Genomic DNA, 56463 nt, shown 5'->3' with positions numbered 1-56463 from the left:
TTGTAGAGAGTAACTTTGATCAATCATCTGAATTGAAAGGCGTTTTTACTTTGGGGGAGTCAGACATGTCCCTCCTGCAACAAATTGACGATGCTAAAGCCGAGAAAGACTCTCTAACTGCCGAAATCCTTCGGTTGAAAAGAACTCTTGAAGGAAACGATGGCGAAGGTGGAAAACGAGCTGAACTCGCCGCTCTAGAGCAACGCTTCCAAGAGGTTTGCTGGCGGTTGAAAAACAGCTTTGACGAGCACTTCCAAGGTGCTTTCCAAGGGGTCCGAAATAGTAAGGAACGATTCACTGCTCGTCTGATGTCAGAAGCAGAAACAAATACGGCTAGTGCTCAAGCGCTAGAGTACCTTCGCCAAAAAGCATCTTCTGTCTTTGGAGAAACCCCCAGTCCTGAAGGTGAAATAGATCCCCCTTCTTCTGATGTCCTTCTTGCTTATGAAAGCAACCCCATCCTGGGCCGAGTGGTAGTCGGCAAATCCGATGTGGATATAGCGGCGATGATCGAAAGGTTAGGCAATAGCGACTGGGTCAGGCAGGGAAGGTCATTCTTCGACATCAACGATGGTCACTGCCCCTTCTGTCAACGAGAAACAGAGGAGACCTTCGCAGCAAGCCTTGAATCTTACTTTGATGAAGCTTACGAAAACGACCTTCAGTCGATTCAGCAACTGTACGATGATTACTTGACCGAAAGCACTCGCATTCAGCAAAAGCTGTTAGAAATCATGTCCTCCCCTTCGAGATTTCTGAATGTAAATCTGCTTGAGGCAGAGGTAGAGCTGCTGAAGTCTAAAGTTGAGGTCAACCTTCAACGTATTAGAGAAAAGAAAAACGAATCGCGTCAGAGGATTGAGCTTGAGTCTCTGTCCAACATCATAAACAAAATCAACTCCCTGCTTGCCGCTGCTAACACCGCCATCTTGGAACACAATCAAATGGTTTCAAACCTTGAGCAAGAGCGAAGCAAGCTAACAACCGAGGTGTGGAAGTATTTGTTGGATAACGAAATATCCCATGACCTTAGCGACTATCAGCGCAATAAAACGGCCTTGAGAAGAGCGATTGATTCATTAGTGAGCCAAGTTCAATCAAAAACAAATGACATCCGAACTAAAGAGCAAGAAATCAGAACCCTTGAAAGGAATATGACTAGCATCCAACCAACCATTGATAGCATTAATGCTTTGCTTGCTTCATTTGGATTTCACGGATTCTCCCTAGCCCCATCGGACCAAGAACGCTTTTATAAACTTGTTCGCGCAGATGGCACTGATGCGAAGGAGTCTTTGAGCGAAGGTGAGAAAACGTTCATCACATTTCTATACTTTTACCACTTACTCAAAGGAAGTGAGTCAGAAAGCGGAATGACAACAGATCGCATCGTAGTCTTTGATGATCCGATCTCCAGTCTGGATAGTGACATATTATTTGTCGTAAGCAGTTTGATAAAAGGCCTTCTTGATGAAGTCGCTTCAGGAGCCGGCCACATAAAGCAAGTGTTTGTTTTTACTCACAACGTTTACTTTCATAAAGAAGTTTCGTACAACCGTAATCGGCGAGGCGGCCTGATGAGTCATGAGTCTTTCTGGACCGTCAGGAAACGTAACAGCGAGTCAGCAATACAGCGCCATAATTCCAATCCGATAAAAACCTCATATGAACTTTTATGGGCCGATGTCAGAGATCGCGAACACCGCTCGAATCATTCTATGCAGAACACTCTAAGAAGAGTTTTGGAAAACTATTTCACGATCACAGGAGGTGTTGACCGTGATGAAATATGCTCTTATTTCGAAGGTCGGGAAAGATTACTGTGTAACTCGCTCTTCTCTTGGGTTAACGATGGCTCTCACTTTGCCACTGATGATATTTATACCGCCTGTGATGACTCCATGATTGATGCCTACCTTGACGTTTTCAAAAAAGTATTCGAAAGGGCGGGGCACGGGGCTCACTATAGAATGATGATGGGCTCAGACTACGTTGAGAATGTTCCCACTAGCACTCATCACCCAGAGAGTGGAGCGCATCCATCGTAAACTTTTACCGTACTCATAAATGACAGCTAACAAATCGAAGTTACGAATTAGAATTACGCTGACAGTTTACTAAATACACTTAATTCTGAATGTCTCTTTATGGCGGAACCTTGCCGGTCGCCACAGGCAATAGACGGCCAGAAGCAGCCCTTCAATAGAGGGTTACTTTCATCTGAATATGCAAGGTGGCTACCCGATATCTTCTTGTAAAGACACTTATAGGGTCATATTCTGTCTCCTATGAGCAATATAGATTTTGAAACCAAAAAAAGGGGTGGGCTCACCTTGGAAAGGTCAGTCATCTACTTTTGCTCTATTACCACGATTATCTTCAGCGCGATCATTTGGCTAGAAGATATCAGCCAGCTGGATACTGCGCTTACCGTTGGCTGTATAATTATGAACTTAATTCTCATTCAGGCTATGCGATATAGGACAGCCTTGAGGCAAGATGCATATTCAGATGAAAGTAACCCTCTATTGAAGGGCTGATTTCGGCCAACTATGGACACTCAAGCAGGCATCTGAAAGTATCATCAAAGCACATTGCGCGTTCCATGTTTGATCTTAATATCCAATATCAAGAGAATTAATGGTGTGCCGGGCCTACAATTATAAAGGGGAGAACAATATGAAAGATTTAATGATCGCCTTCCTTGTGAGTTTTTTTGTGTCAGGTTTGGCCAGTGCTGGAGAATACTCATTTAATGGGCCTGATGCTGATACAACGTGTACCAATGAAATAACGGCTGTGTTTGTGGCTTTTGATACAGTGCATAAAAATTCTGAAAAAATGTACAATTCCGTAGTTTCTGCCCATCAGAATGGGGTGTCTAAATGTCCTTTGTCTGTTGAGGTTGTTGTCGGCACTGGTCGGGGTCTTTTTGAATCAGGCAGAAATCCTGCTAACCAAAACCTAGTGGATAAATACCGTGCCATGATCAAACAGGGGAACTAAGTTTTGATACTAAAGTATAGCTTTTAGCAAAATATAGGGATGAGGGTCTGGCGTGAAAAATAATATTCCAAATGAAACACATGATGGTAAAACATGTTCGATTTGTGGTAATTGGTATATAGATTCTGAGTACGAATATGGGAATAGAAAAAACAGGTCATATTGTCAGCAATGCGATAAGGAAGAGAAGGCTGCTTACTCATGTGGTGGCATTGAATCCGCACGAAAGTACAGAGAAAAAATGAGAGCCAAGTGGCAAAGTAATTCCAACTAACAAATAGTTCGATAGGCACTTTCGCCCTCGCCCTGATTCTGGACACCTAAGCGCGAAATAAATTCACAAGAGATAGGGGTCACGTGAGATAGGGGTCAGGACTCGTTTCGCGCATTGATCCCTATTAAAGAATGGCCGTTCATGGCCGCACCCAGCCTGTCACGAAGGGCAATAAGCGGCCATTCATAAATTAACTAGAGTTTGTTGGTAGCCCACTTTCGAGCATTATCAACGGTCAGAAAATACTCATACTTAAAACCCTTGTCTTTCATTTGATCACAATAACTCTTTGCCATATCAATTTCACGTGGTTCCTGGGCAACTATAAAAGCGATTTTAATATCGTGATATTCCTGCGATATGATTTCATCTGTTACTTCTAAAGCCCCTAAATCAGAGGGCTCTACCGTAGAGCCTGATATTTCTGAGAAGTTATCAATAAGATATGAAGCATTCTTAAATCGAGGATCAGCGTATAACTCAAGATTAGATTTTAAGATTTCATGTACACTAACAACGCCAGTGAATTCTCTATAAGCACCTTCCGCCTCCCAGACTACTAAACATGCCATTGGCTTCTCCAATTAATATCCGAGTTTCACGCTAGTCGAATAAGCGCACTTTCATTTTAGCTTATAGCATATTCATAGTGAGCACAAATGTCTGCTTATGGCCGTGAGTCGCCTGTCGCGACCGGCTCAAATCGACCAAAAGACACTCAGCAACCAGAGGCAAACTACTGCATCTAGCATGAATATTTTGTCTTTGAACTATTTTAGAAACTACTTTTAATAAAATCTGCAATTGCTGCTTTCCTGGTAGCCTTTAGTCTTGAAATGTTTTGAAGGTATTCGGTACCAATTCCAACGAAATCGATTGCCACTAAAGAGTCTATGCCCTTACCTTCTTCAACATAAGCAATATACACAGCCCCCCCACTGATGCCATTCGGTTTAGGTGCTCTCTTCATTTTATTATTTTGATCCTTCATTTTTCCTATTGAAAAGCTTGCTAACAGATGAGTTGCCAAATCAATATCGTAAGTTTCTAATGTTTTCTCTGAAACACTTTCTACTTCAATGCCAACAATGGCTATTGATTTTGAATTTATCCTCTTTGCCTTTAGATCAATGTTAGCCCTTGATGCTGGATATCCAAAGAACACCACTCTTTTAGGTAGGTTTTTATATTTGTTAGGTATGGGCTTATCTATTAGAGAATTGGAAGTTAGATCATTATCATAAAAATGTGCGCCAAATTCTCCATCCAATGGAGTTACAGCAATATCTAATTTATCAACAGTTTTAGATTTTGACTTTAGAGCAAATGGCAATTCAATACTTCTACCTATAGGTAGAGCTATATAAATTGGACTCTCTCCCCAAGTATTAATCGTATGTGCACAATTTATTAAAAAATTTCTTCCGTCGTCGAGGTGAGCAAGGGTACAGGTTCCAATCCCGTATACTTTCTCAGCTTGTTCGTCGACACCTAAAACTGGCAATGAGCTTTTTTCAAAAGGAAAATTATTCATAAGTCTTTCCGCCCCTCAGATGGAACATCATAGCCAAAACCCTGAACGGCTGCTATTTGCCGATCACGACAAGCGACTCACGGCCACAAATGGACAGTCAGCAACCTTTCTGTGAAAATCGGGATCTACTCAGGAAAATCTGATGCAGTACATTGTTTTGCCTTTAATATGCAATAACATGGAAAACAAGGGCGTATATAGGAGGGTAATACATGGAAAAACTAGTGCACGTATTACCAGGTTATGCCGAAAAAAGGAGTTCCATCAGCAGATGAGTGAGTCCAAGACAAAACAAACCATTACCCTATTGACCATAATAGTTTTGATGGTGGGGATTATTGGTGTGCTTACATCGGCATATTTTGCTGAATCAATGAACCCCGCTCCAGGTTCATTTAGAAGCGCCTTTGCTACAGCTTTAACCACAATTTCAATTGCTCTGTTTGGGTTTGGTTTGTTTAGCTTTGCCCTCGATACAAAGAACTGGCGAGAGTATTTTAGCGAACGACTTAAAGAAATCGTGGTGGAAAGAAAATACTTGGAATCTTTAGATCAAGATACACTGAAAGACCTTCAAACAAACGTTCTAAAAGCACAATTCAAAGATCAAACAATAGATAAAGAAGGAAGTTTTCTGAATTATTTTCACCTTCATCTGCATAAGCATATATCTGAGCCATACAGGGAAGATGTATCAACAGAGGTCTTAATGAGCTTTGAGCAGGGGCGTAATGATGCATTCCTTGTTACCGACAAAGTCAGATACGTTTGCAGGGCTTCTGGAGGAAAGATTCAAGAGCATGTTGGGTGGAAACCTGATGAAGGTGAATTCGAAGAAGTTAAGTCCTTGACTATTTCTATCCAATTTCCGCAAAGCCACGAAAAATCCGGCGAGGTTATCCGAATATATCCCCCAGATGGTGACGCAGAAATTGATCTAACGAAAGGAGCAAAGGCCACGCTTGCTGAATACAGTAATATCGATGGTTTAGTTGTGATTACTAAAGCAGTGTACATTGCCAAACTGGGTCAATTCCAGCATTGGCAAATGGCACACCCCACAAAGTCTTTCGATATCACAATTGTGTATCCAAGTGGGTGCGGCATGCAGTTTAAAACATTAGTACTCGAGGATGTGGTTAGTCAAATAACCAAATACGATGGGTATCTTAAGTTCACCTATGGCTCGTGGGCATTACCGCAGAGTGGTTTAGCATGGCTGATCACGAAGACATAACAATGACGTCAAACTCTTCGATGCGCTTCGCAGCATGGCGCCTGTTACGGCTAGCGTAAATCACTAAATCGTATGTCCGCTGTTGGCCGACTACTGCCGATCACGACAGGCGACTCACGGCCAAACACAGACATCCATTAGCTTGAATGAATAACTCAATAACTCATGCCTGACCCGGGCATATAAAACAGCACAAAATATTCACTGACCATAAACAATCAGGTGCAGTAATTGCTTGAGACACCTAAAGATTTAAGGTGCTCGTTTCTATCTTTCAGTGGAATGTTAGCTGCTTCAATATCAGCTTTCATAGCTTCATCTGGTGGTGTCAAAAGCTCTCTTGGAAGAGAATCAATCGCAAAAGAAACTGCGTTAAAGTTGATTGCATTATTATTTGCTTGAGTCTCGACCCATCTAGTAACTCGTTCTAAATGTTTCACTCTTCGCACCAGCATAATATGGGATAGAGAAATAACACAAAATAATAGCATTATGAAAACCTCAAACATAAACCCTCCTGTTCAAATAAATAATTTTCCATTGGGAAAAAAAGCTATTTCATGGTGGCAACCGCAATACAAGCTGCTATAGCACTAAACACTGAAGCAACAGAAGAAATGACTGCAATAAGCCATAATCGTGATTCTCGTTCTGCTCGCTCAGCTTCGATTACGCGGCGTTGCAACTCTGGTTCAGAGCGAACGCCATGTACATCGTATAGCTCAATTAGCGAAACACCCAACTCTTCAGCGCGTTTCGTGAGTTCATTGCCCTGAAGCAAACTCTTTTTTTTCGTATGAGTAAACATATTCCCCCACATCCAACTGTTTCCTGTCAGGATAGCTTATTACGTAAACATTTGCTGAATGACCGTTGTTGGCCGACTTCTGCAGATCGCGACAGGCGTCTCACGGCCAGGATTAGCCATTCGAATAGGAACTAATCAGTGTCTATTGTTTCGGGGGTAGTCCAGAGTTCCCGTTGTATTGATAGCGAAGCCTTTTGGCCGCAACGGAAACTATTCTGCTATGATGGAGCAATATCTTGTTCGATAAAGGTGGATTTATGCTTATCCAAGACTTTTGTAGAGTGGCTACTCAATTGGATGAAGAGATTAATGTTCTTCCTCGTGTGGATGGCTATGTTGTATTTTTTTTCGACCACAGCCATGACATTAAACTATTAACTTCTGAGAGTGGTGAAGCCAAGTATTGTGATGACATTGAAACACTGGAAAAACTTCTAACAGACAACTCTTATCATGGGGCTGTCCATTATTTTGAATCTCAAAGCTTCACCATCATAAATTGACTTATCCTCACATCAGGAAATAGGCGCCTTGAGTACCATTTAAGCCGTTCATCCTGACGCCGTCACTTAAGCCCACCGCAATCAACAACATGATCACGCAACTTATCGCCTTTGATTTTTGCATGGCTGTCATTCTTGTAATAGAAGCAGCGTTCAAAGCCGTGGTTATCATAAAGCATTTTCCAGAAAGCTTCAGGATAGGCAATGCCCGACTTCCGCATTCTTTGAGGATTTAAACCATAAATTACACCATTGATGACTGTTACTTTCCCCAGCTTGGTGGCAACCAGCCGCTCATACTTCTCAGCCTTCACCCATGTCTTGCGATTGATCTTGGAGTATTGTGGGATGATGTTGGCCATCGAGTAGACAGAGTGGAGTGATTTTTGTGACCAGTCAAATGAGGCATCGGGTGCCAAGTGGCCACGGTCTGCGTGAAACTCATTCTTGGTATAGTCAGAAGATGTGGTTCGATATTTGGCAGGGATTGCCGTGTCAGGGTAAAAGCGCGGTCGTTTCTTTATGTCGCCAGCGTTCACTTTGCTTCCATCAAGCGTGTAGCCGACATACCGCGCACCCTTGGCACTGTAGTCATAGCATATCTGATAGAAGCCCTTGTCCAATACTTGGTCGCAATTCCGACTGTTGATAAAATCTCTGATCTCAGTGGCTGATGCTATATTGATGAAGGTGATTAGGCCGAGCCCAAGAAGCACCGGCAGCCTCATGACTTCTGCCCTGCGTAAGCTTGTTGAACGAGCCTGACTTCATTCAGCAGCTCATCTTGCGAGAGTATCCCTTTGTTTATCAGTAGCCGAACAAGCGCCTCCTGTTCGATATGATTTGACCAGCTCAGCTCTTCCCAAGTGACTGTTTCTCTTTGCTCAGACATTCCTACTCCAGTTTATGTATTACCGCCCCTTAAGTGTTTCTGGCGCAATTCATCGGCTTTTCGCTGAACCACCGCACGTCCACGGGCCTCTTCAAAAATAGCAGTCGCGCGATCAAGGCTGATGGTTTTTCTTTTAACAAGCTCACAGAGGCCAATTCTAAGCGCAAACAATTCAGCTACCAAATCATCATGCGGTGATTCGCTCAGCATCTTTGCCCAAGTTGAGTTAGTCTTGGCATCCAGGCAATAGTTGTCTGCTGACTCGGCCGTGATAGGCAGGAGCAGTAAGCTGGCAATTAGTAAAAGAATATGTTTCACGGATGCCCCTCCCTTTGATTCTTGATTCAGGGGCATTATAGCAGAATGAGTGCCGACGCCCCAAAGCAGAGATCAGCTCGTTGATGCGTCGTGACTCGGCAACCTTGATGGCGGTCCGCCAACATCGAAGACCTGAGCACAAGTCTTCATAAGTGTACGAACGTACACTATAGTTCGCAAATGACGACTCCCCCAGACCATGATTGGCCAAATGCCATTGCCCATATTGATGCGGATTGTTTCTTCGCATCATGTGAGCTTGTACGCCGCCCAGACCTCATAGGATCGCCTGTGTGCATTCTTTCGAGCCAAGATGCATGCGTGATAGCCAAAACCTATGATGCGAAGGCAGCGGGGATTAAAACAGGCATGCCTATCTGGGATGCGAAGAAGCTGATGCCCCATGCCACCTATCTGTCAGCAGACTTTCGGTTCTACGGGTTAATATCTGAGAAGATGTTTTCGATTCTAAGGCGGTATTCCCCAGATATGGAGGTCTACTCCATTGATGAGGGCTTCCTTGATTTAAACGGCACCAGGCAGCTCTGGAAGAAGGACTACAAAGGTATTGCCCATGACATTCGGCGTGCCGTGCATCGTGAGGTCGGAATTACCGTGTCAGTAGGAGTTTCAGTGACACGGATTCTGGCAAAAATCGCATCGGAATATAATAAACCGAATGGCGTAACCATTGTGCCTAGCAGCATGATTCAACTCTTTCTCAAACGGGTAAAACTGTCTGATGTATGCGGTATTGGACGCAACAGGCTCGCAACCTTGAACAAGTTTAGCATTCATACTCCGATGGACTTTGTTAATGCTGACATTGAGGTCATCAAGCAACTACTCGGAAAGGCCGGGACCGATCTCTGGCATGAGATGAAGGGCACGATGGCCATAGGGCTGGAGTTGCATGCTCAACTTCCCAAAAGCATGGCCCGAACCGCCAGCATGGGAGAGGTTACTGGTAACAGAAAAACCATTATCTCTCATCTGATCCGCCATACTTCTCGACTAGCCACAGAGCTTGTGACAAAGCGCCTACTTACCAAGCGCATTACTATTTTCTTGAGATTGAAAGACTTCAGCTCGCTGTCAGCCCAGGCTGATTTCGAATATCCGACAAACAACTACTTCAGACTCAGTCGCTCTGTTCAGGCCATGATGGCCGATCTTTATCAGCCCAATGAACTATATCGGGCTTGCGGTATCATTGCTGAGAGCATTACCAACGCTGAAGATTCTATGCCTGACTTGTTTGGTGTTATGAAAACTGATGCAAAACAGGCCTCCATCTTTGCCACCATGGATGACATTAATAAGAAATATGGGAGAGGTACATTGAGGGTCGCTGGCGCCCATGTTTCAAATATATCAGGGCAGAGAGTTCGGTTTATGTATCCAATGATTGAGGCAAATTGAATTCAGGCCTCTGGTTGATTAAGTTAGTGTCTGCTTTGGCCGCGAGTTTCCTGTGGTGATCGATCGGCAGATGTCCGCCCTGAACAGGCAAAAAAGCACCTACCTCGAACCTGATCGTAACCCACGAGTGTTGGCAACGGTTGCTGGCCCTAGGCCGAGGGGGGTGCTGAAACTGTCTTGGCTAAAATTGCCAAGAAGAGGTGGGACTTTTGACTGGAATATGCAAATAGATTACTTTTGATCAATCTCTTTCAAATATGCGTTCACCATATCGATGTTAACATCTTGACTCAACTGACTAGGCTTGGGGGCCATCGAAAGCCACTGACGCATTATCCCCGTCTTTCGAACTGAATCGCTGGAATAGCTTTCTGATCCAGCTTTTTCTAATGACTTAGTGAGAATTCGACTTAGCTCATGAGCAGTCATCCTTTTTCCATTTGCGGATCGAAAAACCGGCCCGGCTTTCTCATTTTTTGCATCTTTCAGCTTGAGCAAGGCTTCAATTGACACTTTGCTCAGCAAATACCCAGTGTAGTGGTTCGCCGACCTGCCAGAGCTCGCCAATTCTAAAATACAATTTCCATCTTCAATATTTCGCAGATTCTCACAGTCCAGCCGCACTATCTCGCCTACACATAGTCCATCCAGAAGTAGCGAATATATAGTCTTCGCCAATATGTGTTCCTCTTCGCTATCGAGATACTGAAGCATCCGCGCTTGGTCCTGTTTACTCATCAATTTCATCTTCGCCATCATCATCAATCTCCATTTGCGTAAGTTTATGTGTAAATGTATTTACACTGTAATTTACACCTAAGCATGCAGACGGAAAATCCTTCGTCAGCATCGTCAGTGCTGCCCATGTCAATTAAGCCTTTCTTGATGCGTAGGTTTAATGCATGACCAAGTAGGTGCGTTTGAGCAGTTTTAGGTTATTTAACATCTCCTGCCATTAATTGTTTTAAGGCGCGTTCCCACGGCAGGTTTATACCATTATCCGAAGCAACCATATCCAACGCAGCATGTAGCGGTATGGGGGAATTGGATTGTTTTGAGTTTTTGACAATGGCTTTAGCATCTTGTTTGCAATGTTTGACAGAGCAGCCAGATGGGAATTTTAGTGTGTGCGTGTTCATAACAACTCCTTTTTATTAATTTTTACTTGGCATTTTGGACGCTAGTACCTTTGATGCTGCTTTGGTCACATATAAGCATCCAAACTTACCTCACCATAAAGCCGTTTGTTTGCTATCTCGACAAATTCTGGTTTTATATGTTCCAAAAGTTGTTCTAGCAGCTTATCCACTCGTTTTAAGTCATTCTTCTTTAACGATTCACCATCGGGATGAGATTGTCTGATTTCCTGGATTTCTCGATGCGCTGCCTCCGCATTAACACGCATATTGATAACAGCATCAGAAGTATCCCAAACCCCCATTTCATCAAACGCCAAATAGATATATGGTTTTAAGCTTTCGATCTGTTTGTGGCCCGTCATGGAGGCGACTTTTGTAAGAATAGTATTTTCAATATCTATGGGTAACTTCTTGCCAATATATGCTTTTAGGCGCTCTACAACCTGGATGGTGATCCACCTGTGGCGTAACATATGTGCAGTAGCTCGCTCAGAGATGCCTGCAATTTTACGTAACCGGGAGATATCCACGGTAATAGTCGGCGTACTCAATGGTTTGCCTCTAAATGTAAGAAGTAATGGTCCTGTATTGTCAGTAATTTCTTTCTGTTTGTGTTTAAGTTTGCGAAGATGCAAGCGTCGGTCGATTTCGATAAATGTTAAAAGAGCATCTAACGTGGCCTCTGGAATTGGCACTAGACGTTCCTTCCAATCTCCACGCTTAGCTGTTTTTAGTAGGAGTTTGCAACTACCATTTTTTTTGGTCCGTAAAACATCTTCAACGAGAATTGTGGCTATTTCTACGCGACGGGCACCAGTGTCACTCAGCAGCTTAAGCATTATTCTTGCCCGGGATTGTACGAACCTGCTTTTTGCTATTTCACCACATGCATCCAATAGCGATGTAAAAATATTTCTAGCCATAGGCTTAACATCTCTTGCTATATCGTTGGGTACCATGCACTCATGGCGCAGATAATGGGTATTTCTGCGATTAACCTTAACCGACTTTTCTTCAACGGTAATTTGAGCTCCACTCCCGTAAGGCCCCACGAGAACATTGCGAACCGGAAACAGAGCTTGATACCACTGGAGGTAGTCTAAAGTTCGCCGTAGAATTTTGTTTGTTTGCCGACCACCACGACGTTTTGACTGCGGTACGACCCTGTCTTCTTCATTAACAAGGTAATCACTAAATGCATTCATCACGTCATTTGAAATATCATCAAAAGAGAGATTTTGTTGATATAAGAATACTAATAGTAAAGCAATTTGAGCAGCATCGTTCCTTACTGTTCCAATTGATCTCCCCATGCGTAGGCGGTGTACAATATACATATTGGCTTCCCAGCAAGGTTTTAGACTGGGCCAGAACAGGACTCTTACGCCTGAAACAGATCGGTAGACAGGGCCATTGCTTCCTAGATACAGGGTTAACTTGCAACGCTCGTCAGTTGTTTTCCACAATTGTCTTTTTATTGTTTGTTTATTCATCGGTGATGACTCGAAGGCCACGAAATGCACTTGGATAAGCTAAGGTATGAGCTTTAAGAGTATCCTGTAGAAACTTATGAGAGCGGCTTATCTCTGATGTTTTTTCTAATAAGTCCAGATATTGATTGGAGAATTGTAGAATGTGATTGGTAATAACTTGATCTTCATCATGCACGTTTTTACATGTTTGTTTATACGCATCTCTGGTGCCTGGTTTTGCAATGGCTGAAACAGATCTGATAAGGATTTTTTGGCGGTCTTTTTCGAAGCTAGGCAGGCCACCTTTATAGAATTTTTTTATGTATTTACGCAAAGTAGCTTCTGACATGGGCGTGATACCAAGATCAGTATCTTTCCATTTGCATAGCGCCCTGTAGCCGCTCATAGCATCTAGTGTCGTCTGTGGCGTATCCTTAGGAGTAGACAATGCTTTCTGAAGGACCTTTAAAAGGTTGCGGACAGAAGCCTGCTTCTTTTGTGATATAGCAGCAACACCAGGGGCTATTTCACCAGGTTTTAGCTTAGGCATGGGTAACCTCCTTTGAGTAATTGATGACAATCACATGCTTTTCTCCATTACTTGTTTTAATAGTGTGAGGTGTAACTGTATAAACACCTTCTTCGTGTAAATATTGTAGATATTGATCCAAGTCATTCGGATCAATGAGATCCAGCCTGTCTGATCCAAAGTGATTGGCTAGAACATCTTTAAGTTTTTTGTCCCCCTTGACCGACCCAAGAACTTGTTGATTAAGTAGGGCTGAAGTTGCCATTGCAACCTCGATACTTGTAACCTCTGCGCCAGTTAGTTCTTCGCGAATATAATGCCAGGTTTGGCTAATATCCCCGTGGCCCATGAACCAAGTGAGGGCTGGGAGTGAGTTCTCCATCCCACAGAGATGGAAGAAGCTCATTGCGCCAAAACGACGGGGCTCGTGACTTTGCAAATACCACCGCCTACCTTCTCTATCGCATGGTGATTCAATATAATCGCAATACAGGTCAAGATATTTTCTGAAAAAAGTATAGCAAAGGGGCGTTCCTGCTGAATTTGAGGGCCTGATAAATAATAGTTTATCTATTTGGGGGTCATGTTTTCGTAACTTATTGGCATCTGATAATTTTCGTGATAATAGATTTTGTTTGTTAAGTGCTTTTCCAACAAAGCTGGGTATTGGACGACAAGCCGGTGAACGTGTGTCATCAATGCCTACTTTTTCCAGGTTAAAGTCGAGGTAGTTTCTTCCCTGAGTTATTTTTACCGCTGATGGATGCAAATTCAGGAGTTCTTGGATACGTCGTATTGAAAATGCAGCTGTAACAGCCACAATGACAGCTGAATTCATTAACATGGCATCAATAAGTGTTAACCCTGAATTGCGTATGATGCTAGGCAACAGACTGTTCCCTGCGGCATCGCGATATTTTTTCGGTGAATTAATAGCCTCATAAAAGATTGGTCCAACCCTCCAGATACCTAAGCGTTTAAGCTCTGCTGGAGGAGGGGTCTCAGAGAATGCATTCTCCCAGTAGTCGGGCATATCTATGCCCAGTGCATCGCAGCCGGCTCTCATGTTTTTTGAAATTCGTAATGCATTGCCTTGTTGCTTGATGACCTTGCCTAAAATTTCTAAGTAATAGTCAATCAACGGAATAGTTAAGTTTAGAACCCAATCTATCATATGATCATAAATGAATAGTGCGACTTCAACAGGTAGAGTTGGAGTACGATTCTTTGGCCCGCATCCCTTTAGCTCAGGGGGAATACGCTCTAAATTTAATGCGTGTAACTGTGAATCTTTTAAGCTGTCGCAATACTGTACATAGCGGCGTAAGTAACTCAGCCCTTGATATAGGTTTAGTTGTGCGCTTGAGCTACAATGGGTTGTAGCTATCTGAGCAATGGTCTTATGGCGATGGCTAAGTTTTTCACGGCAGAGGTTGCTGGCCTGCTCTTGATGCCGATAATCGATACACTGTTCAAACGGGCGAAGATGGTAAATTAGATGTTTGGACTTTGTTATGCGCACTCTGTCAACACCAATTCGGTCGGCAACTGTAAGTAGTGGTACGGTTCCATTTCTATCCAACATGTTTTCCATTTTCAGCCAGCGCCGAGCAAATATGAGCTCTTCAGAGCTCAAGGTGGTAGGAGTCGGCATGCCAGGAAGACATTTAGGATCTGAAGAAATAATTTCCCTGTTCCAGTTGTCGATTTTACTCCTTTCGTCTGATGGAAGATTTGATGCCCAGTGTTTTACCTTCCCCCTTGTTTTCAAGTCAGAATAAATGCTTTGAATAAATGCATCCCATCGCTTACACCAACTGCCTGTTCCACAAATCCCCCCATGAAGGGAGTCTACGAGGAGCATTTCGACTCGATGATTGGATAATGCCGATAATCCAAGCAATTCAGCCTGATCAGGGGCGTTAAAAATAAGGTATTCTGAAATTCGAAGCATGGTCCGCTGAAATTTTGCAACTTCCTTTAAGTTGCTAGTTGCTGCTTGAGGGCATTCGATGTGCGCAATCACAATGAGTTGACAGTGGAGGAGCAGCTTGCTCCAACGCATGTCAGTCAGTCTTCCTTGAGGTAATTTCATTCCCCAGTCAATGGTAATCGCACCACGCCACTTGTCGTTTACAAGCCGCGTTTGATTGGCGTTTTTGAGCCACCAAATAGGATCTTTGAAGTTATTTATTAACCAGCTTGGTTTGACATTTAGGGATATTTGATCGTTATCGTTATTTAGATACTCAACAAGGTCTTTGGGAAGGCTAATCATTTTTTAACTTCCGGTGAGCGTAGGGAATGAAATGATACCGCGAATTTCACCCGCGATAATTTCAGCTGCGCGTACAGCAGTCTTCAACTCATGCATGCTGTCGGGTAATGGTCCTCTCAATACATTGAGTAAATCAATCCACATCCGAGGCGTCGTTTTTGTAGATGGATCTGGTGCATCAAGATCAGCCTCCGGACACTCACGAAGGACTTCTTCGTAGAGCATGGTCACAGCAAGCTTTTGGGGGTCATTTATTAGCAATGTTTTTGAATTGCATTCAGTTACTAACTCTTTGCTTTCTAGCACTGATGGATTAATGATTTCTTTTAATCGTGAGAGCAGTGCTGAGCTAGTCTCATCTGCGAAACTTTGATTTGCATCGAGAAGTAGGCCACAAATGAATTCATGTAGTTGAGCTTGTGTAGAGAAGTCTGTTGCTGTTAAAAGATAAGGTTTTTTGGCGCAAGCAGCGCTTATCATTAAATTTTGCCAGCGGCGTATTTGACGCTCATACATGGCTTCCTGTATCGGCTTGGGGATATAATTGTCGATTGTTGTTTTTAAATTCTTGTGCCCAAATGCTCTGGCTGTCACAGCCACGTCACCTTGGGACTCAAACCAGGATAAGACTCCGGAAGAGACTCTGAGGCTCGATAACCTTGCTGTCGTTGCCCAAGGTGAAAGGCTTGGATGAGACCTGATAAAGTCAGTTCTGGAGTGGACCGTTTCTGGATTTGAGGCTTCAATATTGTTTTCTATATTAGCAATTTTCGCATTTGGTTTGCGGAACATTTCTCTCATTTGATTTATTGAGAAGCGTCCAACTTTGTAACCGACGATATGTGTGAATCCGACCCATAAATAGCGAGCATCATCCAATCGATTTTGTTGGATCAATGACTTCCGCACAGGATTTGTCCATTTCAGAACCGCGGCAAGAATAGCCTTTCCTCGCGGCGTGAGTACGCTTGATTTTTGACTTTTTGCTCGCATTTTGTTAACAGTAAGACGCAGGTCCGTTCCATTTTCTCCTGCATTGGCAATTAATATTTTTTGATTTTTGCTGTCGACCAAGCGGGCATTAAGTAAAGATTCCACGTTCAAACGCGGGTGATCTATTAAAAGCAGCACGATCAGAGGAATTGCGTTTCGACACGTCAATATACCAAGGTGAGAAAATAATTTTTCCCGGCCGAATTGAATTGGAAAACGCCAATGATTTTTTCCATTAATTATTGATTTTCTGTTCTCTACATTAAATACGTATGGTTGTGGAAGATCTCCCATCTCATACTTTACTAGTGCGAGGTTGTTCGCAAAGACTGCTGGGTGGCCACCTTTAGGGTTAAACCAGTTTCTCCCATTTGAAGGGTCAATATAGCCGCCTTTGGTTCCATCAACTCTGCCATCAATTCTCCTTCGACTATTAAGTATTCGTTGAATTAAATCATAGTCGACTGAGTCAATTAACTGCTGACCTTTTTTTTCTAGCAATTGTAATGTTTCAAATTCTTGATTTGCGCACGTAGAAAAACAATTGATGGATGATCTGAGCTCGTTTTCATAATTTTCAAGATACTCGTTATCCGACAAATGAATCGATAGTGGTACCAATAAACAGCTATGATAACTGTCGTTATCGATGTCCATTGTGGCATGCAGCGTCGAGGCACATTCATTCAGTACCTTTGGATTTACTAGGCCACGAGATACTCTGGTTTTTTGCATGTGAAAGGCACGGTACGATTTGCTATAAAAATCGAGTTCGGGGAATAGCCCCGCGCGGGACATAATTTTAATGCAACGGAGGAATACAGACCAAGCCGTAGATGCAGTATCCATCTGTACGCCTTGATCAATTATATCGTGTTCATACCAACTCCGCCGCAAATTTTTAATCAACCCATGGGCTTCTGATTTAAGCAAAGGCGGGAGTGGATACTGGTGCGGCGATTTGATATGACAATTTACCCAAAAGGTCGTTACCTGTTGGAGTTTAAATGCCTGCATTGGGGTAGAAAAACCTTTGGCCCATCGTTCGAGATTCTTTAGCCACTCGTCGGCCAGGTCATCTGGTAATTGGTCAAGTAGCGGCAGAGAAATGTCAGCGAAACTGGTTCTGTTTCGCGATGAGTGACATCTTAACTTTCTCTGACCCATGAAAAACCTCCCTGACCATTTAGCTAAAACTGATCAAGGAAGTTATTGTGGAATAGTCGGTGACTAATATATAATCCTTATGAATCAGTATGTTAAGCTGTATCATATGATTTTTTCTGTCAAGCATTTTATGAGACTAAGTCCATTATTAGCTCATTGTACGGAGTTAAAGTTTCTCCTCATCGGTAATAGACTATCTGTTGCAACATTGGGTATGGGGAGGGTTTTTCTGAATGAATTAGCAGGCATTGTCGTTATCGCAATTAGAGCAGTATCTTTCCAAAGCGGCCTGGATACTGAAGGGCCCAGTAGATGCTTCTGATTTCGAGGTATACATCTTTCCACTGCTGCTCTTTAACCGTATTTCCGATGTTTACGATGAAGAATTCCGCATCGCGCTGGAAGAGTCCGATGGCGATAAAGAGTATGCATTGCTCCCAGAGTTCCATCGTTTTGAAATCCCTGAAGGCTGCCACTGGCGAGATGTAAGAGAGACTTCCACCAATGTAGGGCAAGCCATAGAAAAAGCATTGAGAGGAATCGAGCAAGCTAACCAGGAATACTTGTATGGTATCTTTGGTGATGCTCAGTGGAGTAATAAAAACAAACTCTCTGACAGGCTTCTGGTGGATCTTGTAGAGCACTTTTCTCAATACACATTAGGCAACATGTCTGTTGATCCAGACATGTTAGGTAATGCCTATGAATATTTGATCAAGCATTTTGCTGACTTGGTAAATAAGAAAGCAACACTTTCCTTCTTTATCAGCCCTCGCAAGAAAAATAAAATCAGTCACTTATCCAAGAAATCAAGAATAATGAGGGTTTAATAAAAGGGATTCTGGATAGGTTCCCGTCTTGATACTTAAACGTTTTAAATGAAGTGATTGCCCTTTGAAATATCGTAGATGTAAATTGGAAAGTAATTAGCTCAGTCGCCATTCATCGTTACAACTAGTTTTCTTGATCCACCATGGTTTCTGTGTTCACCCAGATAGATGCCTTGCCAGGTACCCAATCCAAGCTGGCCGTTTTTGATAGGAATGGTAAGGCTGTTTCCAATGGTTGTGGTTTTTAAGTGGGCCGTAATGTCATCTGGGCCTTCATAGGTATGGGTATAGAACTTTTGGTTCTCCGGGGCGCTTTGATTGAAATGATTCTCCATGTCTGAGCGAACTGAAGGGTCAGCATTTTCATTGATCGTTAAACTTGCACTGGTGTGCTGAATGAAGAGATGCGCAATGCCTATGTTGAATTGTTTTAGCTCGGCTAGGCTGGAAATGATTTCACTGGTGATTAAGTGAAATCCACGGCTGCGAGGTTTCAGGGTGATGGTCTTTTGTATCCACATCATCGAAGCATACGAAGAATTATGGATGAGATGTAGTATAATATTCAGTGCTAGGTGTGTCCTATTTGAATCATAAAAGTGGTGTGTAAGAAAATGCCGGCCCACATCAAGGCCAGCCTGCTGGGCAACAGTCTCTCCGTGCCGATTAAAATGGGCCGACTGGCGCTCGGTACCTGGCAGGGTATCTGGCTTGGAGAGCACCGGAATCATGGCGGGGCAAGAGAGATTATCGTCACACTGCATGGCGAAAGCCCTGCTTTTGATATCTGATCTCTCTATCCACAGGCTCTGTGGATAACTCTGGGGATAGTTGGGGTGACTTCCGCTACCCGGCAACGCCTGTAGTGATCCGCTGTTCAAAGCCTATAATATAAGCAATAGGTATTTATCAATAAAAACAGTATATTGAAGTTTTTATTTAATGTTTATTCTGTTATATTTAGCTAAGTCGTGAAAGTAATACATTCACAGCCTCCCGCAGTGGATAAGGGTGCTAAAAATGCAATGACTGTATCTTCTGACGGGAAAAAGGAGATATAGAGAGCTCTCTTGGTTCCGTCAATGATTCTGCAGGTATCCACGCCGATTGACCGACAGGATAATCGCCTTACCATGCTCAAATGAGATTAGCCGCCTACATTTCCGGGCACGGATTCGGTCATCTGGCACAGCTTGCGCCGGTGCTCAATGCGCTATACCGGTTGGAACCGGCATGCCATTTTCTGATCCGCTGTTCGCTGCCGGAAGCGGAGATTCGGGCTCGCCTGGAGTTTGATTTTGATCTCGATCAGGAGTCGGTGGATATCGGGGTTGTGCAGAAATCTGCCATCGAAGAGGACAGGGATGCATCGATCCGACAGATGCGCCTCTGGTTGACCGGCTTTGATGCTAACGTGCAGCGCGAGATCGAATTACTGCGAGAGTTTGCCCCGACACTGGTGCTCTCCAATATTTCACCGTTGGCCTTTCCTGCAGCCAAAGCGCTCTCTATTCCCGCTATAGGACTGGCAACGCTGGACTGGCATACCATCTATTCGCACTGGCTGGCAACAGATGATCCGGTGCTGGAGATACTGGCTACAGCCTATCGTGTGTGCGACCTGTTGCTGACACCGCCTATGGCTATGCAGATGCCAATCTTTTCCCGGCAACAGCAGATTCCATTGATTGCCGCTGTTGCGGATAGCTCTGCGTATTCAGCGCCAACAGTGGCGGGCAAGATTGCACTGGTCATTTTCGGTGGTTCTGCGCAACCACCCTATGATATACAGGCGCTCTCCCGGCTCGATTCGTGGCAGTTTCTGATACCGCATCTGTCGACTACAGATATCCCGGTCAATGTAACGCCTGTCCGATTCGGGCCCGATTTGCGGGCGGTTGATGTTATGGCGCATGTCGATACGGTGGTTTGCAAGCCCGGTTATGGCATTCTGGCTGAATGCTGGAGTACGCAAACCCCGATCGCCTGGGTGGAGCGACCGGACTTTCCCGAGTTTCCCATGCTTAAAGGGTGGTTACAGAACAGGTTTCCTGCAGCCGGCATGTCGCGCTCCGATTTTGCCGCAGGCCAGTGGGGCAGGGCTCTGGCAGCCAGCATCGCTTCACCACGCAGTTTTCCCGCTACCGCTGGTGACGGGGCAATTGTTGCGGCAGAGGTTTGCCTGGCCGGATCTGCCGGGAGTCGTGGCCGGGCGTAATCAGCGAGCCTCGGGTGTAAGTGCCTGCCACTTTCCGGCAGGGCGAGGTTTAACTACACTTAAGCGTATGAGACGGGTTCATATGAATGCTATAAGGCTGGCAAACAGATACATCAGGGCGTTATCTGTTGCCTGGCTGTTGCTGGCGGCTACGGTGGCCGTGGCTGGAGAGCAGGCTGGACAAAGTGAAGTTGCTACAGCAGCTGTGCAACAGCTGGCGAAAGTGCATCAAGCGCAGTCGCAGGCCGACACCGTGGCAAATGTGCAGGTGCTGGAAGATCGATTGAAAAACACCCGGGCGATCGGTATCTTCACCAAGCTGGCTATCCGAAATGATATTATGGATCTGGTCGATGAGATCAGGGCCTATCGCAAGCAGGCACGGCTGCAGAGTCGCCTGAAGGAGATCAGATCCAGTTTTGATGGCCTGATATTGAAAATCATGGCTCTGTTGGAGGACGACCCGGCGTTGTCCCGTGATCTCTACACGAATCGCGAGTTGCTCTGGAACAGCTTGTTGGAGGTGAAGGCATGAAACATCTGTTACTGTTTATGGCGATGATGCTGTTGGCATCGCCTGCGGCCGAAGCCGTTTCCGAAGCACAGGATATTGCGGCAACCATTCTGCTGCGTGGATATGATTGCGGTGGCCGTCAGGTCAGTCAGATCAGCAAGCATACGGATAGTCGTGGCAATCAGGTTATTCAGGCGACGTGTCCGAACGGCACCCGTTATCAGATCAATATCAGTGCTGATGGCCGTGTTTCGGTGACGCCGCTGCGTTAACTGCAGTGTGATCGCTGATGTAAGTACGCTTGTTCTTCCGCTCTCCGCAGCATACTTGTCACGTAACTTCCATATTTACGGCCCTGAATGCACCGTTTGCCACGGCTGATGCCACAGCTGCATAGCCCTCTTCAATTGCCTCTTCACCCCGATCAAATTCAAGCAGCCCCATATGTCCCAGTCGTGGTGAGATCAGTACATCGGGAGGATCACCTGCCAGTCGACTACGGGTAATGCGATCCTGCATGATATCGATAGCACCGGTCATGGCTTCAAACATGCCCGGTATGCGAATATCATCGTCACCGTTTGTCAGCATGGCTTTGGCTCGTTTTGCCAGCGGAGTGAGCCCTGTGGCAATCTTTTGCAGCAGCTCATTTTGAGGCAGTGCCAGCGCCAGCCTTGTTTCCCGCCCCTCCGCACGGGCATGGTTGCCGACCAGCTCACTATTCAGATTTACTGCAATAACAATATCTGCACCCATGGCACGGCATAAGGATACGGGAACAGGATTCACCAGCCCGCCATCCACCAGCCATTGGTGTCGGAGGTGGTGCGGGGAGAAGAGGCCGGGCAGGGCGATCGAAGCTCTGACTGCATCATGCAGGCTGCCCTGCTGAAGCCAGCATTCACGCCCGCTCTCCAGATCGGTGGCAATAGCGCCGAATGGTACCGGTAATTGCTCAATCGGTACGTTATCGACATAACGGCAGAAGGATTCCAGCAGGCGCTCCCCCTGGATCAGGCCGCCCGCACCCAGGTTGAAATCAAGTAACCTGACAATATCCCGCATCGAGATATCTCTGACCCATTGTTCGAGTTGATCCATGTGCCGGCATGCCAGGGCGGCGCCAACCAGTGCGCCTATGGAACAGCCGCAAATGATATCCGGACGAATGCCGTGCTGCTCCTGCAACGCTTTAATGACGCCGATATGGCCCCAGCCACGGGCTGAGCCGCTGCCGAGGGCGAGTCCGATTTTCTGTTTATCCGTTGGCATCAGTATCATCCCCCAACCCGTGTCGGCATTGTGCCCGGTTCCTGGCCGTCATGCTCTACACGGTAAAACGGATGTTCCGTTAACAGAGATACTGGGCTGCCTGCTGCTCAGTTGCAAACCTCAGGTGCACTCTGTCGTGCGCACGGATACTACAGTATTTATGATTGTTTGTTGGCTGACCCGCCTTTCATTTCTGCATAATCATTTCAGCAGTGCAGTAACTTAGCCTGCGAATAACAGGAAACCGGGGCCGTAAGTTTACGGCCCCGGGTCGGAGCATGCTCCGCATGAATATACAAAAGCGTGACGTCAACGAATTTCAATGGCCTTCGCTCTGGCTGTTTCGTGCTTTGGCAGCCTGATCTCAAGCACACCGTCGTTCATTTGAGCATCTACCTTGTCTGTATCGATATGGGTCGGCAGTGAAAAGCTACGGCTGAACCTTCCGTATGCGCGTTCAATGCGGTGCACATTCTCTTCCTTGAGATCTTTTTCGTAACGACGCTCACCAGAGAGCGTCAATACGCCGTCATGCACTTCGACCTGCACATCTTTTTTATCAATACCCGGCAGTTCAGCCTGCACCAGCAATGCATCATCGGTTTCCCGAATATCCACCGACGGTGCCCACTGGCCGCTTTCAGTGCCTGCAACAGTACTGTTACCCTCAAGCAGGCGGCTAAGCTGGCTGTTTACGGATTCGAGTTCCTGCCAGGGAGACCAACGCATCAGGGTCATGATACACCTCCTTGTTTATAATTACCGGGATATATCTATCCGGTGATGAATTATATAGTGAAACAGATACTGTTTTTCAATACCGGGCATGGCAGATATGCTGAATATGTTCCGCTACCGGCATAAGAGCAGACGCTGTCGCTGCTGGTGCGATTTCCTCTATTACAAGGCTGTAATTTACACAACCCCGTTCATTGACTAAGCTGTTTCGACTTTGCGGAGGGGGGATTAGATGATGAAACGAGTACTGTTCTTGTTCAGCATGCTGTTTGCGTGGTTGCAGGTTGCGCATGCAGGAGGCTTTCAGATCCCGGAAATGGGTGTGAAGGCGATGGGAATGGGTAATGCATTCACCGCCGTTGCCGATGACCCTTCGGCTAACTGGTTTAATCCGGCCGGTCTGTCATTTCAGCAGACGGCTGTCACCGTTGGCGCTGTTGCCGTGATGCCAAAGGTGGATTTCACAGCCAACGCCAGTAATCCTCTCGCTCCCTCCAGTTCCAGTATGGACAAGAAAAAGATCGTTGTTCCACATGCCTATATGGTTATCGCCACCGACTCTGACCTGACAGCCGGTATTGGTGTCAATGCGCCGTTTGGCCTTGAGGTGAGATGGCCGACAACAGCAGTTTTTTCAGGTGCTTCTGAATACGGCAGGTTGCAGGCTATTAATGTGAACGGCAACGTGGCGTTTAAATTAAGTGACAACTTTGCAGTGGCCGCAGGTGTGGATTTTGTCGATATGTACAAGGTTGATTTTAACGGCACCGCACTGAAGCAGAATTTCAAAGGGACCGGTTGGGGATACAATGTCGCAGCACTTTATAAGACCGAGATGTTCAATGCCGGTATCAGCTACCGCTCCAGTGTGAAGCTCAAGTCAAAAGGTCAGTCAACCCATATCGCATCAGCCACTACAAGCAGTAATGCCATCACTGTGACTATGCCCGATATGCTGAATATCGGCGTGGCTTTTCATCCGACAAAACAGTGGACGATCAGTGCCGATGCTGACTGGGTGAACTGGAAGAAATTCGACAAACTGGCCTTTATCTATACACCAGCATTGGCAGGTGGTGCCCTGCCTTCGCTCACGGTGCAGGAAAACTGGAAAGCGACCTGGGCATTCCGTGCTGGCGCTGAGTGGGCCTATTCGGAGACGATGCGGGCTCGGTTAGGTTATACCTATGACCCGACTCCTATTGATCCGGTCTATTTCACACCGCTGTTGCCGGGAAATGACAGGCAGGCGGTACATGTCGGTTACGGCGTGGATTTGTCGGATCAGGCAACGCTCGATCTGGCCTATACTTATGTGTTTTTCTCCAATCGCCTGCAAACCCAATCGACGGGTACCAATGTAGTACGAAATGGCACCTACAAGTCGCATATCCATTTGGCTGCGGCATCGCTTACGTACCGTTTTTAATGATGGCTGACGCATGACAAAGGGGCTCTTCAAGAGCCCCTTTTTTGTGAAAAGGGTGATGTCTATACTGGATAACGGGTAAATCATGGAGGTCGCGATGTTCTGGGTTGTTCTTGTTGTGTTGCTGTTCGCCATGTTGATTTTGCTGGCCAAAGTAAAGTTGTCATTTACACGGTGGCTCGGTCTGCTCGTTATTGCCGATGTGATACTGATGCTGGCCGGTATGAGTATGCCGGTGGTAATGCTCATCCTGCTGCTGATCGGAGCGGCCGGAGTGCTGTTCGCTACAGATGCTCTGCGCTTGAAATGGGTCAGCCGCCCGCTCAAGAATTATATTCGCAAATCACTGCCGCCGATGTCGGATACGGAAAAAGCAGCGATTGAAGCGGGTACGATCTGGTGGGACGGAGAGCTGTTTCGCGGCAACCCTGACTTCTCCCGTCTGCTTACAACGCCCAAACCGGCACTCTCTGCAGCAGAGCAGGCATTCCTGGACGGGCCGACCGATGAGCTGTGTGCGATGCTGGATGACTGGCAGATCAGTCATGATCTGCGTGATTTGCCTCCTGATGTATGGGCATTTATTCGCCGGCATCGTTTCTTTGCCATGGTTATTCCCGCTCACTACGGTGGTCTGGAATTTTCCGCCCATGCCCATTCGCGGGTACTGCAGAAGATTGCCAGTCGCAGTACAGCGGCGGCAGTCACCGTTATGGTGCCGAACTCTCTCGGTCCTGCTGAGTTGTTGCTGGCTTACGGTACAGAGGCACAGAAAGATTATTATCTGCCTCGGCTGGCGGCAGGGGATGAGATTCCCTGTTTTGCCCTGACCGGTCCGACGGCGGGCTCGGATGCCAGCGCCATTCCCGATACCGGCATCGTATGCCGTGGTGAATTTGGCGGGGAAGAGGTGCTCGGCATCAAATTGAACTGGGAAAAGCGCTATATCACGCTGGGGCCGGTGGCGACGGTGTTGGGACTGGCTTTTCATGTCTACGATCCGGAACACCTGCTTGGCAAGCAGGAGGATCTGGGTATCACCTGTGCACTGATTCCGACCGATATGCCGGGCGTTGAAATCGGGCGGCGCCATGATCCGTTAAATATTGCATTCATGAACGGCCCGAACAGTGGCAAGGATGTGTTTATACCGTTGGATCATATCATTGGCGGCCCTGCGATGATCGGCAAGGGCTGGCGGATGCTCGTTGAGCGGCTGTCGATCGGGCGCGGCATATCACTGCCATCGTTGAGCGTAGCTGCAGGCAAGATGTGCGTGGACAGTAGCGGCGCATATGCCCGTTTGCGCAAGCAATTCCATACCTCGATAGGTCGTTTTGAAGGGGTGGAGGAGGCGCTGGCGCGTATGGCCGGCCTGACCTATCTGATGGATGCCGGTGAGCGGCTGACGGTGTCGGCGCTGGATACAGGTGAAAAGCCGGCAGTGGTCACAGCTATCGTCAAACGTTATCTGACCGAGACAATGCGCCAGGTGGTGGACGATGCGATGGATGTGCATGGTGGCCGGGGTATCTGTATGGGGCCGTCGAACTATCTGGGGCGTCTGTATCAGTCCGTGCCCGTTGCGATTACGGTGGAAGGAGCCAACATCCTGACCCGCTCGCTGATGATTTTCGGTCAGGGGGCAATGCGCTGTCACCCATATCTGCAGCAGGAGATTGCTGCTGCGAGAGCAGACGGCGATGATGCCTTGCACCGCTTTGACACCGCACTGATGGCGCATCTTGCCTACACGACAGCCAACGCCGCCCGGGCCGTGCTCTACGGAATCATCGGCAGTCTGGCACCTTCGCCGGTAGCCGGTAGCTCAGCCCGTTACTACCGCCAGATTGCCCGTTACAGCGCCGCGACGTCGGCCATGGCTGATCTGGCGCTGATGGCACTCGGAGGCACGCTCAAACGCAAGGAGGCGATTTCCGGCCGCTTTGCCGATGCCATGGCCTGGATGTATCTCTGCTCGGCTGTGCTCAAGCGCTTTGAAGACGAGGGACGCCAACGCTCTGATGAGCCGTTAATGCACTGGGCATGTCAACATAGCCTGTATCAGGTGCAACAGGCACTGGACGGGATTATACGTAACTTTCCGTATCGGATGGTTGCATGGAAAATGCGTGTCTGGGCCTTTCCTCTGGGGCGCAGGGCCAGCATGCCCGGTGATGTATTGAAGCATCAACTGGCCGAGATGTTGATCGAACCGTCAGCCACGCGTAAACGACTGGTTGAGGGGATCTACATCAGTGCTGACAGCGATGATCTGATCGGCCGTCTGCATCATGCGATGCGGATGACTATTCATACTGAATCGATTGAGCGCAAGCTTAAGGAGCTGGGGCAGGTTCATCGCCCGGATCAGGATTATGATGAATGGTTACACGGGCTGGTGGCGGCATCCATGCTCAACCAGGCTGAGGCCGATCTGTTGAGCGAGGCGCGTCTGTCGATCCGTCAGGCTGTGATGGTCGACGATTTTTCCGCCGAGTCGTTTACAGACCGCCGCTGATTTTCCAGCCGCTTTTTGTCCGGGTCAGGGCAATCTGTTCACGTTGATAGAGCTCTCGCCAGACGCCGTCGGATTCCACGCGCAGGTGATAGCTCTGTTCGCACAGGGCATGACGACCATCCTCCTGTATGCGAATGATGCGGTTATCCGATGCCATCTTGATGGTATCAAACTGCTTGAACAGGTTGTGCATGCGAATAATAAGATCTGCCTTGCTATTGTTCCTTTCCATGTAGTCGGGTAGTAACAGGGCATCATATGCCAGTATGTCGTGTGTGCTGACAGCCTGATCGCGCGCATCAAGTACGGCATTGATAGCATCTTTATCGTGATTGACACATGCGCCAAGCGACAGGGCGAATAGCAGGAGTAGTACCCGTCCAGGTTTGTTGACGTGGAAGACCATTGCCTGCGTGCCTGGCCCTGTTAGAGGAATCGTTCGGCTTTTGAGCTCCACGAACTATGTGGATAATTATGCTGCAGCAATTGCGCGGTCTGGCTGGCATCCGTTTTCATATCCATTTTAGCATAGGAGGAGGCCAGGTAATACAGTGCCTCCTCGATGGAGGGGGTGGTCTGGTAATGCTGGATGACCTGCTGAAAACGATTGGCTGCAGCCACGTAACGGTCGCGGTCAAAATAGAACTTACCGATGGTCAGTTCATGTTTGGCCAGAGAGTTATACAGTGATTGCAGGTACATTTTTCCCTGTTTGGCATAGCTGCTGTCCGGATGTTCCCGGATCAGTTTTTTGAACGACTTGATGGCTGCCTTGTTCTGGGTTGGATCCTTTTCTGCCGATGCACGTTGTTTGTACTGGCTCATTGCCAGCATGTACATGGCATAATCTGCGTTCGCATGTCCCGGGTGCAGGTCAATAAATCGCTGGCTCAGTACTTCGGAGAGAACAAACTCATCATCCTTGTAGGCGGCGAAAATACGCAGCAACTCTGCCTGAATGGCAAATTTGCTGTAGGGATATTTGCTGCTGAAGTGCTCAAGGGCCATTGTCGCTTCGGCATAGTTACCAATGGTGACCTGATGTTTGGATTTCTCGTATGCACGCTGCGCATCGTTTTCAAATGGCTTGTCCTTGCCGGCGCAACCGGTCATTACGGTGGCGATCAGGCAGATGGATAGAATAGTGAGTAATTTTGAAGTCATGGGCGAAGCTTACGTTGCCGATGGAATGGCGACAACGGCCAGTTGTCGGCCGGAGCGGCGTCCGTCTCGCCGATAGGAGAAAAAACGCTCCGGATTGCAGAGAGTACACAGATTGTGTCTCTCAATATGGGTTGCGTCGATGCCGCGGTTTATCAGTTGCAGCTGATTGATACCGGCAAGATCAGCATGCAGGGGATCGGTCTGAATGAGATGGTCGGCACCGGCTGTGCTGTTACCCAATGCTATGGCTGCCTCTTCACCGATCTCAAAGCAGCACGGCCCGATACAGGGGCCGAGGGATGCGATAATATGCTCGCTGTTGGCGCCGTTGCTGATCATCTCATCTATGGCGGCTGTGACAACACCCGCGGCGGTGCCTCGCCAGCCGGCATGAACGGCGGCGATGATCCCGGAGATGGGGTCGGCCAGCAGCACGGGCAGACAATCAGCGGTACGTACTGCAACGGCTGCTTCGCGACTCCGGCTGAGCAGGATGTCAGCATTAGTATCATGCATGCCGCCGCGACCGGAACACCACAGGTGCCCGCACTGGTGGATTTGCCTGCTTTGGTGGGGCGGGTTGCTCAGGCCTGTGCAGGTGAGCAGTCGTTCGATATTGATGGCGATGTGTTCCGGAGTGTCATCCGCATCTGCTCCGAAATTCAGGGAGTCATAGGGTGGAGGACTTACGCCGCCGCGACGGGTGGTGAAGTAACCATCAATGCCATGCGCTGCGAGTAACTGCGATACAAGAATGTCGCAGTCAGCCATAACTCTTGGTCAGGGCATCGTGCAATATGGTGAGGTCTTCGGGCAGCGGGGCGCGAAAGCTCATCGGCTCGCCGCTGATCGGGTGATCAAACTCCAATAGTTCGGCATGCAGCGCCTGTCGGGACAGTGTGGCAATGGCGTGTCTTGCCGGCTCGGGAATTTCCCTGCCCGGATGATAACTGCGTGCATATACCGGATCGCCCAGTACAGGCAGATTTTCATGTGCCATATGGACGCGGATCTGATGGGTGCGACCGGTATGTAGCGTCAGCCGCATCTGGCTGAATGGCCCAAAGATATGCTCAACAGCGGCATCGGTAATTGATTCCCTGCCGCTATCGGTGACAGCCATTTTCTGGCGCTGGTGAGGATGACGGCCAATAGGCAGTTCAATGCATTTGACGCGCCATGAGGGTACGCCCCGACACCAGGCAATGTACTGCCGGTTCAGGTTGTGCTCGGCAAACATCTCGGAGAGGCGCTGGTGTACGACCTCGGATTTGGCTATGACAAGAGAGCCGGATGTGTCCTTGTCGAGGCGGTGGACGATGCCGGGTCTCTCAACGCCGTTGATGCCGGGCAGTGTTTTACAGTGGTGCAGCAGCGCATGCACCAGTGTGCCGTGATCGTGGCCATGTGACGGGTGAACGACGATGCCGGCCGGCTTGTTCAGAACAATCAGATGCTCGTCTTCAAACAGGATATCCAGCGGCAGATCTTCAGGCTCGAGAATCAGTGGTTTTACCGGTGGCAGGGTCAGCAGATAGCGCTCACCCTCCCATACCCTGGCTGAAGCCTGACTGATAACGCTGCCGCCGGCAGTGCGTACATGTCCCTCGCGTAGCAGCGTCTGTATGCGGCTGCGACTGAGTTCGCATGCAGCAGCCAGTACGGCATCCAGACGCTTGCCTGAGGCTTCAGTGCTGACTGTGATGCTCAGCGAGTCATCATCATCCTGCAAGTCGTTCACTCCCCTTGCGGTGTAGATGGGGGGGCGGCCTGCACAGTAGTAGCGGACTCGGGAGCCCGGCTGGCAGCAGGTTTGTCTGCGGCCGGTTCGGATGTGCCGCCATTACCTGTTGATGCTGAATTTTCCTGTCCGGAATTGTTATTCGCCTCACCATTGCCGGCAGGACGTCTTGGTCTGCGTCTGCGCCTGCGTTTTGGCTTTGGCGCATCCGTAGTGCCCTCGGCCGACTGTTGCTCGGTTGCTGAATTTACAGTTGCTTCACCTTCCGGCTTCGGCGCGCGGGGTTTGCGCGGGCGACGCGGCTTTTTCGGAGTGTTCTTCTCGCTATTGGGGTTGTTGCTGTCTGTTTTCTGTTTCTCTTCAGCCACGTTTTCCGGGGCAGATGTTTTGGCTGCGGCAGGTTTGCGACGGCTTTTCTTCTCGCCGCGTGCACGTGAGTTTCTGGAGCGCTCACTCTGCCGCTGTGCTTCGCGTTCAGCCTGTGCTTTCTCTTCAGCTTCTTTCTGCAGTTTTTCCTTGCGGCTCTGACCGGTCAGCATGGCAATCAGGGTGGTCAGTGGTCCTTTCTTCTTTTCCTCAGCCTTTTCAGCCAGCTCCGGCGGTGGTGTAGGAATGCCAACGACCGGTTTCATGGGTTTGAGTTTGCGGTTTGGGCGCGGTGGTTTAACACGCTTGTTCGTATCTTCCAGTACCTCAACGCGTTGCTGATTATTCTCTGTCCACTGGCGCTCAATGCGATAGTGGGGAATATCAAGGTCAGGGCGGATCTGTAGCGTAATCTGGATCTCGTAGGTCTCTTCGATGCGGGCAATGTTGTCGCGCTTGTTGTTCATCAGATATTCGCCGGTGTCGGATGGTACCTGCACAACCAGTGTCGGCTTTTTGCCGGCCTCGGCCCAGTCTTCCATGCGTGTCAGCATCTGAAGCGCCATCGAATCGACAGTGCGGATAAAACCGCGTCCCTGGCAGCGGGGACAAGGCTCTGTTGTGGATTCGCGCACGGAGGGGTGAAGACGCTGACGTGACATCTCGAGCAGGCCGAAACGGGATATACGGGCAAACTGGATACGGGCTTTATCGCCTTTGCAGGCCTTGCGCAGCATATCTTCAACCTGCTGACCGTGCTTGCGGCTGGCCATATCAATAAAGTCGATAACAATCAGGCCGCCGATATCGCGGATGCGCAACTGGCGTGCAATCTCTTCGGCTGCCTCCAGATTGATGGCCAGAGCCGTATCATCAATATGCTTGCCCTTGGTGGCACGGGCTGAGTTGACGTCGATGGAGGTCAGGGCTTCGGTCGGGTCCAGCACAATCGAGCCGCCGGTGCGCAGACGGATTTCACGTTCATGCATCTCTTCACACTGGGACTCAATGCCGTATTTGCGGAATAGCGGTATTTTGCCCCGGTAGAGTTTGACCAGCTTCTCTTTGCCGGGCAGTACAGCATGCACGAAGGCCTTGGTGTGGGTGTATATCTCATGATTATCGACCCAGATTTCATCGACATCATCAGAGAAGTGATCGCGGATAGCGCGTGTGGCCAGATCACCTTCCAGATAAATCAGGGCAGGCGGGGGCGTTGTTTCACTCTTGATGCGGATTTCATCCCACAGACGACGCAGGTACTGATAATCCCGTTGCAGGGCTTCGAGTGTCTGATCCTTGCCGGCAGTACGGATGATCAGTCCCATGTTCTCCGGCACATCCAGCTGGGAGAGGATCTCCTTCATCGAGCGGCGTTCTTCATCCGAGAGCTTGCGGGAGATGCCGCCGCGGGTGGTATTCGGGCTGAGTACCAGATAGCGACCGGCCAGCGAAATCTGGGTGGTCAGAGCTGCGCCCTTGTTGCCGCGCTCTTCCTTGACCACCTGCACCAGCAGCTCCTGCTTGGGTGCCAGTACATCCTGAATGGATATGTTGCGGGGATTGGTCGATTTGTCGACGCCGTCCTTCCAGTAGTCCGGATGGATTTCGCTCAGGGATAAAAAGCCCTGGCGCGCAGCACCGTATTCGACAAAGGCTGCCTGAAGGCTTGCTTCAACCTTGGTGACCTTGCCCTTATAGATGTTGCTTTTGGTAAGTGTTTTCTGTGCTGACTCAATATCGAGTTCGTGTAAGTAGCCATCTTCTGCAATGGCAACACGCGACTCTTCATCGTGGGATGCATTGATCAGCATGCGTTTTATTGTTGTCACGCCTGATTCCTTTTGGCGCTTGAGGGGCTTGTTACAGGCACTATGGTGCTTGCCGGATAGTGCACACGAGCCCGTTGTGTTTACAGGCCGCACTATCAAGGACGTAGCTGCAGATGCACACCGGTGTCACATCCGGTTGGCGCGTAGCAGACGCACATAGCTATTTGTTATGTCGGGCTCTGTTTATTAATAACAGGCTCCAACCACAAGTCATTCAAACGCAGTTTAATTAGCGCAGGCTCTACGTTTGCAGCACATCATCGATAGGGGGCATCATCAGGTAACGGGCCGGGGAGGGCAGTAACCAAGCCCGAGGTGAATATTCGAAGGCTGGGCTTCCCGGCAAAAGTCTCTAGATTCCACTGCTCTAGTTGTTAAGCCTGACGATGCGCACGCGCATCACGATATCGTGCAACAAAAACGGAGCTTGCTGCGCAAGCGGATAAACCTACAGATAAGGAGAGCGGTTTGGCAAGCAGTGTTGCAGAAAACGGGGTTTTGACCATAGGTGCGGATGAGGATGGTAGTCGCCTGGATCGGGTGTTGAGTCGCCACCTGGGAGCAGGCCATCGTGCGTTGATCCTGAGGTTGATTCGCAAGGGTAATGTGCGTTTAAACAAGAAGCGCTGCAAGCCGGAAACGCATGTTGCAGCCGGTGATCAGGTGTTTCTGCCGGTCAGCTTACGTGAGCCGGACACAATGGAGCGGGCGCCGGTGTCGGCATCTCTGCTTGGTAAAATGGCTTCAATCCCTGTGCTCTATGAGGATGATTCACTGTTGGTGGTGAATAAGCCTGCCGGCATGGTCGTGCACGGCGGCAGCGGACACGAAGCCGGTCTGATCGAGGCATTGAAGCAGAGCCGCGGGCTGGATGACTTGCGTCTGGCACACCGGTTGGATCGGGATACATCCGGCGTTCTGCTCATGGCCAAACACCTGGATGCATTAAGGCGGCTGACCGAATCGTTTCGTGAACGGGATATGCAGAAAACCTATTTCGCCCTGATTGCAGGTCACCCTTACGCCCATGCCGGCCGCATGAGTTCAAACCTGGCAAAAGGTGTCGTGCGCGGTGGCGAACGCATGGTGGTGGATAGCGAAGAGGGCAAGGCGTCGGTTACCGATTATCAGGTGATGATCGAGTACGAGCGACATGGCTTTCCCTATGCCATGGTGGCATTGAACCCGCACAGCGGTCGCACGCACCAGTTGCGGGTGCAGTTGCAGCATGAAGGACATCCGATTCTCGGTGACGGTAAATATGGCGAAAAGGCCCAGCTTGCGGCTTATAAATCGCTTGGCGGCAAAGGATTGATGCTGCACGCCTGGCGTTTACGTTTTACACATCCTGTTAGCGGAAAGTCTCTCGAATGCAAAGCCCCCTGGCCGGATAACTGGAGCGCTCTGCTGGGTTAGTCACCGGGGCATTCATGCGCTATCATACGTCACACCATGCAGTTTCCCTATCTGGTTGTTTCGATTGCAGAAGAAGCCCCCCGGCACTGTTCAGGCCTGTTTCAGGTTGGGCCGTTATCGTTGCGGCATAATACCCCAGATCGGTTAAGAGATATTACAGACACCGCCTGTGATCCGGACTGACACAGGTACTAATTCTTGCACACAACGGAGCATTTTTAATGACAAGCATACGAAGGGTGGCCCGGTTTTTATGCCTGACTGGCATGGCAACCGGCTTTATTTCGTCATATTCGGCTGTTGCAGCACCTCTCTCACCTGAACCGTGGACGTTGCAGCGCAGTATTGAGCGCGGCATTGCCATTGCCCCCGAGCTTAAGAGTGCTCAGGCCGGAATCAGGGCCGGCGAAGGTGAGCTGAAGCGGGCCGGTGAATGGCCGAATCCGCGTATCAGCTTGCGTGTTGAAAACAATATCCGACAGCAGCAGATGCGTAGCGGCTATACGGTGGATCAGCTTACCGTATCGCAGCCGATCCCGCTCTGGCGCCTCAAGCCTCAACAGAAGGTTGCAGAGGAGGGCGTGCTTGCTGCCAGAGCCGATGTTACCCAGACCCGTCTCGACATTGAGAACAGGGTGGCGCGACTGTTTCTGTCGCTTCAGCTCGACCATGAAAAGTTGGAGCTGGCGGAGCAACGCTTGAAGTTCACGCACAAACGCGTTCGTTCACGCCACAAGTCAGATCCATCCGGCATCGTCCGTTATGTTGACCCGCTTGATCGCTCCCGACTGCAGCTGTTGCATGCTGCTGCTGACCAGGATACGGCTGCAGCACGCAATAACTATCAGGAATCTCTGGAGATGTTTCGCAACTATCTCGCCTTGCCTGCTGATGCTCCCGTCACGCTTCCGACCATGCGTCCGGCTGTGGCTCCCGCCGCACTGTCGACGCTTGAGCAGCAGCTTGATTCGGACGCCGTGCTGCTGCGTCGCCTGCATCACCGTGTTCTGCAGGCAGAGGCCGGTGTCGACCTGCAGCATGCACGCCGCTTTGACGACCCTGAACTGACGTTGATCCGCGAAAAGAACGTGAATCTTAATAATCAGGAGTTTTCCTATAACGGTGTGATGCTGACAGTAAGCTTACCGCTGTGGGACCAAAACCACGGTAACATCGAAAAGGCTCAGGCTGAGGTGATGCGTGCCGAATCACGATTCGATGTGGCAAAGCGCGAGCTGATCGCTCGTCTGCGCCAGAGTCACATCCAACTGCAGCACCTGCTGGCTCAGGCAGGGCACTTCAAACAGGCGGTGCTGCAGCCGGCTAAAAATCTGCTGCGGGCTACGGAAAGAAACTATGACATCGGCGCTGCAAGCAGTCTGGCGCTGATCGATGCCTACAATACCTATTTTAATGCCAGAAACCGTTATCTGGACATCATATTCCGCAGTCACCAGAAAGCGATCGACATCAAACAGGTGTTGGGTCGCTCACTGCTCGCCGCCAATGGTACAGGAGCAGTGCACCCATGATTGAACCACTTGTTCGTTTCTCTCTCAGTCAGCGGGTGATGCTCCTGCTTGCCGCGCTCGCTCTGGCAGGCGCAGGCCTCTGGTCATTCCAGACGCTGCCTATCGATGCCTTCCCGGATGTCTCTTCGCCGCAGGTACGTATCATTGTCAAGGCACCGGGCATGGCGCCGGAAGAGGTGGAGTCGCGCATTACCTTCCCCATAGAGACGGAAATGCAAGGCCTGCCTAAGCAGACGGTGATGCGTTCTACGACGAAGTATGCGCTCTCAAGTATCATTCTCGACTTCAGCGAAGGTACGGACATTTACTGGGCTCGCCAGCAGGTATCAGAACGTCTGAGCCAGCTGTGGAGTTCTCTGCCGGCCGGTGTGGAGGGCGGGCTTGCACCGATTACAACCCCGCTTGGCAGTATCTATATGTACCGTATTGTCGGTAAAGACTACAGCAACCGGGAGCTGAGAAGTCTGCAGGACTGGGTGATCCGGCCGTATTTGCGCGCAGTGCCCGGCATTGCCGATATCAATTCACTGGGCGGCGAGGTGCGCTCCTTCCGTGTGACGCCGGATCCGGCCAGGTTGACGGAATATGGTCTGGTTCTGGATGACCTGAAAACGGCTCTGATGAACAACAACCGCAACTCCGGCGGTGACCGGGTAACGATGGATGCCAGCAACTTTCTGATACGCAGTATCGGCAAACTCAATAATGCAGAGGATATCGGGAATATTACGCTGGCACTGCGCAATGGCCGGCCCGTCCATATCCGCGATGTGGCAAGTGTGAAGATTGGTTCGCTGACACGCTACGGTGCGGTGAGTGCTGATGGTGAAGGCGAGGTTGTAACCGGACTGGCCCTGCTGCGCCGCGGTGCCAACAGCCGAACGGCTGTGGAAGGGATCAAAAGCGCACTGGCATCGCTGCAGCACACGCTTCCACCGGGTGTGACGATTGTGCCGTTTTATGACCGGAGTACGCTGGTTAACGAAGCTGTATGGACAGTGCAGAAAGCCCTCGGTGAAGCCGTGGTGCTGGTGTTGGTGGTGTTGCTTATCATGTTGGGCAACCTGCGCAGCGCCCTGACGGTCGCACTGATTCTGCCGCTATCGGTGCTCTTTACCTTTGTCATGATGCGACTCTTCGGCATCAGCGCGAATCTGATGACACTTGGCGGCCTGGCGATTGCCATCGGTATTCTGGTTGATGCGGCAGTGGTCGTTGTGGAAAATATTCATACCCGTTTGTCGCAGGCAGGTCCCAGGGCAGATCGTCTTCATATCACGTATCGGGCCACGCTTGAGGTGGCGACACCGGTGCTTGCCGGTATATTGATTATTGTTGTCGTATTTCTACCGCTTTTCAGCCTTACCGGCCTTGAAGGCAAGATGTTCAAGCCACTGGCCATCACCATTGCCTTTGCACTGATCGGCTCTCTATTGTTGTCGATGACGGTGATTCCCGTACTGGCCAGCATCATTATGCGTTCCCATGGCGGCAAAGAGGGGGAAGGGCATGAAGAAGACGGCTTGCTGATCAGGCTGCTCAAACGCCTCTATCTGCCGATGATGGAGGGTGTACTGAATCATCGTTGGATTGCCCTGTTTCTGGCGCTGTCGGCACTGGGGGCGGCCGGCTGGCTGTTTCCGCAGATCGGCAAGGAGTTTATGCCGACGATGGATGAGGGTACAACCGTGGTCACACTTGAGAAGGCTTCGGATATATCGCTGAGCGACTCATTGGAGATGGATAAGAAAATTCAGAAGGCCATGATGTCCCTGCCGGAGGTGACCGGTGTGGTCTCCCGCACCGGTGCGGATGAGTTGAGAATGGACCCTATGGGTTTGTATCAGACGGATAACTTCCTTCAGACCCGCCCGCGCTCCGAATGGACGCGTACGCTTCCCGAGTTTAAAAAAGCACTGGCTGAGAAGCTCTCTGAGTTCAAGGGTATCGATTATGCCTTTACGCAGCCGATCGATATGCGTGTTTCCGAGATGCTGACCGGTGTGCGTGCTGCCATGGCGATCAAGCTCTATGGCGATGATCTGCACAAGCTCGACTCGCTCTCCGACGAGATTGTGAAGCTGCTTGGCACAATTAAGGGGGCCGAAGGCATCTTCCGCGGACGGCTGACCGGGCAGAACTACCTGCAGATCGATATCAAAAGTAGTGAGATTGCCCGTTACGGCATCAATGTTCAGGATATTAACCGTGTGATTGAAGAGGGTGTGGCCGGGCGTGTGGTGACGACCGTGATCGAGAACAATCGTCGCACCGGCGTGTTACTGCGTTTGCCGGAAGATGTGCGCAACTCTCCCGAAGCGCTCGGTAACCTGCTGATCCAGACGCCGAGCCGGACCAAGGTACCGCTGCGGCTACTGGCTGACATCCACAAGACCCAGGGCCCGGTGGAGATCACCCGCGAATCAGCTCGTCGCCAGGTCGTGATTCAGGCCAACGTCAAGGGACGTGATATTGTCGGCTTTGTCGAAGAGGTCAAAGCAGCGATGGCCAGGGATATCAAACTTCCGCAGGGTTATTATGTCACCTTCGGCGGGCAGTTTGAGAACCAGCAGCACGCTGCGGCCCGTCTGGCAATGGTAATCCCGCTCTCCATCGTACTGATCTTCCTGATGCTCTTCTCAACCTTCCGATCAGTGCGACAGGCGGCGGTAATCCTGCTTAACATCCCGTTTGCCATGATCGGCGGTATCATCAGTCTCTATATCTCCGGCTTGTATATGTCGGTTCCGGCATCGGTCGGATTCATCACACTGTTCGGCGTGGCTGTTCTTAATGGCGTGGTGATGGTCAGCTATTTTAATCAACTGCGCGAAGCGGGTAACAGCGTGTTAGAAAGCGTGCGTAAAGGCGCGGAACGCCGGCTGCGCCCTGTCTTGATGACGGCCATGATTGCCAGCCTCGGTTTGCTGCCGCTGCTGACATCAACCGGTGCAGGTTCCGAGTTACAGAAGCCGCTTGCTGTGGTTGTGATCGGCGGGCTGGTAACATCGACCCTGCTGACACTGCTACTGCTGCCGATGCTCTACGGCTGGATTGAAGGCCGTGCGGAACAACGCCTTCGGGCCAAGGGAGAAACAAGCGTATGAAGATGCTGAACCTCGTGACTCATGCCAATATGCAACATCAATTGTCCGACACCCTGCGTGATATCGAACAGGTCAGTGGCTTCACGTTTACCCCGGTACAGGGACATGGTAGCCACGTTGATACCGACCCGTTTCTTTCGAGTCGGGATCGTGTCGTCGGCTATACTCCGCGCATCAAGGTGGAAGTATTACTTGCGGATGACGATGTGGAGCCGGTGCTTGCTCACCTGCGCGAAGCGATGATTAATGAGCGAAATCAGGGTGTGTACTGGGTTTGTCGGGTGGATTCATCGGGAAGACTGTAGCCCTTGGCTGGGGGGGCAGTAGCCGCTTCGGTTATTGCCCTATTTGCGTTGGTTCGAAAGCATCATGGGATAGTTCACATTCGGATGTAGCACGAAGCGATGCAGACACACATTAGACCTGATGCATTACAAAGCAGGCAGAGTGACCAAGAGGCATCGCTGAAAACATGCGGTTGATCAGGTGGAAGATTTATTCAGACCATCCATCCAACAAAAAAGGCTGACCGTAAAGGTCAGCCTTTTTTGTTTACAGATGAGTGATGCCTAGCCGGCTTGCTGGATGCCTGCCAGATACCAGGTCGGATCGTCCGATTTTGGAGCATGCTGGAAAATCCATACCTCATTTACTTCAGCCGTCTGATCATCCAATGTCGTGCCTGATGCGTCGAGTGTCTGCTCGCGCAGCATGGCGGTGAAGTTGACAGCGACCCATTCCAGATCGGACTCGACCCATGAATCGGCGAGCTCGGCATTCAGTGTGGCCACTTCCGTGCGATTCTCCGTGCCCGGCTTCATATCGCTGGCAATGCGCTCTGCGATTTCAGCTGTGCAGAATTTTCGGATGTCTTCGGTGTCGCCGTTATCCCAGGCCTTCTGCATACGCACATAAATCTGTTTTGCCGCCGGGATAAAATGTTTCTCATCAATATCAGGGCGCAGGGCGGTACCAACCGGATCGCGCGGGGTATTCTCTTCATACACCTGATCTTCGACGTCGGTGGTATAACTCTGCCCATAATCATGCATAGGCTGGCCGCCGGCATAAGAGGGCTGTGCAGGTGTTGAGCGCTTGCGCAGGAAGAAAAATAACAGGGCCAGCACAGCGCCGATCATGACAATATCGAGAAAATTGATGCCTTCAAATGCACCGCCGAAGAAGAGGGCGCCGAGCAGTCCACCCATGGCCAGTCCGCCGAGCATCCCCATCATGCCTGTGCGGGCGCTGCCGCGCTGACCTGTTGCTTTAGGCGCGGCCTTTTGCTGAGAGAATGAGCGTGGCTGTGACGGGGTGTGCATACGCTGTTTACCGAAGCTGAAGCCGCCACCAAAGCGACGGGCATCGGCATCATCCGCGAGTCCGAACAGGGATAGTCCAAATGCTGCCATCATAACCAGCAGTAAGAATTGTTTCATTCATGATCTCCTTCGTGTGGGGCCATATCATAGGCCAGTTGTGCAAGGCGCGCCTGAAAGGCCGCTCTTCTCAGTGTGCGATCCTTTATGCATGCCACGCCCAGTGCAAGCTCCCGTTTACGACTGAAGGTGACCGGCACTGCTTTGACCTGCTGCTTTACCTTTACCTTGATGCCGGCTCCCGGTTGAACGCGGCTGCGGATTTGATGCAGATTGGTCATGCGCGCATGCTTGAAACAAGCCTTGCGAATATCGTCGCGCAAAAAACGGATCTGTTGCGCCATGATGGGGTGATCGACGGCAACCCACAGGCATATACCGTTGTCGCTCAGGTGCTCGATGCTGACCGGTTCAGTGCGACCGGCCATCATCGGGCCGACTATATGCGGCCATGCCCGGCGTAGCCGGGCAATGCCGATCAACTGTTCCAGAGAATCCTCACCCAGGAGTGCGGTCAGGCCACTTTGCAGCCCGGTGAGATGGGAGTGGGGGCGCTTGTTGTGCCTGCTCAAAACGGGAGCTTCTTGCCTCCGAGGATATGCACATGCAGATGGAATACTTCCTGTCCGCCGCCTGCGCGTACGTTGATCACGATGCGATAGCCTGCAGCAAGGTTTAATACATCATCGGCAATGGTACGCACCCGATTCATCAGCAGCCCCAGCAGGGCCGGGTCATCGCAGTCGGAGAGGGTGGCGACATGCTGCTTCGGGATGACCAGTACATGTGTCGGGGCCTTGGGGTGAATATCCCTGAAGGCGTAGACATCATCATCCTCGTAGACTTTATCCGACGGGATATCACCGGCGATGATTTTACAGAACAGGCAGTCGCTCATGCACGTTACTTCTGACGAATTTGGTCAGAATCACGATCTGCTGACCATCTACGCGTCCTTCGATCTGTTCGGCATTGTCCTGTACCAGACGGATATTACGTACAGCTGTGCCGCGTTTGGCTGTGATGCTGGAGCCTTTGACATCGAGATCCTTGGTCAGGGTCACCGTGTCGCCTGCCTCAAGCACTGCACCATTACAGTCACGGTGAATAATTTTATCCGCTTCGCCGGCGCTTTCGGCTTCGGCCCAGGTGCGGGTTTCATCATCCAGATACATCATATCAAGCAGATCCTGCGGCCAGCCTTCGCCTCTGAGGCGGGTGAGCATGCGCCAGGCCATGACCTGTACTGCAGGCACCTGACTCCACATGCTATCGTTCAGACAGCGCCAGTGGTTGGCATCCACCATCTCCGGATGTTCGATCTGATTACGGCAGGTGGAACAGATCAGTACAGACTGATCCGCGCTCCCGTCGGAGGCAGGAGGAATTGCATAGACTCCCAGGTTATCAACTGCGCTGCATAATTCACATTTGCCTTCGCTACGCGCCAGTAATGCTTTTTCTGTCATGGTTTATCGATCCTTCGGGGCTAATGGCGCTATGCCGGAGTTGCTCGTAAGCCGCCTGAATTTTTATCGGCGAAGCCTTGGACTACAATCGTATGATGTCAATTACGTTATGGGATCGGTGTCCTCCGATTTTGCAGGCAACGATTTTGTGGTATCTATTATAACCATGTATGCGCCATGTATTATGATTGGCCCTCTGTTAATCCTCACCATGTTCGAGCGTTTATTGATAAACGACTCTCCGGTTTAACGCTGATAGCGTAAAATCTGGCCTCTTGGCAGCGGTTTATCCAGATAGACGGTGTTTTCAGGTCGACTCTGCCTGTGTGAGTAACCAAAAGTGATCATCTGTTTGCTGAAGCGGGCATGGCGACCGCGACCCGGATCAACAATAATGACTTCACAGTGGGCTTTGGCATGATCATTAATGAAGCCCGACAGCATTTCTGCATGCCCCTGTTCATAGAGCAGATCACTGCCGATGATCAGGTCAAACTTGCCCAATCTGCGATCACCATCCTGCCAGCCGGTGCGTATGAACGGGATAGCTTTATCACCATTGAGCGCGGTATTTTTCTGCAGGAATGACCCGGCTTCCGGATGAAAATCGGTAGCAGTGATATCTGCGTGGCGATGATTGAGAACCAGGCTGGAGAGGGCAATGCCGCAACCCACCTCCAGAATCCGTTTGCCCTCAATGCGGTAATCGAACATCAAGTGGGCCAGTACCTCTCCTGAAGGCCATACAATACCGAACAGGGGCCATGAGGCTGATGATATGCCAAGCTTTTCGGCTACACCGGCATCATCAGAAAATTCCTGATTGTCTCGTAAAGTGCGGAGATGAATATCTACGTTGCCAAACTCGATAGTCTGATATTGGACGCGTACTGCTGCCATTATAACCTCTGCTAAATCCGTCATACGCAGCATGCGTGATTCAACAGATTCACTACGCGGAGATGACAGCATACAGCAGTGCGTGTGATTTGACCAATGTGGTAGTGGCCTCGCCGGTTGCGCCGTGTTATTTCAGTATGGTTTCCGGCCAGCCATGGCTGATGATTCTCTCTTTGTCCGCTTTTGCCATTTTTTTTATCGCCGCTTCGGTTTTGAGGGCCTCGGAGTGTGAGCCTATGTTGCGCTGGAACGCCAGTACCAGAGGGCCTTTTCCTCGCAGGAACTTTGCCCCTTTTCCGGACTGATGCTCGGCAAGCCGTCGCTCCACATGCGTAGTAATTCCGGTATAGAGCTGGCCGCCCTTGCAGCGAATCATATAGAGAGACCATTCAGCCTCGCCGGTTTGCGTATCGTGCTTCATCCGGAGAGCGGGACGGGGCAGCGTATGTTCAGCAGGTCGAGACAACGGTATAGGCCCGTGTTTTTCCGGCGATGCAGATCTCAAATTCGTCACCTGCAGCTTTACCAACCAATGCGCTGCCCAGAGGTGACTTGACTGTGATTATGGTGATTGGTGTGTCGGCGTAATCTATCTTCAGGCCGCCTGCATCAGCTGCCAGCCACAGGTATCGTTGCTCATGATGTTCATCCGCCAGTACGACCAGTGATGATAAACCGATAACCGGAGACGGAGCGGGTAGTGAGAGCTGCTCGAAGTAGGCGAGGGCGCGCTCTACCTCCAACAGTCGCTTTCCCTGACCCTGAGCCAGATAGGAGGCTTCCAGCCCCATTGTCTCATACTTGCTGGAGCCCAGGCAGTCGGCATGCACCGCCGTATCGCGGGCAATAGACACGGCCTGCTCACATACGTCCAGATCAGCGCTTAGCTGCGCAATGATCAGAGTCAGAACTTTCTGTTTATCCATGTTCACCATGCCGGGCAGGCTTTCATAACTACGTGATGCAATAAAGAGCTGACAATAATTGAGACACTATGATCTATTACTTAAAGAAGTTTTACGATGATAAGTCCTCTTTTTAAGCAGGAGCAGCTACTTGCCGCGCTGGTTTGTACACACTGAAATTACTACAATATATTGTTCTTGGCAATGCAAAAATATGAGTGTTTATAACGCATACATGATCACAAATGGCAAGGTGTGTATTTTGTGCGACAGTAAGTTTTATTTGTCATTGCAAGCAAATTCTATCAGTGTTAGGCGCTAGCCCAGCTTGCGATAGCAGCTGATGTTCGAAAATTCGAGAGAGGATGTTGGATATTATGAAGAAATTAATGATGATTGCTGCCGGTAGCGCGCTTAGAGTATATGGCACACTGGTACCACTTGCATCGCCAGGCGTTTTCAGCGTTGATAGTCGCAAGCGCTTGCCCATGCTGTTGGATAAGCACAAGGTAGTTCGTGACTGGCGCAGGTGTTGGCAAAGGCATTATGCGCAGCGTCTGAAACCTGCGCAAAGGTTTTTAAGGATGGGCTTTAAAGTGGAGAGACGCGCAAACCTGGCTGCTGCTGATGCAAAATGGAAGAAAAGGGCAGGCATGATGACGGGACAGTTCAAGTCAATTTAAAGTTCACGAAGATGAAGCAGCAGCAGCGCTGTTTGATGCTGTGAAAGGCAGGTAAAATCTAAACAGCTGCATTACGAAAGCTGTCGGACAAGCGGTTTATCTGACACGTTGAAGCGAACCGCGTTCCAATGATGAAATCCCCCTGGCTGGTAACAGCCAGGGGGATTTTTATTTTGGAGAGTAAATATTTTTCAGTCTCGCATCCTGGCCTTTCGCCTGAGTGCGATGCTATTTATGACAAGTTTCTGTAAATGAGCTTACTGCAACAACTACGGTGTGCCGGTAGTGCAATAAAACAACCTCGTGGCAAAGGCCGTACACCGGCTTGACTGATTCCTACGCAGTTGCACGGTGATCAGGGGTGCATCAGCGATGCCTGTCGTGAGTTAAACTGTTTTTGTTCTGGATGCTTTCTCGGCATGGCCTGAAACACCGAAGCGGCGGGCCAGTTCATTGAGAACATCATCGGGGGAGAGACCTTTTTGCGCCAGCATGACCATGGTGTGAAACCACAGGTCGGCTGTTTCATAGATGATCTGTTCGCGATCTCCGTTTTTTGCAGCGATGATGGTTTCCACGGCCTCTTCACCGATCTTTTCCAGCATCTTGTCCGGCCTGGCGTAGAGGGAGGCGACATACGATGATTCGGCGGATTCGGATTTGCGCGCCTCCAGTATCGTTGCCAGCTGGCTTAGAATATCACTCATAGCGGCTCCTCAATTGTGACCCATTTACCACCCTGATTCAGCCTGTAAAAACAGGATTCGCGGTTGGTATGGCAGGCAGGGCCGCTCTGTTCAATAAGCAGAAGCAGCGTGTCACCATCGCAGTCCAGATACATCTCCACCACCTTCTGCACATGGCCGGAGGATTCACCTTTCTTCCACTGTGTTTTGCGGGAGCGGCTATAGTAGTGGGCGAAGCCCGTATCCAGTGTCTGCTCCACGGCTTCTTCATTCATCCAGGCCATCATCAGCACACGGCCGGTTTCCACGCTCTGTGCAATGGCCGGTACGAGTCCGGCCTCGTTGAAACTGATCTCGCCCATCAGGCGCAAACGGTCGAGTTGATTCATGCTGTGACCCTCTTCAGCGCGCGTTTGGCGGCGGCAATGGTGTCGTCTATATCTGCATCGGTGTGAGCCGCACTCATAAAGGCAGCCTCATACTGGGATGGGGCCAGGTAGACGCCTTCATCGAGCATGGCATTGAAGAAACGACCGAAGAAGGCCAGATCGCAGTGGTTGCTGACATCGGAACAGCAGGTGACTGCATCAAGCTCCGTGAAGAACACGGTGAACATCGCACCGACCTGATTGGCGACAGCCGGGACGCCGGCAGCCTTGCAGCCGGCCAGCAACCCTTCCACCAGACGCGTGGTTTTGCGCTCCAGCTCCTCATAGAAGCCCGGTGCGCGCAGGCGTGTCAGCGTTTCAAGGCCCGCACGCATGGCCAGCGGATTGCCGGAGAGTGTGCCTGCCTGATAGACCGGACCATCGGGAGAGATTTTGCGCATGATCTCCGCACGGCCGCCGTATGCGCCGACCGGCAGGCCGCCACCGATAATTTTACCCAGACAGGTCAGATCGGGCATGATTCCGAAACGCTCCTGAGCCCCACCTGCGCCAACCCGGAAGCCGCACATCACTTCATCAAAGATCAGTAACGCGCCTTCAGCATCACAGATATCGCGCAGTTGTTGCAGGAAACCGTTTTCGTGCAGCAACATTACACCGGTATTGCCGGGAACCGGCTCGACAATAATGCAGGCGATTTCGCCTTTGTTTTGTGCGAACAGGCTCTTGACCGCTTCAATGTCGTTGAACGGCGCGGTCAGGGTAAGCTTGGCATAGTCTGCCGGGACGCCGGCGGAGTCAGGCTCGCCGAAGGTGGCAGCACCGGAACCGGCCTTGACCAGAAATCCGTCAGCATGGCCGTGATAACCACCGTCAAATTTGATGAATTTATCCCGGCCGGTGAAGCCGCGCGCCAGACGCAGGGCGCTCATCGTTGCTTCTGAACCTGAGTTTACAAAACGAACCACCTCAATGGATGGCACCATATCAATCACCAGTCGGGCCAGATCGATCTCCAGCTCACACGGTGCGCCGAAGCTCATGCCGAGCGCTGCAGTTTCCTGCACGCCTTTGACAACATCCGGATGGGTGTGGCCGAGAATCATCGGCCCCCATGAGCCGACGTAGTCGATATAACGGTTATCATCCACATCCCAGACGTAGGCGCCGGCAGCTCTGGCAAAAAATCGTGGCGTACCTCCGACCGACTTGAATGCACGTACCGGTGAATTGACGCCGCCAGGCAACAGCTTCTGTGCCTGTTCAAAATCATTCATGGAACGGGAAATATCTGACATTGTAGATCCTTATGGTAAAAATTTTCGCGACGTTAGGAAGCGGTCGCCGGGCTGTCAATGGTGTGGCTTAAAGTAAACAGCTACAGTTTTTCTATTTTTGCACCATGTAGTCCGAGCTTGCGGCTGACGAGATCCAGCTGCTTCTGTGCCTGCAGACGGGTTGCGAAACCGGTAATCTGGATGCGATGAAAAACCCGACCGTGGTTCGTGACTCTTGCTATCTCTGCCTGAACACCGAGTTCAAGCATACGAGCCCGTTGTTGCCTTGCGGATTTATCTGAACTGGCCGAGGTGAGGATAACGGCCCAGCGACCTGCCTGTCCGGACGGAGCAGGCGTCTGCTTGCCTGCTTTAGCTGCATCTATATGTACAGGGGTTACTGCAGGGGAGGTAACCGGTTTGGCGGTCGGTCTGGTCGATGCGCCGCCATCAAGAGCCCCGTACTCAACAACCAGCTGCCCGACCTTGTTCTGCCGCTGGCCGGGAGTTCGCATTTTTTTGCTGACAGAGTGGTCGCTGATCGGTTGGTGCTCCCGGATGACGACCTGTTGAGCTGCCGGTCTTTTCTCTCCGGTAGCCGGTTTCCCGGCCGTTTTCCGGGCAGCTGCAGCCTTGTTCTCTGCAAGCTGTTTTACTGCAGCGGCTGCCTTGGCCCGGCGTTGCTCCTCCCGCAATGCGTCGGCTTTTGCCTGACGAATTTTATCGGCAACAGCTTCTGCATCGGCCAGCCTTTTCTTTTCGGCCGCCAGCTCGGCTTTGGCAGTTTCAATTTGTTCCGCGGTAGTTGGCGCATTGGCCGTCTGTTTTGCATTTGTTTCGGTCGTTGCACTTGTTGCCTGCACGTTTTTAGCTTTGGCTGCACGGGCATCGGCCAGTATCTTCTCTGCGGCAGCGATGCGCTCGGCAGGCGATTGTTTTTTCTGCTTTTTCGAATCGGCAACACCTTCACCCGGGTAGGCCGCCGCATTGATCGCCTGCTCCTGAGGCGTCAGTTGGCTATCTGTCATTGTTGTGGCAGGGGTATGGCTGTCAGTAGTGGTTTGGTGATCGGATTCCGGAGTGGCAAGCCAGTACATGGTGCCGCCCGCGACAGCCACCAGTGCCAGGGCGGCAGCTACAATCCTGCGTCCTGCTCTATGCTTGCCTGCTGGTGGCGAAAGCGGGTGTATCATGGGCTTTTGCTCCGGTGCAGGGGAGGGCGTTTCACCGGCAAACAGGTCTTCGTCCGAATTCATGAACAGATCTTCGTCTGCATCATCAGGCGTGTTTTCCTGTTGTTGTGAAGCACTGTTTGCCAGTTCGCTGAACTGTACGAAGTAACCGTCCACCTCATCGGCTTCATTCATATTGCTGCTGGCCCCGTCTTTCATTTGTACCTGGGGTTTGTCTGCTTCTTCTGCATCCGTTTGCGCGGACAGGGGTTTACCTTGTGCGTCGTCAGCTGTTTTTCCTGTATGGGTGGTTGGAGCGGTTTCTTTTGCGCCGGATAGTGATTTATCATGGCTGTGCGTGGCGTCATCAACCAACTCTTGCATCTCTTCCGGTGAGATATCAGCGGGTGTCTGTTTATGACTTGCCGATTCGTCCAGCGCGGCTTCAAAGTCTTCCTGCAGATGGCTGAACAGCTCAGCAGAGTCGTCATCCGGATGACTCAGGCTCTCTTCAAACAGCTCTGCTTCCTGTTGCCCCTTCTGTTTCCCTTTCTCATCCCGTTTACCCATGAAACGCGTATCTCCCCATCCGCTGATTAATTCGGAAAACAATTGTATTGAAGAATGCTACCTCTACAGCTCTCCCGGAACCAATCAATCGTCCCGGTAACCTGTCGGACTTAGGGTGGCTCGTAGCGGCGGGCCGGTGGAAGGGCGAGTCAAAGCGACCTGACTCTAAAGGAACATAGTGGTGACTATGTGACGATCAATCAGGTTATTTTGGCTGCCATTCCTGCCGCGCAGTAGATTGCTCATAAGTCGGACAGACACCTAGCATCCCATAAATTAGATGAGTTTGGTTATTTTGCAAGTGCGCGTCATTCTGCGGCCGTGCGGCTGTTGATGAATCGTTTGTTGGCATCGCCGCGATTGCATCGGTACACTGCCGCGCCAATGACTAAATCAACCCATCCTCAACACTATATTCGCAATTTCTCCATTATTGCTCATATCGATCACGGCAAATCGACCCTCGCAGATCGTTTGATCGAGGAAACCGGTGCGCTCACTGAACGCCAGATGAAGAAACAGGTGCTCGACTCCATGGATCTGGAGCAGGAGCGCGGTATTACCATCAAGGCGCAGACAGCAACGCTGAATTATCCTGCCAAGGATGGTCATATCTATCAGTTGAACATGATTGATACACCGGGTCATGTGGATTTTACTTATGAAGTATCCAGATCCCTGCAGGCCTGTGAAGGCGCACTGCTGATCGTTGATGCAGCGCAAGGCGTGGAGGCGCAGACCCTGGCCAATGTCTATCTGGCGATGGAAAATGATCTCGAAATTATTCCGGTGATTAACAAGATTGATCTGCCCAGTGCCGATGTTGAAGAGGCCAAACGACAGATCGAAGATGTAATCGGCCTGGATGCTTCTTTCGCCCTGCCGGTTTCGGCCAAGACGGGAGAGGGCATTATCGATGTGCTGGAAGCCATCGTAAAATATATTCCCCCGCCAAAAAATCACGATGACAAACCGCTCAGAGCACTTGTGGTGGACTCATGGTTTGACTCCTATGTAGGCGCGGTCGCACTGATTCGTATTTTTGAGGGGACAGTGAAAAAAGGTGATCGCTTTCGGCTGATGTCGATGCCGACTGCGGCCTCTTATGAGGTACAGGATCTTGGATACTTCGTGCCGACACCGTTTTCTACCTCACACCTCTCATCCGGAGCCGTCGGCTTTCTGATTGGCGGCATCAAAAAACTGGCAGACCTGAAGGTCGGCGATACGGTGACGACACTGAGAAACGGTGCGAGTGAACCTCTGCCCGGTTACCGTGAACCCAAGGCGATGGTCTTTTCCGGTCTCTATCCGGTGGATTCCGCTGATTACAACGATCTGCGCGATTCGCTGGAAAAGCTGCACATGAATGATCCTGCGTTTACCTTTGAACCGGAAACATCTTCGGCCCTCGGTTTGGGTTTTCGTTGTGGTTTTCTGGGCATGCTGCATATGGAGATTGTACAGGAGCGGCTGGAGCGGGAATACGATCTCGACCTGATTACCACGGCCCCGAGCGTGGTTTACCGTATTTATAAAAATGATGGTACTATCATTGAAATTTCCAATCCGAGCGAGTTTCCTGAGCCACAGGAGATTGATCGTATTGAGGAGCCGACAGTACTGGCCAATATCTTTATGCCGGAAGAGTTTGTCGGCACGATCATCAAGCTGTGTCAGGACCGGCGTGGTATGCAGCAGGATATGAAGTTTATCGGGCAAGGGCGTGTGATGCTTACATACAGCCTGCCGCTGGCCGAGATGGCGATCGATTTTTACGACAAGCTGAAGTCGGTATCGCGCGGTTATGCATCTATGGATTATGAGATCTCCGAATTTGCTGTCAGTGATGTGGTGAAGCTGGATGTACTGGTGCACGCGGAGCCGGTGGATGCTCTCTCCCTGATTGTGCACCGCTCTATTGCCGAGTCACGCGGACGTGATCTGGTGAAAAAGCTGCGTGAACTGATTCCACGCCATCAGTTTGATGTGCCCTTGCAGGCGGCAATCGGCAGCCGTATCTTGGCCCGCGAGACCGTCAAGGGCGTTCGCAAGAATGTGACTGCAAAATGTTATGGCGGTGATATCTCCCGCAAACGCAAACTGCTGGAGAAGCAGAAGGCGGGCAAAAAACGAATGAAATCTATCGGTAGTGTGAATGTACCTCAGGAAGCGTTCCTGGCTGTATTGAAACTGGGCGACGGGAGCTAAGTAATGAAGAGTAATAAACCGGTTTGGCGGGAATGGCTGGAAAGCCTGATTGTGATTGCATTGCTGGCCATTGTAATCCGCAGCTTTATTGTGGCGCCGTTTAAAATTCCGTCATCCAGTATGGTGCCGACACTGGAGGTAGGCGACTATCTGTTCGTTCTGCGTTATACCTATGGCTTCCGCATTCCGTTTACGGATATCCAGTTGCTGTCGAAGCAGGCGAAGCGGGGCGATGTGGCGGTATTCGTGTATCCGGATGACAAGAGCAAGGATTATATCAAGCGTATTGTCGGTCTGCCCGGCGATCATATCGTTTATCGCGAGAATCGCCTGTATGTGAATGGCAAGGAGATGCCGCTGGTGCAGGAGGGTGAGCGGACCTATTTCATGGGTGACGGCAGCGCGGATGTGTCCGGTCTGTATGAAGAGGATCTGGACGGGGTAAAACACGCGGTGCTGCGTAAGCACTTTTCAATCAAGGATGGCGAATGGACTGTGCCGCCGAATATGTATTTTGCCATGGGTGATAACCGCAATAACTCCCGCGATTCGCGTTTCTGGGGCTTTGTGCCGCAGTCTTACATGGTAGGGCGGGCAGCGATCATCTGGTGGTCATGGGACAGTGTGAAAGGTGCGCCGCGCTGGGATCGTCTGGGGCATCTGATTGAGTAGCCTGATGCTGAACACCACAGACTGCCCTGAGCGGGTGCGGCGGCCGGACGATAGTCAGCGTGGTTATTCGCTGATCAAGGTGATGATCTGGCTGGTTATTCTGGGGATTGCTTCATGGAACGGCATGAAGTTTGCGCATTTTTATTATGTCGACTGGAAAGTACAGGCAGTCTTTGACGGTATCATCAAAAATCACCCTGAGGGTGTTGACGACGTGGCTGCGGTGCGAGCCAGTCTGCCGCGCCTGTTTGAGCTGAACTACATTGAAGACGGGGACCTGCCCGCCAGTTTCTATGTGAACCTGGAGATAGCAGATGACGAGAAGGGCCTTGAAATCTGGTCCTCCTACAGTGAAACGGTCTGGCTGCTTGGGCCGGTTGAAGCGATGGATGCGCATGGTGACTATGATCCTCATAGCCTGACGGGGATGGATAAATGGCGTGATCGGGCACGTGTTGTGCTGCACTTTTCGCCCCATGCAGGCCCGTAAGGATGACCGGAGCGGCGACAGGACTGCAGCAGTTGCAGCAGGTGATTGGATACAGGTTTAATAACCCGGCACTGTTGAAGCGGGCTCTGACCCATTGTTCGGCTCTGCGTAGTGCAGTCTCCGGAGATCTGGAACGTCTTGAATTTCTCGGCGATGCCGTGCTCGGACTGGTGGTAGCCGAATATCTGCATCAAAGTTTTCCTGAAGAGCCTGAAGGCCAGCTTTCGCGTATGCGCGCAAACCTTGTCTGTCGCGATAGCCTGTTGGTGGTCGCCTCCGACTGGCGGCTCTCTGCCTGCCTGATTGTCGGTGATGGTGAGCGCGGCGAATACGGCATCAAGTCACCATCGATTGTAGCCAATGCTGTCGAAGCTGTGATCGGTGCGGTGTTTGAGGAGTCCGGCTGGGATGCGTCGCGACGGGTTGTGCTTACAGCATGGCGGCCGATGCTGGATGATATCGGCAGGGTGGATCCGCGCGATGCCAAGAGTCGTTTGCAGGAGTTGACGCAGGGTAAAGGCTGGGGTCTGCCTGAATACGTACTGGTTGATCGCGGCGTCGGATATCAACCGCGCTTTGAAGCGACTTGCAGTGTGCAGGAGAAGGTTGTGGGTCACGGCAGTGGCGAGCGAAAAAAACTGGCCGAAATAGCAGCCGCTGAACAGGCATGGAGTAAATTAACAGATGAGTGATACAGCATTCCGTTGTGGCACGGTGGCCCTGCTGGGGCGACCGAATGTCGGAAAGTCCACCCTGATGAACCATATTATCAGGGCCAAGGTGGCGATTGTAACGCCCAAGCCGCAGACCACGCGCCACCGAATCCTCGGTATCTACAACGATGATGCACGCCAGCTCATCTTTGTCGATACACCGGGCATCCACAAGGGCGACAAGCAGCTCAACCGCAATATGGTGCGTATAGCCTATGGCGCGGCAGAAGAGGCGGATGTGCTGGCTATTATGCAGGATGTGACCTGTCCGCTGGATCGCGTCACGCGCGAGTTGATCGAACGCTTTGCCGACGGGCGACTGAAGCAGCCGCGTATCCATGTGCTGAATAAGGTGGACGCCATTAAAAAAGAGGCGCTGCTGCCGCGTTTGGCCATGATGCAGCAGCTCGACCCGGGTGCTACAGCCTATATCCCTGTTTCGGCCCGACGCGGCGTACAGATTGAAACATTGCTGGATCAGTTGACGCTGTTGCTGCCGGAGCAGCCGCCACTGCATGATCCCGACTGGTTTACCGATCAGAGCCAGCGTCAGCTGGCGGCTGAATATGTGCGTGAGCAGGTGTTTCTGGCCATGCAGCAGGAGATTCCGTTCCAGACGGCTGTTGATATTGAACGTTTTGAAGAGCATGGCGGATCTGTCGAGATTGATGCGGTAATTCTGGTCGGTAGTGAGCGTCATAAACCGATGGTGATCGGTAAGGGCGGCGAACGTATGAAGGATATTGGTACGCGGGCAAGAATGGGGTTGGAGAAATTGCTGGATTGCCGGATTCATCTGAACCTGTGGGTCAGGGTGGATGCGGACTGGTTCAACCATCCGGGCAAGTTGTCGGATCTGGGGCTGGGTGCGGACTAGGGATGGCGGCCACAGCAGATGGCTGAAATATCCGATGATGGCCTGCTGCTCAGGCGTATCCCCTTTAGTGAGACATCACTGATATGTCATATCCTTACTGCCGGGCACGGGCGCATTACTGTCATGGCGCGCGGTGCCAGGCGACCTAAAAGCATTTTTCGCGCCACACTGGCACCGCTGTATCGCCTGCATATTACCTGGCGACCCGGACGCAGTGGGATGGGGACGTTGACAGATATCAGCCGCGGAGAACAGCTGGTGGATGAGTCGCGCATGCTCCCGGCACTGGAGCTGATCGCTGTTAGCAGTACCCTGTTTCAGGACGGGGACCCTCACGGCTATCATGAGCTGCATGAAGCCCTGTCGTTACTTGCTGATCGCCATGCGGATGAAGGCCAATGTGCCGCATTGTGGCTGATGCTGGAGCGGGCGGGATGGCTGGGGGATTTGTCACACTGCTGGCTTTGCGGTGATATGATAGCCGCGGATGTACCGATGCAGTGGCAACATGCGCATCTGGTGTGCGAGCATTGCGGTGAGGGGATGGAGATATCTGCAGGGTTGAGAAAAGGCATGGCCGGCGTGATCCGACAGTCGAACATTCATATGGCAGCAAGGGACAGGGAGAGCTGGCGTATGATGATCGGACTTGTTCTGCGTGAACACGGCGTCAAACTGCCGGACAGCTTCCGGCAGCATGGATAAGCAGAAATAGAGAATGAATGTATGACAGGAGAGTATGGATGCATCTTGGTGTAAACATTGACCATATTGCAACGATCCGCCAGGCGCGCGGGACGGCTTATCCGGACCCGTTGGCGGCGGTATCAATCTGCCTTGCTGCCGGGGCCAACAGCATTACCGCGCACCTGCGTGAGGATCGACGTCATATTCAGGATCGTGATATTGAAGGACTGGCTGCTATCGATGGCCTGCATCTGAATATGGAAATGGGCGTTACCGACGAGATGGTGGCTATCTGTGAGCGATTGAAGCCTAAAGCGTGCTGTCTGGTACCGGAAAAGCGTGAGGAGCTGACCACAGAGGGTGGGCTGGACGTGGTGGGTCAACACTCCCGTATGGCTGCGGCTGTTGAGCGCCTCTCCGCCGCCGGTGTGCGCGTATCGATGTTTATCGATCCTGTTGCCGAGCAGATTCGGGCAAGCCGGGAGATCGGGGCGGCTGTTGTTGAGCTGCATACGGGCCATTATGCGAATTATCAGGGGGCAGCACAGGTCAGAGAGCTGGCTGCACTTGCCGATGGCGCAAAACTGGCTGCAGATCTCGGCCTGTTGGTTCACGCAGGACATGGCCTGACGCTGGAGAATACACCTGCGATCTGTGCACTTCCCGAGGTTGAAGAGCTCAATATCGGCCATGCCATTATTGCTGATGCGATTTTCAAGGGGTTGCATCAGGCGGTTGCAGATTTCCGGGCGGTGATGATTCGTTGATGGGTGCTTGCTGATGACGATTGCCGGTATTGGTGTGGACCGTGTGGTTATTGCACGTATTAATCGTTCGGTTGAGCGCTTTGGCACACGTTTTCTGCAGCGCATCTATACCGATGCCGAAATAGCGCAGTCGCAGGCCAAAGGTAATCCGTCCCGACGCTTTGCCATGTTGTTTGCGGCCAAGGAGGCGGTCTCCAAGGCACTGGGAACCGGCTTTCACCAGGGGGTGGCGCCCCGGGATATAGAGACGATTCACCTGCCCTCAGGCAAGCCTGCTGTCACGCTATATGGTGGTGCCAGACGGGTTGCGGAGAAGCAGGGGGTCACGGCGGTGCATGTGTCGCTGACCGATGATGACGGCATTGCCATGGCTTTTGTCGTAGCTGAATTAGACTCTTAAACGGCGAGATTGCTGTTGGCCAGCATCGTGCTCGTTTCATCTGCCGGTAATGGTTTACCCAGCAGGTAGCCCTGAATGCCGTCACACCCCTCCTGACGCAGAAAATCCAGTTGCGCCTGCGTTTCCACACCCTCGGCAACGACCGTCATACCCAGCGCGTGTGCCATGGCTATAATGGTACGTACAATGACGGCATCCTCAGCATCATCCGGCAGGTTTCTGATAAAAGCGATATCGATTTTGAGATGGTCAGCAGGTAATTGCTTAAGGTAGGCCAGTGATGAGTAGCCTGTGCCAAAGTCATCTATGGCAATCGAAACGCCACCCTCTACCAGTTCGCGCATAATGCCGATGCCTGTTTCGGGCTGATTCATGGCTGCGGTCTCAGTGATTTCGATCTCAATCCACTCCGGTTTTGCACCGCTTCCACGGATCAGTGTCAGGATTTCGCTGGCAAGGTTCTGCTGCATCAGTTCTGCGGCTGAAATATTAATGCTGATGCGCTCGGGGCGAATGCCTGCCTCCTCCCAGACCAGTGCCTGACGGGAGGCTTCGGTAATGGCCCAGGCTGTAATGGATCGAATCAGCCCCGTCTCCTCGGCCAGCGGGATAAATTCGCCCGGAGAGATGTTGCCCAGCTCCGGATGATGCCAGCGCATCAGGCTCTCCATGCCGGTGATTGTGCCCTCTGCAAGGGAGTGTTGACTCTGATAGTGCAGGCTCAGTTGTCCTGACCCGGCGGCCAGCCTGAGGCTGTCTTCGAGTTGCATCCGTCGCTGGGCCACAGCCTCCATGACGGAAGAAAAACAGTGGATGTTCAGGCGGTTTTGTTTGGCATAATACATGGCACTGTCTGCGTGTTTGAGCAGGGTCTCACCGTCCTCACCATCGGCGGGGAAGGAGGCCAGTCCGATACTTGCGCCAATGATGAGCTCCTGATTACCGATCAGAATCGGCTGATTCAGGGCCGCAATCAGCTTGCCGGCAACACGCAACGCCTTGTCAGGTTCTGTTTCAGGCAGCAGGACGGCGAATTCATCGCCGCCCATGCGCGCTGCGGTATCCGAGACGCGCAGCGTTTGCAGCAGACGGTTGGCAACGGTTTTGAGAACCATATCACCGCAGGCATGGCCCCGGGTGTCGTTAATGAGCTTGAATCGGTCGAGGTCAAGGAAGAGCAGTGATATCGGTCGTTTCCTGCGGCGAGCCATGCTGCACGCCTGTTCCACCCGGTCACTATAGAGACGCCTGTTGGGTAGTCCTGTGAGCTCGTCGGAATAGGATAGCAGGCGTAACTGCTCCTGCGCCTCTTTACGACTACTGATATCCTGGATCAGCAATTGCACCGCCGGCTGACTCTCATATTCAACGGGAACACCGCGCAGCTCGCCCCAGAAGGTGCTGCCATCCAGACGTTGAAAACGCTCTTCCGTCGGCTGAACATATCCACCTTGCTGCAGAGTGTGAAGGTCTGCGGATGCGGCTTCCCGATCATCCGGCACGATAAAACTGAGCACAGCCTGCCCCAGAATCTCACCGGCACCGCTTGCTCCGAGCATCGTTACAGCGGCAGGGTTGATATAGCATATTTTATTATTCGAATAAATCACGATACCCATCGGTGTGGTTTCAACCAGCTGACGATGTTTGTTTTCACTCTCTTCCAGAGCCTGACGTATATGCTCGCGCAATAACATCTCGCTAATAATTTCTGCTGCCTGCTGGCAGAAACGGAGGAACTCCTGTGGTGTCGGGCCCTCCGGTTGCAGTTGCAAATGGAGCAGGCCGAGCGGACTATTGTTGTGTTTGATCGGAATACACAGGCTCTCTGCACACGAGCCGGGGGTATTGCCGCAGAGGCATTGATTCACGGGCACGGTAATATGCTGCTTTTTCTCGGCAGCGCTCCAACCGAAGCTGGCAGTAAGCCATTGCTGCTTCCCGCGCGCAGTAAAAATAGCGCC

Annotated in this window: 56 protein-coding genes and 2 pseudogenes (2 of these 58 cut by a window edge); 25 read left to right on the top strand and 33 right to left on the bottom strand. The window is 50.6% G+C overall.

From position 1 onward, the window contains the following. On the top strand, positions 1–2048 hold the 3' portion of the coding sequence (locus SPV1_RS10430; protein ID WP_050754733.1) for an AAA family ATPase. It extends 214 nt beyond the left edge of the window; 2048 of the gene's 2262 nt are visible here — the last part of the coding sequence; its start codon lies off the left edge, out of view; its stop codon occupies positions 2046–2048. A gap of 631 nt (positions 2049–2679) precedes the next feature. After that, on the top strand, positions 2680–3006 hold the full coding sequence (locus SPV1_RS10420; RefSeq protein WP_152909370.1) for a hypothetical protein: 327 nt from the start codon (positions 2680–2682) through the stop codon (positions 3004–3006). Positions 3007–3474: 468 nt separating this feature from the next. Here SPV1_RS10420 and SPV1_RS10415 read toward each other — a convergent pair whose 3' ends face one another. Both SPV1_RS10415 and SPV1_RS10410 read right to left on the bottom strand, forming a co-directional pair. After that, positions 3475–3852 carry a hypothetical protein gene (locus SPV1_RS10415; RefSeq protein WP_009851154.1) on the bottom strand — a complete coding sequence of 126 codons (378 nt, stop codon included), beginning with the start codon at positions 3850–3852 and terminating at the stop codon, positions 3475–3477. A 203-nt stretch (positions 3853–4055) separates the two neighbouring features. Further along, entirely contained in the window at positions 4056–4814 is a 759-nt protein-coding gene (locus tag SPV1_RS10410) for a hypothetical protein (protein ID WP_009851153.1), read from the bottom strand. A gap of 271 nt (positions 4815–5085) precedes the next feature. On the opposite strand from SPV1_RS10410, the gene SPV1_RS10405 reads away from it, so the two are divergent. Further along, positions 5086–6051 (top strand): hypothetical protein, encoded by a 966-nt coding sequence (locus SPV1_RS10405; RefSeq protein ID WP_196795124.1) that lies wholly within the window; start codon positions 5086–5088, stop codon positions 6049–6051. Positions 6052–6269: 218 nt separating this feature from the next. Here the strand turns inward: SPV1_RS10405 and SPV1_RS10400 are convergent, their stop codons facing one another. Both SPV1_RS10400 and SPV1_RS10395 read right to left on the bottom strand, forming a co-directional pair. Beyond that, the gene (locus SPV1_RS10400; protein ID WP_040881828.1) at positions 6270–6560 is read right to left on the bottom strand and encodes a hypothetical protein; all 291 of its coding nucleotides are present in this window, start codon (positions 6558–6560) and stop codon (positions 6270–6272) included. Between the two features lie 44 nt (positions 6561–6604). Beyond that, positions 6605–6859, bottom strand: coding sequence for a hypothetical protein (locus SPV1_RS10395; RefSeq protein ID WP_152909278.1), 255 nt, complete (start codon positions 6857–6859; stop codon positions 6605–6607). A 236-nt stretch (positions 6860–7095) separates the two neighbouring features. Between SPV1_RS10395 and SPV1_RS10390 the strand changes: the two genes are divergently transcribed. Beyond that, positions 7096–7362 (top strand): hypothetical protein, encoded by a 267-nt coding sequence (locus SPV1_RS10390; RefSeq protein WP_040881826.1) that lies wholly within the window; start codon positions 7096–7098, stop codon positions 7360–7362. Positions 7363–7424: 62 nt separating this feature from the next. On the opposite strand, the gene SPV1_RS10385 is transcribed toward SPV1_RS10390, so the two are convergent. From SPV1_RS10385 to SPV1_RS10380, 3 genes are read right to left on the bottom strand one after another with little or no spacing between them, the layout of a single operon-like run. Continuing rightward, on the bottom strand, positions 7425–8090 hold the full coding sequence (locus SPV1_RS10385; RefSeq protein ID WP_009851149.1) for a DNA/RNA non-specific endonuclease: 666 nt from the start codon (positions 8088–8090) through the stop codon (positions 7425–7427). Next, the gene (locus tag SPV1_RS14530; protein WP_009851148.1) at positions 8087–8254 is read right to left on the bottom strand and encodes a hypothetical protein; all 168 of its coding nucleotides are present in this window, start codon (positions 8252–8254) and stop codon (positions 8087–8089) included. The genes SPV1_RS10385 and SPV1_RS14530 overlap by 4 nt, the downstream gene beginning before the upstream one ends. Before the next feature lie 12 nt (positions 8255–8266). Then, positions 8267–8572: a hypothetical protein gene (locus tag SPV1_RS10380; RefSeq protein ID WP_040881824.1), complete on the bottom strand. Its 306-nt coding sequence runs from the start codon at positions 8570–8572 to the stop codon at positions 8267–8269. A 180-nt stretch (positions 8573–8752) separates the two neighbouring features. On the opposite strand from SPV1_RS10380, the gene SPV1_RS10375 reads away from it, so the two are divergent. Next, positions 8753–9994: a DNA polymerase IV gene (locus tag SPV1_RS10375; protein ID WP_040881823.1), complete on the top strand. Its 1242-nt coding sequence runs from the start codon at positions 8753–8755 to the stop codon at positions 9992–9994. Positions 9995–10225: 231 nt separating this feature from the next. Here the strand turns inward: SPV1_RS10375 and SPV1_RS10370 are convergent, their stop codons facing one another. From SPV1_RS10370 to SPV1_RS10345, 6 genes are all read right to left on the bottom strand, one after another. Next, positions 10226–10753: a site-specific integrase gene (locus SPV1_RS10370; RefSeq protein WP_040881822.1), complete on the bottom strand. Its 528-nt coding sequence runs from the start codon at positions 10751–10753 to the stop codon at positions 10226–10228. Positions 10754–10929: 176 nt separating this feature from the next. Then, a complete protein-coding gene (locus SPV1_RS10365; RefSeq protein WP_040881821.1) occupies positions 10930–11133 on the bottom strand; it encodes a hypothetical protein in 204 nt (67 codons plus the stop codon). A 65-nt stretch (positions 11134–11198) separates the two neighbouring features. Beyond that, a complete protein-coding gene (locus tag SPV1_RS10360; protein ID WP_081441989.1) occupies positions 11199–12626 on the bottom strand; it encodes a tyrosine-type recombinase/integrase in 1428 nt (475 codons plus the stop codon). After that, on the bottom strand, positions 12619–13155 hold the full coding sequence (locus SPV1_RS10355) for a hypothetical protein (protein WP_009851142.1): 537 nt from the start codon (positions 13153–13155) through the stop codon (positions 12619–12621). The genes SPV1_RS10360 and SPV1_RS10355 overlap by 8 nt, the downstream gene beginning before the upstream one ends. Continuing rightward, positions 13148–15412, bottom strand: a complete 2265-nt coding sequence (locus SPV1_RS10350) for a hypothetical protein (protein WP_009851141.1) — start codon at positions 15410–15412, stop codon at positions 13148–13150. Before SPV1_RS10350 ends, SPV1_RS10355 begins: the two co-directional genes overlap by 8 nt. Positions 15413–15415: 3 nt before the next feature. Further along, positions 15416–17572: a hypothetical protein gene (locus tag SPV1_RS10345; RefSeq protein ID WP_009851140.1), complete on the bottom strand. Its 2157-nt coding sequence runs from the start codon at positions 17570–17572 to the stop codon at positions 15416–15418. Positions 17573–17820: 248 nt separating this feature from the next. On the opposite strand from SPV1_RS10345, the pseudogene SPV1_RS10340 reads away from it, so the two are divergent. Continuing rightward, positions 17821–18348, top strand: a pseudogene (locus SPV1_RS10340) (type I restriction-modification system subunit M N-terminal domain-containing protein); the annotation flags it as partial. 155 nt (positions 18349–18503) lie between these two features. Here the strand turns inward: SPV1_RS10340 and SPV1_RS10335 are convergent. Next, on the bottom strand, positions 18504–18923 hold the full coding sequence (locus tag SPV1_RS10335; protein ID WP_009851138.1) for a secondary thiamine-phosphate synthase enzyme YjbQ: 420 nt from the start codon (positions 18921–18923) through the stop codon (positions 18504–18506). Positions 18924–19016: 93 nt separating this feature from the next. Here SPV1_RS10335 and SPV1_RS14195 point away from each other — a divergent pair. From SPV1_RS14195 to SPV1_RS10320, 4 genes and pseudogenes are all read left to right on the top strand, one after another. After that, positions 19017–19193: pseudogene (locus SPV1_RS14195) on the top strand (YjbQ family protein); the annotation flags it as partial. A gap of 350 nt (positions 19194–19543) precedes the next feature. After that, on the top strand, positions 19544–20620 hold the full coding sequence (locus SPV1_RS10330; protein ID WP_009851135.1) for a hypothetical protein: 1077 nt from the start codon (positions 19544–19546) through the stop codon (positions 20618–20620). A gap of 67 nt (positions 20621–20687) precedes the next feature. Then, entirely contained in the window at positions 20688–21155 is a 468-nt protein-coding gene (locus SPV1_RS10325) for a hypothetical protein (protein ID WP_231288380.1), read from the top strand. After that, positions 21152–21406 carry a hypothetical protein gene (locus SPV1_RS10320; protein ID WP_009851133.1) on the top strand — a complete coding sequence of 85 codons (255 nt, stop codon included), beginning with the start codon at positions 21152–21154 and terminating at the stop codon, positions 21404–21406. Before SPV1_RS10325 ends, SPV1_RS10320 begins: the two co-directional genes overlap by 4 nt. A 58-nt stretch (positions 21407–21464) precedes the next feature. Here SPV1_RS10320 and rssA read toward each other — a convergent pair whose 3' ends face one another. Next, on the bottom strand, positions 21465–22415 hold the full coding sequence (rssA, locus tag SPV1_RS10315) for a patatin-like phospholipase RssA (protein ID WP_009851132.1): 951 nt from the start codon (positions 22413–22415) through the stop codon (positions 21465–21467). A 300-nt stretch (positions 22416–22715) separates the two neighbouring features. Then, positions 22716–23144, bottom strand: coding sequence for an Hsp20/alpha crystallin family protein (locus SPV1_RS10310; protein WP_009851131.1), 429 nt, complete (start codon positions 23142–23144; stop codon positions 22716–22718). 232 nt (positions 23145–23376) lie between these two features. Here SPV1_RS10310 and SPV1_RS10305 point away from each other — a divergent pair, with 232 nt between their 5' ends. Further along, positions 23377–24573: an OmpP1/FadL family transporter gene (locus SPV1_RS10305; protein WP_009851130.1), complete on the top strand. Its 1197-nt coding sequence runs from the start codon at positions 23377–23379 to the stop codon at positions 24571–24573. A 97-nt stretch (positions 24574–24670) separates the two neighbouring features. After that, the gene (locus SPV1_RS10300) at positions 24671–27094 is read left to right on the top strand and encodes an acyl-CoA dehydrogenase (protein ID WP_040881818.1); all 2424 of its coding nucleotides are present in this window, start codon (positions 24671–24673) and stop codon (positions 27092–27094) included. Here SPV1_RS10300 and SPV1_RS10295 read toward each other — a convergent pair. From SPV1_RS10295 to SPV1_RS10275, 5 genes are read right to left on the bottom strand one after another with little or no spacing between them, the layout of a single operon-like run. Then, the gene (locus SPV1_RS10295; RefSeq protein WP_009851128.1) at positions 27078–27500 is read right to left on the bottom strand and encodes a nuclear transport factor 2 family protein; all 423 of its coding nucleotides are present in this window, start codon (positions 27498–27500) and stop codon (positions 27078–27080) included. The genes SPV1_RS10300 and SPV1_RS10295 overlap by 17 nt on opposite strands. Before the next feature lie 20 nt (positions 27501–27520). Next, entirely contained in the window at positions 27521–28258 is a 738-nt protein-coding gene (locus SPV1_RS10290; RefSeq protein ID WP_081441988.1) for an outer membrane protein assembly factor BamD, read from the bottom strand. 9 nt (positions 28259–28267) lie between these two features. Beyond that, positions 28268–29029, bottom strand: coding sequence for a peptidoglycan editing factor PgeF (gene pgeF, locus SPV1_RS10285; RefSeq protein WP_009851126.1), 762 nt, complete (start codon positions 29027–29029; stop codon positions 28268–28270). Then, a complete protein-coding gene (locus SPV1_RS10280; protein ID WP_009851125.1) occupies positions 29022–29999 on the bottom strand; it encodes an RluA family pseudouridine synthase in 978 nt (325 codons plus the stop codon). The genes pgeF and SPV1_RS10280 overlap by 8 nt, the downstream gene beginning before the upstream one ends. Then, a complete protein-coding gene (locus tag SPV1_RS10275) occupies positions 29996–32197 on the bottom strand; it encodes an Rne/Rng family ribonuclease (RefSeq protein WP_231288378.1) in 2202 nt (733 codons plus the stop codon). The genes SPV1_RS10280 and SPV1_RS10275 overlap by 4 nt, the downstream gene beginning before the upstream one ends. Positions 32198–32665: 468 nt before the next feature. Between SPV1_RS10275 and SPV1_RS10270 the strand changes: the two genes are divergently transcribed. The 4 genes from SPV1_RS10270 to SPV1_RS10255 all read left to right on the top strand — a co-directional run bounded on the left by SPV1_RS10270 (position 32666) and on the right by SPV1_RS10255 (position 38557). Continuing rightward, positions 32666–33613, top strand: a complete 948-nt coding sequence (locus tag SPV1_RS10270; RefSeq protein ID WP_009851123.1) for an RluA family pseudouridine synthase — start codon at positions 32666–32668, stop codon at positions 33611–33613. Between the two features lie 221 nt (positions 33614–33834). Beyond that, a complete protein-coding gene (locus SPV1_RS10265) occupies positions 33835–35145 on the top strand; it encodes a TolC family protein (protein ID WP_231288377.1) in 1311 nt (436 codons plus the stop codon). Then, positions 35142–38252, top strand: a complete 3111-nt coding sequence (locus tag SPV1_RS10260; RefSeq protein ID WP_009851121.1) for an efflux RND transporter permease subunit — start codon at positions 35142–35144, stop codon at positions 38250–38252. The genes SPV1_RS10265 and SPV1_RS10260 overlap by 4 nt, the downstream gene beginning before the upstream one ends. Then, the gene (locus SPV1_RS10255) at positions 38249–38557 is read left to right on the top strand and encodes a DUF3240 family protein (RefSeq protein WP_009851120.1); all 309 of its coding nucleotides are present in this window, start codon (positions 38249–38251) and stop codon (positions 38555–38557) included. The genes SPV1_RS10260 and SPV1_RS10255 overlap by 4 nt, the downstream gene beginning before the upstream one ends. A 264-nt stretch (positions 38558–38821) precedes the next feature. Here the strand turns inward: SPV1_RS10255 and SPV1_RS10250 are convergent, their stop codons facing one another. The 7 genes from SPV1_RS10250 to SPV1_RS10215 all read right to left on the bottom strand — a co-directional run bounded on the left by SPV1_RS10250 (position 38822) and on the right by SPV1_RS10215 (position 42926). Then, on the bottom strand, positions 38822–39691 hold the full coding sequence (locus SPV1_RS10250; protein ID WP_009851119.1) for a Tim44 domain-containing protein: 870 nt from the start codon (positions 39689–39691) through the stop codon (positions 38822–38824). Then, positions 39688–40203, bottom strand: coding sequence for a DUF721 domain-containing protein (locus tag SPV1_RS10245; RefSeq protein WP_009851118.1), 516 nt, complete (start codon positions 40201–40203; stop codon positions 39688–39690). Before SPV1_RS10245 ends, SPV1_RS10250 begins: the two co-directional genes overlap by 4 nt. After that, positions 40200–40529, bottom strand: coding sequence for a histidine triad nucleotide-binding protein (locus SPV1_RS10240; protein WP_009851117.1), 330 nt, complete (start codon positions 40527–40529; stop codon positions 40200–40202). Before SPV1_RS10240 ends, SPV1_RS10245 begins: the two co-directional genes overlap by 4 nt. Next, positions 40507–41100, bottom strand: a complete 594-nt coding sequence (locus SPV1_RS10235; RefSeq protein WP_009851116.1) for a PhnA domain-containing protein — start codon at positions 41098–41100, stop codon at positions 40507–40509. The genes SPV1_RS10240 and SPV1_RS10235 overlap by 23 nt, the downstream gene beginning before the upstream one ends. A 246-nt stretch (positions 41101–41346) precedes the next feature. Further along, a complete protein-coding gene (locus SPV1_RS10225) occupies positions 41347–42000 on the bottom strand; it encodes a class I SAM-dependent methyltransferase (protein ID WP_040881933.1) in 654 nt (217 codons plus the stop codon). Positions 42001–42127: 127 nt separating this feature from the next. Then, the gene (locus SPV1_RS10220) at positions 42128–42421 is read right to left on the bottom strand and encodes a GIY-YIG nuclease family protein (protein ID WP_009851113.1); all 294 of its coding nucleotides are present in this window, start codon (positions 42419–42421) and stop codon (positions 42128–42130) included. A gap of 28 nt (positions 42422–42449) precedes the next feature. Further along, positions 42450–42926, bottom strand: coding sequence for a GreA/GreB family elongation factor (locus SPV1_RS10215; RefSeq protein ID WP_231288376.1), 477 nt, complete (start codon positions 42924–42926; stop codon positions 42450–42452). 356 nt (positions 42927–43282) lie between these two features. Here SPV1_RS10215 and SPV1_RS10210 point away from each other — a divergent pair, with 356 nt between their 5' ends. Further along, the gene (locus SPV1_RS10210) at positions 43283–43588 is read left to right on the top strand and encodes a hypothetical protein (RefSeq protein ID WP_231288375.1); all 306 of its coding nucleotides are present in this window, start codon (positions 43283–43285) and stop codon (positions 43586–43588) included. A gap of 386 nt (positions 43589–43974) precedes the next feature. On the opposite strand, the gene SPV1_RS10205 is transcribed toward SPV1_RS10210, so the two are convergent. The 4 genes from SPV1_RS10205 to SPV1_RS10190 all read right to left on the bottom strand — a co-directional run bounded on the left by SPV1_RS10205 (position 43975) and on the right by SPV1_RS10190 (position 47682). Beyond that, positions 43975–44295 (bottom strand): phosphoribosyl-ATP diphosphatase, encoded by a 321-nt coding sequence (locus SPV1_RS10205; RefSeq protein ID WP_009851110.1) that lies wholly within the window; start codon positions 44293–44295, stop codon positions 43975–43977. Beyond that, positions 44292–44663, bottom strand: a complete 372-nt coding sequence (hisI, locus tag SPV1_RS10200; RefSeq protein ID WP_009851109.1) for a phosphoribosyl-AMP cyclohydrolase — start codon at positions 44661–44663, stop codon at positions 44292–44294. The genes SPV1_RS10205 and hisI overlap by 4 nt, the downstream gene beginning before the upstream one ends. Continuing rightward, a complete protein-coding gene (gene hemL / locus SPV1_RS10195; RefSeq protein ID WP_009851108.1) occupies positions 44660–45961 on the bottom strand; it encodes a glutamate-1-semialdehyde 2,1-aminomutase in 1302 nt (433 codons plus the stop codon). The genes hisI and hemL overlap by 4 nt, the downstream gene beginning before the upstream one ends. A gap of 80 nt (positions 45962–46041) precedes the next feature. Beyond that, the gene (locus SPV1_RS10190) at positions 46042–47682 is read right to left on the bottom strand and encodes an SPOR domain-containing protein (RefSeq protein ID WP_009851107.1); all 1641 of its coding nucleotides are present in this window, start codon (positions 47680–47682) and stop codon (positions 46042–46044) included. A 384-nt stretch (positions 47683–48066) separates the two neighbouring features. Between SPV1_RS10190 and lepA the strand changes: the two genes are divergently transcribed. From lepA to acpS, 8 genes are read left to right on the top strand one after another with little or no spacing between them, the layout of a single operon-like run. Continuing rightward, positions 48067–49893, top strand: coding sequence for a translation elongation factor 4 (lepA, locus tag SPV1_RS10185; protein WP_009851106.1), 1827 nt, complete (start codon positions 48067–48069; stop codon positions 49891–49893). Positions 49894–49896: 3 nt separating this feature from the next. Continuing rightward, the gene (gene lepB, locus SPV1_RS10180) at positions 49897–50565 is read left to right on the top strand and encodes a signal peptidase I (RefSeq protein ID WP_009851105.1); all 669 of its coding nucleotides are present in this window, start codon (positions 49897–49899) and stop codon (positions 50563–50565) included. 4 nt (positions 50566–50569) lie between these two features. After that, positions 50570–51055, top strand: coding sequence for a hypothetical protein (locus SPV1_RS10175; RefSeq protein ID WP_009851104.1), 486 nt, complete (start codon positions 50570–50572; stop codon positions 51053–51055). 2 nt (positions 51056–51057) lie between these two features. Next, positions 51058–51747 carry a ribonuclease III gene (gene rnc / locus SPV1_RS10170; RefSeq protein WP_009851103.1) on the top strand — a complete coding sequence of 230 codons (690 nt, stop codon included), beginning with the start codon at positions 51058–51060 and terminating at the stop codon, positions 51745–51747. Beyond that, positions 51740–52645: a GTPase Era gene (era, locus tag SPV1_RS10165; protein WP_009851102.1), complete on the top strand. Its 906-nt coding sequence runs from the start codon at positions 51740–51742 to the stop codon at positions 52643–52645. Before rnc ends, era begins: the two co-directional genes overlap by 8 nt. Before the next feature lie 18 nt (positions 52646–52663). Next, a complete protein-coding gene (gene recO, locus SPV1_RS10160) occupies positions 52664–53350 on the top strand; it encodes a DNA repair protein RecO (protein WP_009851101.1) in 687 nt (228 codons plus the stop codon). Positions 53351–53388: 38 nt separating this feature from the next. Beyond that, positions 53389–54099, top strand: a complete 711-nt coding sequence (locus tag SPV1_RS10155; protein WP_009851100.1) for a pyridoxine 5'-phosphate synthase — start codon at positions 53389–53391, stop codon at positions 54097–54099. Positions 54100–54112: 13 nt separating this feature from the next. Then, positions 54113–54499, top strand: a complete 387-nt coding sequence (gene acpS / locus SPV1_RS10150; RefSeq protein WP_009851099.1) for a holo-ACP synthase — start codon at positions 54113–54115, stop codon at positions 54497–54499. On the opposite strand, the gene SPV1_RS10145 is transcribed toward acpS, so the two are convergent. Continuing rightward, positions 54496–56463: the 3' portion of a sensor domain-containing protein gene (locus SPV1_RS10145; RefSeq protein WP_009851098.1), read on the bottom strand. The gene runs 1404 nt beyond the window's last position; 1968 of the gene's 3372 nt are visible here — the last part of the coding sequence; the start codon falls outside the window, past its right edge — the gene reads right to left on this strand; its stop codon occupies positions 54496–54498. The two genes, acpS and SPV1_RS10145, sit on opposite strands and share 4 nt — an antisense overlap.

It is taken from the genome of Mariprofundus ferrooxydans PV-1, from assembly GCF_000153765.1.
Classification (GTDB): Bacteria; Pseudomonadota; Zetaproteobacteria; order Mariprofundales; family Mariprofundaceae; genus Mariprofundus; species Mariprofundus ferrooxydans.
Note: the sequence above shows the minus strand (reverse complement) of the source record. Positions and strands in the feature narration are given on the sequence as shown.

What these genes read in the sequence shown, in the direction of transcription:
- SPV1_RS10420 (WP_152909370.1), top strand. Translation starts at nt 2,680, where the DNA reads ATGAAAGATTTAATGATCGCCTTCCTTGTGAGTTTTTTTGTGTCAGGT.
- SPV1_RS10415 (WP_009851154.1), bottom strand. Translation starts at nt 3,852, where the DNA reads ATGGCATGTTTAGTAGTCTGGGAGGCGGAAGGTGCTTATAGAGAATTC.
- SPV1_RS10410 (WP_009851153.1), bottom strand. Translation starts at nt 4,814, where the DNA reads ATGAATAATTTTCCTTTTGAAAAAAGCTCATTGCCAGTTTTAGGTGTC.
- SPV1_RS10405 (WP_196795124.1), top strand. Translation starts at nt 5,086, where the DNA reads ATGAGTGAGTCCAAGACAAAACAAACCATTACCCTATTGACCATAATA.
- SPV1_RS10400 (WP_040881828.1), bottom strand. Translation starts at nt 6,560, where the DNA reads ATGTTTGAGGTTTTCATAATGCTATTATTTTGTGTTATTTCTCTATCC.
- SPV1_RS10395 (WP_152909278.1), bottom strand. Translation starts at nt 6,859, where the DNA reads ATGTTTACTCATACGAAAAAAAAGAGTTTGCTTCAGGGCAATGAACTC.
- SPV1_RS10385 (WP_009851149.1), bottom strand. Translation starts at nt 8,090, where the DNA reads ATGAGGCTGCCGGTGCTTCTTGGGCTCGGCCTAATCACCTTCATCAAT.
- SPV1_RS14530 (WP_009851148.1), bottom strand. Translation starts at nt 8,254, where the DNA reads ATGTCTGAGCAAAGAGAAACAGTCACTTGGGAAGAGCTGAGCTGGTCA.
- SPV1_RS10375 (WP_040881823.1), top strand. Translation starts at nt 8,753, where the DNA reads ATGACGACTCCCCCAGACCATGATTGGCCAAATGCCATTGCCCATATT.
- SPV1_RS10370 (WP_040881822.1), bottom strand. Translation starts at nt 10,753, where the DNA reads ATGATGGCGAAGATGAAATTGATGAGTAAACAGGACCAAGCGCGGATG.
- SPV1_RS10365 (WP_040881821.1), bottom strand. Translation starts at nt 11,133, where the DNA reads ATGAACACGCACACACTAAAATTCCCATCTGGCTGCTCTGTCAAACAT.
- SPV1_RS10360 (WP_081441989.1), bottom strand. Translation starts at nt 12,626, where the DNA reads ATGAATAAACAAACAATAAAAAGACAATTGTGGAAAACAACTGACGAG.
- SPV1_RS10355 (WP_009851142.1), bottom strand. Translation starts at nt 13,155, where the DNA reads ATGCCTAAGCTAAAACCTGGTGAAATAGCCCCTGGTGTTGCTGCTATA.
- SPV1_RS10350 (WP_009851141.1), bottom strand. Translation starts at nt 15,412, where the DNA reads ATGATTAGCCTTCCCAAAGACCTTGTTGAGTATCTAAATAACGATAAC.
- SPV1_RS10345 (WP_009851140.1), bottom strand. Translation starts at nt 17,572, where the DNA reads ATGGGTCAGAGAAAGTTAAGATGTCACTCATCGCGAAACAGAACCAGT.
- SPV1_RS10335 (WP_009851138.1), bottom strand. Translation starts at nt 18,923, where the DNA reads ATGTGGATACAAAAGACCATCACCCTGAAACCTCGCAGCCGTGGATTT.
- SPV1_RS10330 (WP_009851135.1), top strand. Translation starts at nt 19,544, where the DNA reads ATGAGATTAGCCGCCTACATTTCCGGGCACGGATTCGGTCATCTGGCA.
- SPV1_RS10325 (WP_231288380.1), top strand. Translation starts at nt 20,688, where the DNA reads ATGAGACGGGTTCATATGAATGCTATAAGGCTGGCAAACAGATACATC.
- SPV1_RS10320 (WP_009851133.1), top strand. Translation starts at nt 21,152, where the DNA reads ATGAAACATCTGTTACTGTTTATGGCGATGATGCTGTTGGCATCGCCT.
- rssA (WP_009851132.1), bottom strand. Translation starts at nt 22,415, where the DNA reads ATGATACTGATGCCAACGGATAAACAGAAAATCGGACTCGCCCTCGGC.
- SPV1_RS10310 (WP_009851131.1), bottom strand. Translation starts at nt 23,144, where the DNA reads ATGACCCTGATGCGTTGGTCTCCCTGGCAGGAACTCGAATCCGTAAAC.
- SPV1_RS10305 (WP_009851130.1), top strand. Translation starts at nt 23,377, where the DNA reads ATGATGAAACGAGTACTGTTCTTGTTCAGCATGCTGTTTGCGTGGTTG.
- SPV1_RS10300 (WP_040881818.1), top strand. Translation starts at nt 24,671, where the DNA reads ATGTTCTGGGTTGTTCTTGTTGTGTTGCTGTTCGCCATGTTGATTTTG.
- SPV1_RS10295 (WP_009851128.1), bottom strand. Translation starts at nt 27,500, where the DNA reads ATGGTCTTCCACGTCAACAAACCTGGACGGGTACTACTCCTGCTATTC.
- SPV1_RS10290 (WP_081441988.1), bottom strand. Translation starts at nt 28,258, where the DNA reads ATGACTTCAAAATTACTCACTATTCTATCCATCTGCCTGATCGCCACC.
- pgeF (WP_009851126.1), bottom strand. Translation starts at nt 29,029, where the DNA reads ATGGCTGACTGCGACATTCTTGTATCGCAGTTACTCGCAGCGCATGGC.
- SPV1_RS10265 (WP_231288377.1), top strand. Translation starts at nt 33,835, where the DNA reads ATGACAAGCATACGAAGGGTGGCCCGGTTTTTATGCCTGACTGGCATG.
- SPV1_RS10260 (WP_009851121.1), top strand. Translation starts at nt 35,142, where the DNA reads ATGATTGAACCACTTGTTCGTTTCTCTCTCAGTCAGCGGGTGATGCTC.
- SPV1_RS10255 (WP_009851120.1), top strand. Translation starts at nt 38,249, where the DNA reads ATGAAGATGCTGAACCTCGTGACTCATGCCAATATGCAACATCAATTG.
- SPV1_RS10250 (WP_009851119.1), bottom strand. Translation starts at nt 39,691, where the DNA reads ATGAAACAATTCTTACTGCTGGTTATGATGGCAGCATTTGGACTATCC.
- SPV1_RS10240 (WP_009851117.1), bottom strand. Translation starts at nt 40,529, where the DNA reads ATGAGCGACTGCCTGTTCTGTAAAATCATCGCCGGTGATATCCCGTCG.
- SPV1_RS10235 (WP_009851116.1), bottom strand. Translation starts at nt 41,100, where the DNA reads ATGACAGAAAAAGCATTACTGGCGCGTAGCGAAGGCAAATGTGAATTA.
- SPV1_RS10225 (WP_040881933.1), bottom strand. Translation starts at nt 42,000, where the DNA reads ATGGCAGCAGTACGCGTCCAATATCAGACTATCGAGTTTGGCAACGTA.
- SPV1_RS10220 (WP_009851113.1), bottom strand. Translation starts at nt 42,421, where the DNA reads ATGAAGCACGATACGCAAACCGGCGAGGCTGAATGGTCTCTCTATATG.
- SPV1_RS10215 (WP_231288376.1), bottom strand. Translation starts at nt 42,926, where the DNA reads ATGGATAAACAGAAAGTTCTGACTCTGATCATTGCGCAGCTAAGCGCT.
- SPV1_RS10210 (WP_231288375.1), top strand. Translation starts at nt 43,283, where the DNA reads ATGAAGAAATTAATGATGATTGCTGCCGGTAGCGCGCTTAGAGTATAT.
- SPV1_RS10205 (WP_009851110.1), bottom strand. Translation starts at nt 44,295, where the DNA reads ATGAGTGATATTCTAAGCCAGCTGGCAACGATACTGGAGGCGCGCAAA.
- hisI (WP_009851109.1), bottom strand. Translation starts at nt 44,663, where the DNA reads ATGAATCAACTCGACCGTTTGCGCCTGATGGGCGAGATCAGTTTCAAC.
- hemL (WP_009851108.1), bottom strand. Translation starts at nt 45,961, where the DNA reads ATGTCAGATATTTCCCGTTCCATGAATGATTTTGAACAGGCACAGAAG.
- SPV1_RS10190 (WP_009851107.1), bottom strand. Translation starts at nt 47,682, where the DNA reads ATGGGTAAACGGGATGAGAAAGGGAAACAGAAGGGGCAACAGGAAGCA.
- lepA (WP_009851106.1), top strand. Translation starts at nt 48,067, where the DNA reads ATGACTAAATCAACCCATCCTCAACACTATATTCGCAATTTCTCCATT.
- lepB (WP_009851105.1), top strand. Translation starts at nt 49,897, where the DNA reads ATGAAGAGTAATAAACCGGTTTGGCGGGAATGGCTGGAAAGCCTGATT.
- SPV1_RS10175 (WP_009851104.1), top strand. Translation starts at nt 50,570, where the DNA reads ATGCTGAACACCACAGACTGCCCTGAGCGGGTGCGGCGGCCGGACGAT.
- rnc (WP_009851103.1), top strand. Translation starts at nt 51,058, where the DNA reads ATGACCGGAGCGGCGACAGGACTGCAGCAGTTGCAGCAGGTGATTGGA.
- era (WP_009851102.1), top strand. Translation starts at nt 51,740, where the DNA reads ATGAGTGATACAGCATTCCGTTGTGGCACGGTGGCCCTGCTGGGGCGA.
- recO (WP_009851101.1), top strand. Translation starts at nt 52,664, where the DNA reads ATGGCTGAAATATCCGATGATGGCCTGCTGCTCAGGCGTATCCCCTTT.
- SPV1_RS10155 (WP_009851100.1), top strand. Translation starts at nt 53,389, where the DNA reads ATGCATCTTGGTGTAAACATTGACCATATTGCAACGATCCGCCAGGCG.
- acpS (WP_009851099.1), top strand. Translation starts at nt 54,113, where the DNA reads ATGACGATTGCCGGTATTGGTGTGGACCGTGTGGTTATTGCACGTATT.